Below are 57,671 nucleotides of genomic sequence, written 5' to 3' on the forward strand. Positions count from 1 at the left end.
ATCTTTATCTGTTGTGATATCCTCTTTTGATTCACTCTCATTCATTTCTTCTTTTTGTTCAAACAGTTTACTCTTTTCACTCTTTTTATGACCTTCTATTGTAATTCGATTTGCTTCCAGATAACTATATACGAGTTCCAATTGATCTTCGCTTAAAGATACATCCTTAAAAAAAATATTTATTTCTTCTTGTGAAAGCTTATTGCCTTTTGCCTCAGCAAGTTCTCTGATCTCAGAAAGCATTTCTCTAAAAATAATCTTTTCGTTCATATTTATATAATTCTCCTTTAATCACTCATTATCAATCCTATTTTCTTTGTTTTTATAGAATAGCACAAAGCAAAAAATAACACAATAAGTGCTTACCACGCATTTATAAAAGGCAAAATCATTTCTCATTTATTATTGATGAAAGAATCTATTTGCTGCTTTTTGAGCCATATATCTAGAAAAGTTAAAGGTACGAAAATCCATTTGTGGCTTCGTCTTCATTTTTTCAAAATAATTTTTTACCAATTCATTGTCCGCACTATAGTTTTCTAAAACAATCGCTGCATCTGCTGATAGGGAAGTCACATAATTTAAGTCACCATATTGTTCATAGACATTAACTGCATTATGTTTTGTAATGTCTTCTATAGCATCAATATTATATTTGGCAATCAGATAATCTGGATGACTAAATGCGAATATAATAAAGCAAGAAGTGATTACTACCATGCAATAGCGAAAAAATGGGAATCTTTCTTTATATAAATGAATCAAAATTCCAAACATTAATAACGAAAGCACAAATAAAGTCCATAAAACAAAGACTCTTAAAAAAGTCAAATGATATACTTGAATGTATAAAATCATTCGATAGGCACTGGATGCCAACATAATATAAGTACAAATAGATATCATTGTCAAAAGACTTTTTAGTAATTTACTCTTACGGAAAAATGCCATGCAGCATAAAACAATCACGAAATTTAAGCCGCACACAAACAGAAGTTGAAAAAAACCCTCTCTTGCATATCTTGAATACGTATAGCCTTGCGGTAAGCTAAGATTCGCACCAAAGAGTCCTATTATCTGGATTAAACAAAAAATAATATAAATTGCTGAAATAATACTTGTAAAAGTATTCGCAATGATTGGCTCTAGTATTCTATGGTCGTTTACATCCTCTTTTATATTGTTTTTTGTGATTGCATTGATAAAACAATAGATAATACAATAACATAAAACAATTGAAAGCAAAATCCAAAATACTTCTTCAAACATGAAGATTTTATTTACTATATTTTTCATCATATTTGCAAAAATTAAGTCTGCACTTACTAATAGTGATAATATAATAAGAGTTAACGGTATGGCAGTTAAGATTCCAATTAATACATATTTTAATTTATCATTCTTTTTCTTTTGTCTTTCTTTCATCGCATTGGCTGCATCCGAGAATGGATATATAATTGCCACACACATCTCAATGAATAGAATGTATGATGCTTCTATGTACTTCATAACATTCCATTTTGAATCATCATAGAATTGATGTAGCATAAATAAGGTTATTAATACTAAAATTGCCCCTTTACTCATTGTATTCATCAACCAATTATCTGTTAATGGTATGGACACCCCTAAAAGGAGGATACTGATGAAATAAAACAAAGCTCCACCTTTTAAGCTAGGTTTTAACCGTTTTACAAATCGTGTACAAAAATAAATGCTTCCTATCCCTAATAGAAAAATCGCAATACCTGAATCGTTTTTATACTCACAAAACGTATAGAAAATGGCATATAAAAAACTTAAGGCCCCAAAAAAATTAAAGTTTTCTTTTAAAAATTTCCTCTCTTTTGATTCATCGTGTTGATTAAGTGTGTAACTTCTTTGCGACACGATTTCTTCTTGCTCTTTATTCATACTCATTTTTCTTCACCTTCTTCCTCTTCTTTTACATACTGTATAATATCACCTGGCTGACAGTCTAAAGTCTTACATATTGCCTCTAATGTTGATAAACGTATTGCCTTTGCCTTATTATTTTTTAAAATAGATAAATTAGCCATTGTTATATTTACTTCATTGGCTAATTCGGTTAGTCCCATCTTCCTTTGTGCCATAACCACATCAAGATTTATTATGATTGCCATACTTTTCCTCCTAGATTGTTAGATCATTCTCCAGTTTGTATGTAACTGCTTTGTCAAATACTAGTGAAAGTACTTTACTGAAAAGACCTGCAATTATAAATACTAATATTACTACTAAAACTGCAGGTGTTAAATACAACAACAAACGAAGACTTGTAATGATTGCAATGATAAAACTGTAATTCCCCATTCGTCTTAAACTGGTTACATTGCGCTTTACAAAGCAATTATCATTAATAACTGATTGAAACATTTTCCTAAGTTCCCAAATAATCAATATCGCAAATATTCCTGAAAAAAAGAATAGTAAACATAGTTCAATATAGTTTTCTTCAAAGTATGAATTAAACTGACCATAGAACTTAATACTAATTGGAAGTGTGATACATACTAAAATACCTCCAAAAAACATAGCATCTAATAAAAGCTTAGTAAAAATTGTGATTTTATCCTTCATATAATTTCATTCCTTTCCATTAGCATCCCTATGTCACATAATATAGCATATATACAAATGAAATTCAATATATTTTTATTGATATTCGATAAATATATATTGTTATTCGTAAAAACAAACTTACCTTTTGTGCCTTTCGTAATCTAAATGTAAACTAAATTTGTAATCTATTTAGTTTGCTTCTAAGACTTTCAATCACAGAAATCGTAAAAAAAGATAACAATAAATTGATATTACTCAATTGTTGTTATCTTCTTTATCATTTATCTCATGTCTTTCAATTAGCAATCATAACACTATAGTAGTAGGATAAATCCCTATATTTTGTAACACGAATGTATAGGAAAGGATGGTAAATACTAGTCCACACCCCAAGCCTATTATCATTCCAAGTTGATTTTTTTGAGTGATTGATATTTTAAATATCTTTTGTATTAAAAGCAACATTAATCCAACAATAGCAACTGCCGCTAAAATACCATAGTAAGAAATTCTTACCTAGATTTGATCATGTTCCATTCTTTAATCAATCGTTCTAAGCTATAAACTGCATTTGCTGGACTTGTTGATGGCAATTCTATTATATTTATTTCCGTTTTTTGTAAGCTGTATTTTCGATATAATTTGCCCGCTGTTTTTCCATTGGCATAAATTTTGTTAATCTTACATTGGCTTAAAATAATATTAATATCAGTAGGCACCACATTTTTAATGCTACTATCACTTGAACCTATAATGTCGCAACTTTGTATGACATCCCATAACGCAATTTTATTTTCTAACAAAAGTTCTTTTTTTTGTGCAATGGTAATAGGAACTTCTCTTTCATAGATACTAGCAATTACTTGCCAAAAACGGTTTTTGGGATGTCCATAATAAAAACCATTTTCTCTTGATTTTACAGATGGAAGACTACCAAGAATCAATGTCTTGGAGTGCTCATCATAAACAGGAGAAAATGTATGCTCAATTCTTTGATATTGACTCATGCAAGACTCCTTTCCAAAGAAAACTTCTTCTACATCTGTTTTTTTACTATTTTGTATTCATCTCCCATTCGAAAATAAGGACAATTCGTAAAAGAATTTTTTAAAAATCTTGCATATTCATCTTCATCCAGACTCATTTGACATTCATAATAATCCTCTTCTTCATCATATGCATAATTAATGCAATAATCACAATTTGTTTTAGCTGACATTTTACATTTCCTTTCCTATAATTATTATGTAACACTATCATTGCGATGCGACATAAAACTATTAATCTCTTCCTTTGTTAGGGCACGATAACTTCCTTTTTCTAGTGTTTCATCCAATGTAACTTTACCTATCGAAACTCTTTTCAAATAAACAATATAGCATCCTACTGCTTTTAACATTCGTTTTACTTGATGCTTACAGCCTTGCGATATTGTAATAAAACCGCTTACAACTGGTTGAATTTCTCGGTTCTTTTTTACCTTTTCGTATCCATTTCCTTCTATCTGAGCTTGTAATTCGTAAAAAAGTCCTTGTTTATCAATTTCAACCTTGGAGGCCTTAACTAAAATCTCTGCATGTTCCAAATGAACACCTTCGATTAATCTATCCATTTTATCTTTGTTCAATTCACCAAAAGCCCAGAAAAAATACGTTTTATCCACATGCTTTTCAGGGTACATAACTTCGTGGTTAAACACCCCATCATTGGTAATAAAAAGTAAACCTTCTGTATCTTTATCAAGCCTTCCTACTGGAAACAGTCCATTATCATTTAACTCTTGAAAAAAATCCAAAACTGTTTTCTCTCTTTCATCCTTTCTTGCAGTAATACACCCTGCTGGCTTATGAAACATATAATAGACTTTACCCGAATGAATAACTTTCTCTCCTTCGTATTCAATGACATCTTTTTGCTCATCGATTTCAGTAGCAGGTACAATTTGTACACATCCATTTACTAAAACCTTTCCATCTTTTATAAACTGGCGAACCGCCTTTCTTCTTCCAATTGAAGCCTCTGACAAATATTTATCTAATCTCATGTTTCATCCATTTTCATCTTCTTATTTTTCGTAATTTTTTATAATCTTTCATATTTTATCACACTTATGTCTACACAGACAAGCATAGCCGATTCTAGGTATGATTGTTTACTTTTTATTAGTCTTAAAATAAACTCTTTCAAAGGTATATCTTTATATAAATTTGAGATACTAATCTTATCATATATGAGGAGCAACATTATGGAAAATGGACATATAGAAATGTCTTCAGATGAACTTTATAAAGAAATAAACGACCATTTGATTTCAGATAGTATTCCTTCGATCTATCTAGAAAAAGTAATCGAAAGAAAAGAATTTCAATTACCTCCCTTTCACTTGATTTATCAACTCAAATTAACAGAGCAATCACCCATTCACCACCCTGAAGGTAATGTATGGAATCATACTCTGTTAGTCGTTGATGAGGCCGCAAAAAGAAAAAATCTTTGCAAGACTCCTTCGGCTTTTATGTGGGCTGCCTTGTTGCATGATATTGGAAAACCCTCAACTACGAAAATTCGAAAGGGGAAAATTACCTCCTATGATCATGATAAAGTTGGGGCAAAGCTCGCTTATGATTTTTTATCTCAGTTTACAAAAGATCAGTTTTTTATTAACTTTGTTTGTTCTTTTATCGAGTTTCATATGCACATTCTCTATGTCGTAAATGGACTACCTTATGGAAATATTCCCAAACTTTTAAAAGAAATGGATGTAGAAGAGGTTGCCCTTTTTGGTTTATGTGACAGATTAGGAAGAAAACATGCTACTTTAGAAAAAGAAGAAAATACGATAAAACAATTTATCAAACGATGCAAAGCATTAGAAAGGAAACAATAATTATGGCAAAAGCAGGAATGAGAAGGCCAGATCCAAAAGAGCCTCATGGGACAGAAAGTAATCACAAAATGCATCTTCCAAAGAACGCAGTTTTACCAGTACCAGAAATTCAAGGTAAAGCAAAAAGTGGTAAAGAAAAAGCAAAGCCTATACACTAGACTTTGCTTTTTTACCGTTTATAGTAACTCTTTTATTTTTTCTTCAACCTCATACATATCTGTTGTTGGCTCAAATCGTTCTACTACGTTGCCACTTCGGTCCACTAAAAACTTTGTAAAATTCCACTTAATATCAGGTTGATTTTTATAATCTGGGTTTTCTTTTCCAAGCATCTCTTCTAAAACTGGTGTCAACTTATGGTCCTGATCAAACCCTTTAAATCCTTTTTGACTCTTTAAATATTCAAAAAGTGGCGATGCATTTTCTCCATTTACATCAATCTTTGAAAAAATAGGAAATGTTATTCCAAACTTAGTATCACAAAAACTTGCTATCTCTTCTATTGTACCTGGTGCTTGGTTACCAAATTGATTGCATGGAAAATCTAAAATAATAAAACCCTCTTGTCCATACTTTTCATATAAATCCTGTAGTGCATCATACTGTGGTGTGAATCCGCATTCTGTCGCAGAATTAATAATTAATATAACTTTGTTTTCATATTCTGACAATGACATCTCGTCTCCGTCCGCTTTTTTTACCTTAAAATCATAAATTCCCATTCTTCATTCCTCCTAAATTTTTAATCTTATTCAATCCATCATTAGAGTACCCTGTTTTTTACAAAGTTAATCTTTTTAGTAGTTTCTTTTTAGTAGTTTTTCTTTTTAATTGTTATTGATTATATTGTACGCTATTTATTTTGAAATGTCAATCCGTTTTTATCTTTTTTAAGGCAAAAAATAAAGCCATGTATTTTAGCTTTTGCTGTTTCATAGCTTTATCTTTTATCTATTTTAATCATTTGAATTTCTTTGTTTTTATATTGAAGTTTCAAGGTTTGATAATTCTATCGATACTGCTTGTATTGCTTCGATGGTTATTCCTCCTACCAACGTTCAATTAGCATGTTAAGACGTTCCTCATGATGGAAATAACTTAATTTTGTACATGGACGTGGCTCATATTTTGTTGTTACCACATTTGCCCTGTAATGATAAGACCAGTCGGCCATTTGTTAATATTGTGTCAATATAGATTTCAAGATAATATTATGGTATCATTAGGAAAGGGTAAAGTTTATCTAACTTGGTACCACGAAAATGTGACTGTAGTAGATATATGGGAGGCTTGTAGTATATCAAAAACCACATTTTATTATCATTTAAAATCAAAGGAGCGTGGCAGTTATAATATGAGGGACGAACTTACTAAAATTGCTGTTATGATTATTGAAAAGGGGCAAAAGCTGGACAAATTCGCAATAAAAGTAAGGCAATTGATTTATACACTGCCTCTGCCTATGCATTCTTGGGGTTTGAAGTTACTTGGTGTATTAAGATGGGTAAATTTAATTGGTTAGATGAAACGAAAAAAGCGTTAGAAAATATATATGATGTTGCACCAGAATTTCGAAAATAATATTGCAGCAGGGAGATAATATGATTACAATAGAACAAAAGATTATAATAATCGGTTCAACGGATTTGTCGGAAATTGCTTACTGCGGTTTACAGTTATCTGATACATACTTTAGAATTGTTAATTACATAAGTGATTCTAACACAGTGGATACACATTTTCACGATGTAAAGATTCAACCGCTAAATCATTTGGTACAAATTCTAAAAGAGACTTCCTTTGATCTTATTTTTGTATTTAGCGAATTTGAAACTGAAATAAACAATCTATTATTTCAGCTAGGAGTATCTGCTACAAAAATTAAAAATAAAGATAATATAAGTAGTTATCTGACAAAGCCTCAAATAATGTTATTCCTAAAGGAGGAAATCCACTTAAGATTTCATCGTAAATATGTATCCTCTATTATCCATGCAGGTGACTTTACATACGGAGTTCCACTTGTTCTCATGGATGACGATAAGACTTCTTTATTTATTGGAAAATTCTGCTCCATTGCTCATGGTGTTTCCATTTATTTAGGCGGGAATCATAGAAGTGACTTTAATACCACTTATCCCTTTAATATGTATATATCCGATTATAAACATCTTACAGGACATCCTTGTACCAAAGGAGATGTAAGAATTGGCAATGATGTCTGGATTGGTAGTGATGCTAAGATTATGTCTGGTATTACAATTGGTGATGGTTGTGTCATTGGGGCAAATGCATTGGTAACGAAAGATATTCCCCCTTATTCGATTGTCGGTGGAGTACCTACAACCTTAATACGAAAACGCTTTGACGATAGATTTATTGCATGTCTAGAGGAAATGAAGTGGTGGGACTGGGACTATGAATATATTTACGATGCAATTCCTTTTTTGCAAAGCAATAATTATGATGCGTTATATGATTACTATTTAGAACGCATCAATAATAATCACACGCAGTAAAACCTATCACCTATCTTGCTTTTTAAGTTTGATAGGTGATAATACTTGTTTAGTTTAGGAGGTAACAATATGAACTGTAGACCAGGATGTGCTGCTTGCTGCATTGCCCCTTCTATCTCTTCACCCATCCCTGGAATGCCAAACGGAAAGCCAAGCAACAAGCCATGTGTTCAACTTTCCAAGGACAATCTTTGTAAGATTTTTGGTAAAAAAGAAAGACCTTCTGTTTGCAGTGCCCTAAAAGCAAGCGAAGAGATGTGTAAGGAAAACGCGAAAGAAGCTTATGATTACTTATTATCACTTGAAGAATTAACAAAACCAGATTGAAAGCCCTCTACTCATAGAGATTCGCACTAAAATAACGATCTCCACGATCTGGGAGAATTACCACTACATTTTTTTGTTCAATCGTTTGGATTAATTTCAGGGCAGCTGCTGTAGCTGCTCCTGATGAAGACCCAGCAAATATTCCTTCTTTTTTTGTTAAATCTCTCGCGCAGGCAAATGCTTCTTCATCACTAATTTTTATAATCTCATCCACTAGACTCATATCCATGGTATCTGGTATAAAGTCATTTCCAATTCCTTCTATATTATAATCACCATGATTACCACCACCCATTGTTGAACCAATTGGGTCTGCTAAAACTCCCTTAATATGGGGATTCTTTTCTTTTAGGTATCTTAAGATTCCACTAAAAGTTCCACCACTTCCAGCTCCCATAACAACATAATCAATCTTTCCATCCAAAGCTTCATAAATCTCTGGAGCAGTCTGTTCGTAATGTGCCAATGGGTTGCTAAGGTTTTTAAATTGCTCAAAGGAGATGGAATTTGGAATCTGTTTTGTTAATTCTTTTGCCTTTGCCACTGCTCCTAACATTCCTAGTTCACGGGGCGTATTAACTATCGTTGCACCAAGTGCCTTCATTAACTTTTGTTTTTCCATTGAAAATTTAGTAGGTACAACAAATATAATTTGATAGCCTTTATTTAAAGCTGCAAAAGCAATTCCTAATCCTGTATTACCTGCTGTGGCCTCTATTATAGTGTAACCCGCCTTTAGGTTTCCTTTTTTTTGAGCATCTGCTATCATATACTGTCCAATTCTATCTTTTACACTACCACTTGGGTTATATAATTCAAGTTTTGCAAATAAATTTACATCTTTTTTTTCATTGATATAATTTAATTTAACTAAAGGCGTATTCCCAATTAATTCTTGCATAGATTCATAATATCTCATACTTTAGTTCTCCTTTGAAGCTTGTATCGCACGTTCAATGTCTGCGATGATCTCCTCACCCTTTTCAATTCCAACAGAAAGACGAATTAGCCCTTCTGTAATACCAACTTCTTGTCTTATTTCGTAAGGAATGGAGGCATGTGTCATACTCGCTGGATGGCATACAAGAGATTCTACACCTCCAAGACTTTCAGCTAGGGCTATAAGTTCTAATCCATCATAGAATTTCTTAACGTCATAATCATCATGTAATTCAAATGCTAACATTGCTCCCCCGTTTTTCGCTTGCTTTGCATTTATTTCATAGCCAGGAAAATCTTTTAGTCCCGGATAATAAACTTTCTTAACAGCCTCATGATTAACTAAGTAAGATGCAATCTTTTCTGCATTCTCAACATGTCGATCTAGGCGAACTCCTAATGTCTTAATCCCCCTTATTAAAAGAAATGAATCAAATGGCTGTAAAATACCACCTGTCGCATTTTGAATAAAAGCAATTCGTTCTTTTAATTCTTCCTTATTTACTACTACAAGCCCAGCTATCAAATCACTATGTCCGCCAAGATACTTAGTTGCGCTGTGTATTACAATATCTATGCCAAATTCAATTGGCCTTTGCAAATAAGGTGTCATAAAAGTGTTATCTACAATTGATAAAATATCATGTTTCTTTGCCAGATTAGCAACGGCTTTTAAATCGGTAATTGTCATAAGGGGATTTGCCGGGCTTTCTACAAAAATAGCCTTTACGTCATTTGTAATTTTTTTATCCAGTTCCTCTAAATTTGTTGTATCTTCAATCGAATATCCTATGCCGAAGTTCTTAAATATTTTATCTAGAACACGAAATGTTCCACCATAAACATTACTTGAAATAATAATTTTATCTCCTGATTGAAATAAACTTAGGACTGCTGTTATGGCTGCCATCCCTGATGCAAATGCATATCCAGCAATTCCCCCCTCCAATTCTGCAACTAAAGCCTCCAACGCTTCACGTGTTGGATTTCCTGTTCTGGAATATTCATACCCAGTATGATGCCCAAGACTTATTTGTTCATAAGTTGACGTCTGATAAATTGGAACATTTACTGCACCTGTTGTTTTGTCCCCATAGATACCTCCATGGATCAATGCTGTTGAAATATCATTATAATTTTTCTTACTCATAACGAATCCTCCTTATTAAATTATTATTTTTAGTTTATTTATCTTTAATTATTTTCTCTTGGTTTTATAAATTCAGCTGCAATAAAATGAACATTTTCAAAAGCCTGTAGATTATCATGCCTATTAGCAAAATACCTATCCTGAATTTGTTCTGGCGACTGATGTTCTATTACACGATATCCACTGTCAGATAAGGCTTGGGTTAATTCCTCCACAGTAAAGCCTTCCATCATTTTTTCTCCCAGCTGCGCGGTTAAACTTTTTAATTTCATGACCCTCTCTGGTCCTTTATCATTTTCCCACGATACCTTATCTGGAAAATCAAAAACAACCAGACTTTTCAACGCTGATATTCTTGAAATTTGATCAAATGTTTTTTTCAATGTATCCAGTGTCAAATAATAAGATACGCCAAGTATAGAAAAAAATGTTCTTTTATTTGTATCAAATCCTGCATTTAACAGTATTTTATCAACACTATCCTTTTCAAAATTAATGGGAGCAAAATGTACATTATCTGGAATCTCCCAATTAAGTTTCTTAATCTTTTGATTTTTATGCTGTTGGGTATTGGGATGATCTAATTCAAATATTTCAATGTCAGGGTTTTTGTTACGAAATGCAAAACTATCTAATCCTGCCCCACATATCACAAGTTGACAACTACCATTTTTCTCAGCGAACTCCAGTATTTTGTTTTCTGTATATGCAATTCGTGATAATGGAATTGGTGACACATATTTATCCAAAAACTCATTCCACGCAATCGCTTTTTTTCCATCTGATTGAACTGGAATCTTTTGTATGATTAAAGCTTTTAAATATTCATATTCATCCTTTCCTAACAAATCATATGACAAATAATCATCAAACACTTTATCTTTGCTGTAATATGAATGATAAGCTCTTGCAAGCGCACATACTTTTGCTGTTATACTTTCTTTTTTTTCAAGCACTGTTACGTCCCTTTCATTGTATTCATATCGACTTACTATGATTTAATTATATCATGACCATACCAATTGTCAATCAATTTTGCCTATGGCTAGTTATACCTATATCCTATAACAAGTAATACGTTTTACATGTTTACTCATGTACATTACTTCATACAAAAAACAGACCTATTTACTAAGTCTGTCTTTAAAAAGTGGGCTTTGGTTTAACTATATGTATAATACCAATGCCTCATAGGGCATTAAAACAACATTTTTTTGTATTACCTGTCTGTCATAATTTGAAATTAAGCATTTCACATGCTTGCCCATAAATTCTTCTGGTAACGACATTTGTGCCTCTTTATCTGTGAAATTTAATATAACCAATAATTTATTATTATCATATTCTCTCTTATATGCAAATATTTGCTTATGATCTTCTTCCATTAATGTGTAATCACCGTATGGAATAATATCATACTCTTTTCTAAGTTGTATTAATTTTTGATAATAACGAAATACGGAATCATGTCTTTTTAATTGTTCTTTGGCATTGATTCTTTTATAATTCTTATTTACATTAATCCAAGGTTTTACTGTCGAAAATCCCGCATATTCTGAATCATCCCATTGCATTGGTGTTCTGGCATTGTCTCTTCCTCTAGCCTGTATGCATTTCATCATTTCCTCTTTTGAAATTAATCCAGAGCTTGTTAACTCTTCATAGATGTTAAGAGTTTCGATGTCTCTATACTCTTCTATTTTATCAAAATATGCATTTGTCATTCCCAGTTCTTCTCCCTGGTATATGTACGGTGTCCCTTGCATCATATGAATACAGGTGGCTAACATCTTAGCAGATACTTCTCGATACTCTACTTTATCATTTCCAAATCTTGATACACTTCTAGGCTGGTCATGATTACCTAGATAAAGGCTGTTCCATGCTTTACCTTGAAGCTTAGTCTGCCATTTAGTCATTACTTTCTTTAATTCTTGTAAATCAAATCTCTTTGTTGTCCACTTTCCTAATTCACCATCGCCAATTGATACATGCTCAAATTGAAAAACCATATTTAGCTCTGTTTCATTCTCATTTGCATATTTGATAGCTTCCTCAATCGTAACTCCTGCCGCCTCACCAACTGTAATTAAATCATATTTTGATAATACTTTTTGATTCATCTCTTGTAAGTATTCATGTACTCTTGGTCCATTTATATAATAAGGAGAACCATTGCCATATAATCCGCCATTTAATTCTCCATCTGGAAAACTTTGAACCTTTGATATCATACTGATTACGTCCATTCGAAAGCCATCAATTCCTTTTTGACACCACCAATCCATCATTTCAAATACTTCATCTCTTACCTTTTGGTTTTCCCAATTTAAATCTGGTTGTTTTCTTGAGAACAAATGCAAATAATACATATCTGTTTTTTCATCGTATTCCCACGCCGAACCTCCAAAGGAAGCTCCCCAATTATTGGGTTCTTTTCCATTCTTACTTGTTCTCCAAATATAATAATCTCTATATGGATTATCCTTGGATTTGCTACTTTCAACAAACCATCTATGTTCATCCGAGGTATGATTAACTACTAGATCCATAATAACTTTGAGACCCAAATGATGAGCAGTATCAAGCATTGTATCAAACTCTTCCATTGTCCCAAACTCTTTTAAAATCGCCTTATAATCTGAAATATCGTATCCATTGTCGTCACAAGGAGAATCATAAACGGGTGAAATCCATACAACATCCACCCCAAGCTCTTTTATATATTCTAATTTTTCAGTTATCCCCTTTATATCACCAATCCCATCCGCATTACTATCTTTAAAGCTTCTTGGATATATCTGATATACGACACTTTCTTTCCACCATTTTTTTTTCATAAAACTCCTATCTTTGAACTGTCATCACATTGCCAGCCATTTTTTTATTTTTATTTTATCGCACCAGCTACTACCCCATTCATTATCCACTTCTGGCAGAATATATAAACAATTAATACAGGAAGTAGCACCAGTAAATAAGATGCAAAAGCCAAATTATAATTAACCGAAAATTGACTTTTAAAAACATATTGAGCCAATTGCAATGTTTGCTGCTTTGAATCGCTTAATAATACCAGAGGCATTGTAAAATCATTCCACGTCCACATAAACGATAAAATAGCTACAGTTGCAGTGGTAGGCTTTAAAATAGGAAAGATTACATAGGAAAATATTTGCAATGGTTTTGCCCCATCTATCTTTGCCGCTTCATCTAATGCTTCTGGGATTGACTTAATTGCTCCGCAATATAAAAATGTGTTCATAGGTAATCCAAAAACAACATATAAAAAGGTAATACCTATTATATTATCAAGATGAAACGTATTGGCCTGCACTACTAATGGTAGCATAATGACGCTAAAGGGTATAAACATTGCACTGATAAAATAATAGTACATAAATCTAAAAAATTTACTTTTCTTTCGATTTCTTGTTATTGCAAATGCTACGAAGGAATTGGTTATTAACGTAAAGAATAGATTCACAATTGTAATAAACGCTGTATTAAAAAACTTTCTTGGATACTCAGTCATTTTCCACGCATCTGTAAAATTATGTAAACGTAGTACCTTTGGTAATGCTAAGATATGGTTCATATCCGTTGGATCTTTGATTGCAATCATAAGAGCCATATATAAAGGTAATACAATAAAGGAAAGTATTCCTATTATCAGGAGAATCGTAATTGGCCAATTATAGTGCTCTTTTTTTATACTCACTTTACTCACCCTAATCTTTCCTCCCTTTTTTCAAGTATTCGTAATTGAAGTAAAGATATTGCAACTACAATAACAAATAATACGACTGCATTAGCAGATTGATACGCGAACTGTCCACCGCCAAAGCCCTTTTTATAGATTAAGACAGCAATTGATGTGGTTGATGTTCCAGGCCCCCCATCTGTCATAGCCATAATCTGATCATATACCATCAAATATCCTTTTGCCGATAATACCATGTTAATGGTAAAAGAAGGTGCTAATAAGGGAAATGTTATATACTTAAATCGTTTCCATCCACTCGCTCCATCTAAATCTGCCGCCTCATAAACATCTGTATCAATTGATTGCAAACCTGCAGTATAAATCAATGTATTAAAAGCACAAGAACTCCATACCGTAACAATTATGATGCCCCAGATTGCATAATTGGTTCCCAAAATATTCGTACTTAAAGCCTGTATTCCAAAGGCCTTTCCAAACGCTGGTACCAGATTTGCAAATATATAATTAAAAATAAAACCTACAATTAATATTCCTAACATATATGGTAAGAAATAAAATGCTTTTAATGTATTTTTAAATTTTATCTTGGCATTTAACGCACACGCCAAAAGTAAACTAATTACATTTACTAAAATAGTAGTAATAATTGCAAATCGAAAAGTAAATAAATATGCACCAATGGTATCGATATCTGCAAATATATGTATGTAATTGCGTAGACCTACAAAAGACCAATTGCCATACCCTTTCCAGTTCGTAAAGCTATAAAAAATACCTTTGATAAAAGAAAGAGTATGAAATGCAAAGAATAATACTGCCATTAGACTAACAATCACATAGTAGATAGGATCAACCGCTTGTTTTCTTTTCTTTATTCGCTTCATTTCATTCCCATGACCTTTCTTGCCGACCTTTTATTCCTACTGCTTCGAACACAATTATTCGAAGCAGTATTCTTTGTCTTTACACCAAGTTAATCTACATTTGCAATATCATATTTTTCATCACAATTCGTTAAGAATGTTTGAATGTTTTCTTTATCCTCCACTCCATTGACATAGTTTAATGAAAATTCTGAAAGCAAAGCTGATAAGTCAAATCCATTTGGATAGTAATGATCTGGAAAATTTGCTACTTTTCCAGCTGCAATATCTTCTTTTACACCGGCAACGGTTGGATTTTTTTGTTCCACTCCTTTTACGGCGGAAAAAGCAAATTGATCATCAATGTATGTTTGTGCATTTTCTTTTTCTAGCATATAGGCAATAAACTCCTTTGCAACATCGAGATTCTTTGAATCTTTTGCTGCGCCAAATAATACGTCAACGCCAGAAGTCACAAAGTTTCTTGATGGGTCATTAGAGGCTGGAAAGGCAAACATATCCACTTTGAAATCTGCATTTGCTGTGATAAACTGATTTATTGCCCAGTTTCCATTAATCATCATATACGCTTCTCCACTTGCAAATGCTTTGTTTCCATCATCATATGTAGTTCCCATAAAGTCTTCTTGCGCATGGCTTAATATCTCTAAGTATTTTTGCGCTATTTCTTGATGAGTTGATATAAATGTAGTTTTATTTATTAATCTATCATCTGTAAAACCTTCTGGTTGTAAGTCTGGAGCCATACTATTCCAAGAACACAAACCAGTCCAACTATCTTTATAAGTTAAAAGAAATGGTACTTCGTTTGCTGCTTCAATCTTATCTACTACTGTCATAAATTCATCCCAAGTTTTAGGTACCGAAAGCCCCAATTTTTCGAATTTGTCTACATTGTATAAAACACCAGAGGCATTTGTTGCATAAGGAATACCATACGCTACTTGCTCCTTGTCTGCATTCACATCATATACCATCTGCAAATAAGAGTCTTGAACCTTCGTTACAAAGTCCTCTCCACTTAAATCTGCAAGAACACCTGCACTTTGTAGTTCCTTATAGTTATTATCTCCACCTAGTGCAACAATATCTGGAATATCATTTTTCGCCAATCTCGTCTTTAAAACTGTCCCCGCATCTGCAGGAGCCGTAATCACAATTTTGGTGTCTGGGTGTGATTCATTAAACGAATCCACTAATTGTTGCAAAATTTCTTTATTCTCTGCCTTTGAAGAGAATAATTCTATTTCATTGCTTTTTCCACATCCCCCTAAAATACCTACTCCCAATACTACGACAGCAAAAATTGCAAAAAAGTTTTTCTTCATTTCATATTTCCTCCCAATTGAAATTTCTTTTTTCACAAAACATTTTAAAACTTGGCTATTGCTGATTTATTTGTTGCGCAACATAATCCTTTTTACAATTAAATCGTATCACAGAAGACGTGTCTTATTCAATAGGTTTCGTAGGAAACTACACATATTAACAAATATCATATTTCTATATTGTATATTTTTACTAATTTATGCAAAATAAAATCCATATGAATTTTCCTAAGATATTAACAAGTATTCTTACTTTCTATCTTGTGGAAAATTCATATGGATGTTTGAATATTATTTGTAATTCTATTTCCTACAGAATCTCTTTCAATTAACTTAACTTCTATTTTAATATTTCTATTTTGAATTGATTCATCTTTAATTAGCTTTATCAGCTGTTCTAATGCAATATCAGCTTTTTTACTAACATCTTGATGAATGGTTGTTAATTTGGGGTGAATCAGTTCGGTGTACATATTATCATCAAAGCCCGTTACTGATATATCTTGTGGAATCTTCAAGCCACGACTCAGAAAAAAATTGATTCCCTCCATTGCAGCATAGTCAGAAGAAAATGCAATGGCACCGGCCTCTTTGAATCTAGGAATCCAATCTTCATATTGCTTCATTCGTAATTGATATTCAGGATATACTAACACATATCTTGATTTACTGCAAAATCCGCCTTGACTTTCCATTGCCTTTTTAAAACCAAGCCATCTATAATAATCACTAGCCTGTCGGGTTTCTGCCAGAAAAAGAGCTTTTGAATATCCTCGGTTTAACAAATATTCTCCAATTTGATATCCTCCCGAAAAATCATCAATCCCTACATTAACGTATGGAAGTTCGTTTTCTGAATAGGTATCTATCATAATAATTGGTTTATTTAGCTTTCTTCTTAGAGCAATAAAATCAGTACTTGTAAATCCTAAGGCTACCAACCCATCTACATTCCATTGAGAAGCAACCTTTGCAATCTTTTCTATATCAGTACCGCTAATCAGCATAATATAATATCCTGCATAATCTGCTGCTTTTCGCAAAGAACCAACGAACTCTCCCACAAACGGATCTTGCATTGCATTATATCCATGAGTCTCTTCATATGACATAATAAAACCAATTATTCTAGATACATTGCTGGTTAATATCATAGATCCCATGTTCGGAACGTATCCTTCTTTTTTCAAAACCTCATTAATTTTGTCTATGGTTTGTTTTGAAACCCTCTTAGTGTTGCCATGTATCACATTTGAAACCGTGGTTCTGCTAACACCAACCATATCAGCAATATCCTGTAACCGAATCATATCTTGATGTCTAATCCTTATCTCATGGTATGGGATTAGATTTTCCCTTCTCTATTATCATAAACTGTATTCATTATATTCCATTTTTATATGATTTTCCATACCATAATTTTTCTTCCTTACAATGGTAAACTATCCCTCACACAAAGCGCCCCCCATCCAACCTGTGGATTTGGATACACCGAAAATCCTGGCAATGGCCTTGCTCCTTTGATTAGATAGGCTTTTACTTTCTCACCATAAAGAAACGGATCATTCCCATCTGTAATTCCCCACTGCATCATCATAGCACAAGCCCCTGTCACAAAAGGGGTTGCCATTGATGTTCCAGTGAACACACCATATCCACCATTTGCACTGGTTGATGTGATATCAACTCCTGGAGCAACAATGTCTGGCTTTACCAATCCTAGATTTCTTGTATATCCTCTGCCCGAAAAAGCAGCATAGCTTCCTAGTGCTGTATTATAAGCGCCAACTGAAATCGCTCTTGATGATGTTGAGGGGATGGTTAGAGTCGTATCTGCATTGGGGCGAAGGAAATTCGTTCCTACATTTAATGCTCCTTCACTTGGCAGCCACATATGATATTCTCCTGACACTATCCTTCTAGGTACAAGAATAATTGTCCATATCCCATCCGCAATATAATAATCGCGAGGTATAAAATCGATATATATTTCTTGTGCCGTGCTATAAGGACTTGGCTCTCCATAATATAATAATAACTGCGTTCCTTCTAATACAAATCGCTGTGGACCAAGAATTGGTTGTAGGGGACCTACTGTTACTCCACCAGGTGATCTTATCATAATGTCAACATCGTCAGAATAAGACTTCCAAATTTGTACGTTTAGCGTAGTTTCATATTCCGTTACTGCTATTTCAATCTCTTGAGGTACTCCTTCAGTCAATATTCCAGAAGTATGACCTGCTGTGGCACCTTCATTTCCAGTTCCAATGCAGATACAGCTCTTCCATATGTTTGCAGTCAGGTTAATGTAGGTTTCTAAAAGAGACGTCCCATCATGTGAGCCATATGTATTCCCAAAGCTTAAATTAATGGATACAGGTAATCGATATTCCAATGCCCTCTTAACAACATAATCAATTGCCTGCATCAACTCCGTTGTTCTTGGAAAAGAGTCTGTTCTTGGCGTCCCAAGCTTCACTACAATTAAATCACTTAAGGAAGCAACACCTCGATATAACCCATTTGAAGCTCTTCCATTTCCCGCTGCAATCCCAGCTACCGCGGTACCATGACCACTTAGATCCCTACTCGGGACAATTTCCATTTGTGTCTGCATATTAGGTGCTGACAAAGCTTCATTAATTTGCTCTCTTAAATACAGCGTTCCTATCCTATAACCTTGTGGGGGATTTCCCTGAATTGTTTGATCCCATAGCTCCAATATCCTTGTCGTTCCATTTGGATTTCTAAAATCTGGATGTGTATAATCAATTCCAGAATCAATAATAGCCACAAGTATACCTTGCCCAAATAAATTATATCGAGATGTTTGCAATGCACTCATACAAGAAGCCGCTCTTCCATCGTTGACAGCAAAAAACAATCTTTTCGGCTTTTCAATATATTCGATTTCAGGAAAGTTTGGCAGTTCTCTTAATACACTTTCCGTTACTGTTAGGATTGCAAATTGATTCATAAGTGGCACTACATCAATTGCTTCTGATTGTAGTCTTTCAATATCGCCATTATATTTTACAATCACATCCCATGTTCGCTCCTGTTCATCATAACCTACGTTCAGGTTTAATGATTTTTCTCTTTCCTGATCCGTAGCATCTAACGCAAGATTAAGAAGATTTTCTATTTTTTGATTTGCCATAAATGCCTTTTTCTTTCATCATATGCAAAAGCCTACCAAGAAATATCTTTTTTCTATTTTGGTATAATACCACTCCAGTAAATGCGATGCGTAACCTCTGCTATTTCTGGCAATTTTACATCCTTTAATGCCCAGTTCTTAAATTCTTCAAATCCAGTTCGATCTACAATATAACCAATGTGTTCCTTTCCTCCTGGCGCATTTACATCAATATATTCCTTAACGTAATCATACGTATTTTTTACTATTTTAATGATGCTTTCTTCATCTGCCCATTTAATAAAATCTTCTCCCAAACGTGGATTCTTCTTTCCCGTTCTTCCAAGCAATGTTAAACGATAATATTTCTTTTTACTTCGAGTCCATGCCATATTCGGACAACTAAGTACACATTCTCCACAACCAATACACTTACTTTCATCTCTTTGAGGTCTGTTGTTTACAAATGATAATGCTTGAACCGATTTCTTTGCACATGCTTTCACACAGGCTTGACAGCTGATGCATCGATCCGCTTCAAACTGTGGCACCGTCATACCTAGAATACCAAAATCATGCATTCTCACCTTTCCACAGTCATTGGAGCATCCTGTAAATGCTACTTTAAAATGTAGGTCATTTGGAAATATTGCAACCTCCATCTTCTTTGCAAAGGCAGTGGTGTCATAGCATGCATATGGACATACTGTATTTCCAACACACGCTGTTATATTACGCGTTCCTGCTGCACTATAGCCACTCCCTCCATTTTGTTGATTGATTCCCATTCCTTCTATAATCGGCTGTAAAAGTTTGTTTACTTCATCAATCTTATCAAATGGAATACCTAATATTTCAAATCCTTGTCTTACCGTAATATGAACGGTTCCATTTCCATAGGTATCTGCAATTTCCTGAATAAGAGACAAATATTTTGCCTCCATACGCCCACCTGGTATTCTGACTCTGGAGGCTGTAATGCCACGTTCTTTTGTAACACGAAATGCATTTTTCTTTAGACTTTTTGTATTCATATCCATGTCAATTCCCTCCATTAATCAACCAAATGTTTTCCTTGCGTATAACGAAACACAGGACCATCCAGGCACACATATTGATTTCCAATCTTACAATGCCCACATTTTCCAATACCACAACACATCTTTCTCTCCTGTGAAATCCAAATGTTATCTTCTTGCAGACCAAGCTCAAGTAATGCAAGCACACTAAAATGCATCATAGCAGGTGGCCCAACAACAATAGCCACTGCTTCTTTTACCTCTTTTAATTTTAATTGTGGAATATACTTTGTTACAAGTCCTATCTTGTGTTCCTTTGTTTCTTCACCCGCATCTAAAGTAAGAACCACATTCATAGACTCTCTCCAAAATTCAAAATCTTTTTCAAAAAGTATATCTTCTTTTGATTTAAACCCTGCAATAAACGACATGTCTTTTCTGCTTGAAGCGTTCTTTGCAAAATAATCAACGACTCCTCGAACAGGTGAAACCCCAGTTCCTCCTGCCACAACAACAATCTCTTTTCCTTTGTAATCGTCTACATCAAAGCCATTTCCGTATGGCCCTCGAAGAAATAATTTATCACCAACATATTTTTCAAACACTTCATTGGTTACCTTACCAACGCGTCGGATAGTTAAATCAACGCATCCGTTCTCGATTCCACTCACTGAAATGGGAGCTTCTCCATATTTTGGAAAGGATACTTCAAAAAACTGACCTGGCTTTACTTCTCCATCGTATGCCATACGAAACGTATACTCAATTTCCGTATGCTTAATTACTTCAACTATTTCAGATAAAAATGGTATATATTCATTCTTATTCATGTTCCATAACCTCCTTCATTCCATTTTCTAATTTATTGATACAATGGGAGAAGGAAATATATTCAGGGCATATATCATCGCATCGACCACACCCAACACACATGTGATAACCATTTCTTTCTTTGTAATCTAACACTTTGTGAAGCACTTTAAATCTCATTCGATCTCCATTTTTTTGACGATAGCTGGCTCCACCAGCAACATCCGTATAACCATCAACCATGCAAGAAGCCCATACGCGTCTTCGCTCCCCTGCCTTTTCGTTGTCGGTGTAAAAAATATCTTGCATTGTAAAACATGTACAGGTAGGACAAACAAAATTACATCTTCCACAATTAATGCATCTTGTATCATATTCCCTCCACATATTGGAATTTCCAATCTGATAACTTAAGTTAGAAGGAATATTTACTCTTGTTTTTGTTTCCGTTACATAAGCTGGTGTAACGGAAAGATTATTTGTCGCATATTGGGACAATAATTTTTCAAGCTGATTCGACTTGCAATCCAATTGATAGCCATTTTCACTCCTATCAATGCTCATATCATATTCATTAGATTGATTGGTCCCCATGTCAACACAAAAACATGAATCAAATGCCGTCTGACATCCCATTAGCACAAAAACTACGCGTTCTCTAAGTCTTTGGTAGTAATAATCACTAAATCCATTTCTTAGATAGATTTCATCCAATCTTTTTACACTATGTAAATCACAGCTTCTTAGAAAGACAATTGCTCCCTGTTTTGGTGCGTCCGCTTCCTTTACACTATCTTCTGTAAAATAAAATAAGGTCTGTGAGATTGGAAGTAACACTTCTTTGAACGAATATTCTGCCTTTTTATCAAAAACAATTTCTTCTATCTTGTTTATTTCTCCATAGCGAATACAATCTGTATCTGAAAAGCGTCCCCCATCTTGAAAACATTTCGGAGCGTAGATTAAGTAGTCTTCCTTTAATTGGGAAAGTATTTCATTCATTTGCTCTTTGCTTAATTCGTATCCCATTTTAGTCCTCCTTATTTTTTGATGCTAGATAATAAGGTAGAGCCACGAAAGCAATTCCCCCAATCATATTACCAACTGTTACTGTTACTAAATTATAGATATATCCGCCTAGACTAACGGCTTGCCCACATGGATCAAATAAAGAAATAGTAAGAAGCGTCATATTGGCTATACTATGTTCAAATCCAGATGTAATAAATGCAAACAGACACCAGAAAATCATAATTAACTTTCCGCTCTCGGATTTTAATTTTGTTCCACACCAGACGCCAAGACAGACTAAAATATTACATAAGATACCTCGAAGCAAGAGAGGAACAAAAGGAATCCCCATTTTTGTAGCAGAAACACTCGCAATGAATTCTCCGATTGCTCCTTTTGATAAGCCTGAATAATAAAACAAACTCGCAAGTATCACTGATCCAGCCAAATTTCCAATATAACAAATGCCCCATACTTTAAGTCCATCTGCTAATCCAATTGTTTTCTTCATTAACCCTGCAACTATTACCAGATTATTACCAGTAAACAATTCGGCTCCTGCCATCACAACTAAACTAAGTGCAATTCCAAACGAAACTCCCATTATGATTTTTGCATAAGGTTGCCCGATTAGCATCCCACCAATACTAAAGATTAATAAAATTCCAAATCCAATATAGATTCCTGCTAAAGTCGATAATAAAAAATATCCAATCGGATTATTTTTAAGTAAAGCGACTTTGGCGCCAGCTGCTTTTGCAACTGATTGATATTCCTCTTGAAACATAAAAAGAACTCCTCCTTTGTGACTTTTTTAACAATCTATCACAAATTTTTCCTCTCTGCCGTGACGAATCTCACGCTGTTTCAATAAATTTTATATTGCTCAATTTGTACTCTATATTGCCTTTTCGCTTTTAACTACCCTGATAAGACGCTCTGGGTCGCAAATGTAAAATCGATTCTTCCTTACTTTTATAATTTCTTTTTCTGTCAAGCATTTCACAACCCTAGAGATTGACTCCCTCTTTGAGCCAAGCATATCCGCTAAAAATGTTATGGATAAATCAAAATCAATCTGAATTTCATCTTTATCTTTCACTCCAAAGTCCTTTGCAAGTTTCCATAACTTAGCAGCCACTTGTTTTTCAAGATTCATCATGTTTGATGTGTTTCCAAGCTGATGATATAATCTTCTTACCTTTAGCGCCATGGATTCCATCACCAATTTTGTTAACTCAAAATCCTGCTCCATGAATGATAAAAACGCTTTTCTTTTAAAGGACAAGATCGTTACTTCACTCAAGGTTTCACAACTAACAGATGCTACTGGTTCTTGTAGAATTACTTCATTTAACATTTCACCAGCTTTGTATAGAAAAATTACTTTTTTATCTAATTTTTTATTTACCTTAAAAATGGACACATATCCTTTTACCACAAAATAAACTTGATTTACTTCTTCCTTATCCATAAAAATAAACTCACCCTTTTGAAAAGTTCTTATGGTTGCAAAACCAATCGCCTTTTCTTTTGTAAGGGGATTCATTTTTTGTAATATTGTTATTATCTCAAATGCTTCCTTTACAGTCATAATGCCCCTCCACCCTTTAATTTCATTTCCTTTTATACAAAAAAGAACGTGCTGTAACACACATTCTTTTTTGAATTATTTTATAATTTCAACTGTTGCGCTTGTACCCAAGCGATTTGCACCAGCTTCTACCATAGCTTCGGCCGTCTTCTTATCGCGTATACCGCCAGAGGCTTTCACGCCTACATTAGGTCCAACCGTCTGTCTCATCAGTCTTACATCTTCTACTTTTGCACCGCCTGTACTAAATCCGGTTGATGTCTTAACAAAATCAGCTCCTGCCTCCTTTGATAGTTCACATGCCTTCACTTTTTCTTCATCTGTTAATAAGCATGCTTCTATAATAACCTTTAGAATCGCTTTGTCTGTACACGCTTCTTTAACCTTTTTAATATCTTCTAAAACAAAAGCATAGTCTTTATCTTTTAAGGCACCTACATTAATAACCATATCAATTTCTGTAGCACCATCTAAAATAGCCATTTCCGTTTCAAAGCACTTAGCTTTGGTAGACATCATTCCAAGTGGAAAACCAACAACTGTGCAGACATCCACATCGCTTCCTTTTAATTTTTCTGCAACAAATGCTGTATAATATTGATTTACGCACACGGAAGCAAAGTTGTGTTCAAGTGCTTCGTCACATATTTTTGCTACCTGTTCCTTTGTTGCATCTGCTTTTAATATCGTATGATCAAATAATTTTGATGTTAACATATTCACTCCTTCTTGTACCTACTGGTACCTATTTTTTCATATTTTGAACAATGGATTCAATTCTTTCATACAATGCAGCTGGTTCCTCGCCAATATGGAATACGCCATCTTCATATAAAATAACACCGTTTACCATTGTCATCTTAACATTTTGTTTGCTTCCACTATAAACAATATTTTTTGTAATATTATGAATTGGCCTCATATTCGGTTGATTCAAATCTATCATGATAATATCTGCCAATTTACCTACTTCCAACGTATCACAATCATTAAGCCCCATGGCTTTTGCTCCTCCAAGCGTTGCCATTGAAAGAACATCATTTCCATCCATTGCAGCGGCATCGTTTAATTGCAATTTTTGCAAGCCTGTAACAAGAAACATTTCGCGAAACATATCAAGGCAATTGTTACTTGCTGGTCCATCCGTTCCAATTGCTAGATTGATTCCCATCTCCTTCATCTTCACAAGAGGAGCAATCCCACTAGCAAGCTTTACATTCGACCCTGGATTGGTTACCACTGACATATCATGCTCTTTGAAGATGGCCATATCTTCGTCTGTCATATGAATGCAGTGATACCCACCACCACCATATTCAAACATACCAAGACTATTTAAGAATGCTGTAGGTGTTTGACCATATTGTTTCAAACATCCTTCAACTTCTGACTGACTTTCTGAATTATGTGTATATACGGGTGCTTTGTAATGATTTGCTAAAGACGCAATTTTTTCTAGCTTTTCTCTTCCTGTTGTGTATTCCGCATGAAATCCAAGTTTGTAACTAATTAATTCATGATACTGATTATATGTTTTGTAAAATGTTTCCATTTCTTCAACAGACTGTGTAAAATCGTTCATCGCTCCAACAAGCACCGTTCGAAAACCACAATCAACAGATGCATCTACAATTGGCTTAGGCGAAAGATACATATCAAAATTAGCCGTTACACCACTTGTTAAATATTCCATAATAGCCAGTTTACTAAAATCGTATATATGGTCTAAATTAAGCTTTGCCTCCATAGGAAACACTTGATTATGCAACCAGTCAAGAAGAGGTAGATCATCTGCATAAGATCTTAAAAACGTCATACCTGAATGCGTATGTGCATTCTTAAATCCAGGCATTAAAAGATTCCCTGACACGTCAATTTCTCTATCCCATATCACTTCGTCACATCTTAAGTTTGATTCTTTTGGATTGGTTCCAACATAAGAGATCTTATTTCCTTCTACCCAAAGTTCTCCTCTTATTATCTCAAACCCATTTGCCATTGTTAATATTCTAGCATTATAAAATCTAATTTTCATGCGCTACCTACCTTGCTCCTTTGTCATAAGGAATACCTTCCGCTCTTGGTGCTTGAGAATTTTTAGAGGTAAACACAAGCACAACTAAAGTTGTTACATATGGTACCATTTTGTAAATATAACTTGGTACTCCAAGAGAAGCCAAAACTGGAATTCCTGAATAAGATGCTGCAATTGTCTTCATTAATCCAAAGAAAAAGGAAGCAAATAAGATTCGTACTGGATGCCATTGTCCAAAAATAAGTACTGCTAAAGCAAGGAATCCATATCCAGCAACCGTTGCATTAAAATTCGTAGATGTTGGAATAACAAACACCAAGCCACCAATCCCTGCAAAAGCACCAGAGATTAATACACCTGCATATTGCATTTTATATACATTAATTCCTACAGAATCCGCCGCCTGTGGATGTTCTCCACATGCACGAAGTCTCAAGCCAAACTTGGTTTTATATAATACAATCGTTGATAGAATCAAAATCAAAATCCCAATGTACGTAGTAATATAAGTGTTCTTAAAAAATAGATCCCCAATAATTGGAATATTTCCAAGCACTGGTACGGATTCAATACGAAATGTGTTAGTAAATTGAATTTGTTGTACACCTTGAAGTATTCTTGCAACAAATATTGCAAATGCAGGTGCAAACAAATTGAGCGCAGTACCACTAATGGTCTGATCCGCTTTCATATTGATGGAAGCAAACGCATGAAAGAGTGAAAATAGCATACCTGCAATTGCTGCTATGACTACTGCTAAGATTAATTGTGTTTGTCCGCTTAACACTCCTTGTGTACGGTTGATGAATAAAATACTAACAAATGCTCCCATGATCATAATACCTTCAAGCGCGATATTGATAATACCAGAACGCTCAGAAAACATTCCACCAAGAGCTACTATTAGTAGGGGAATTGTAAAAAACATGGTTTGCTGAAATACGGAAAATACTATATTCATGCTTTTTTACCTCCATTTCTTTTCTTATCTAAACGTTCCATAAAAGTTTTAATAATGAGTGCAAATGCACTAAAATAAATAATAACTGCTACAATAATATCTATAATTTCTGTTGAAAACTCAAATAACTGCAAATAAAATCCACCTGCTGTAATGTAAGCAATGAATAAGCCAGCTAAAAGAATACCAATTGGATTGGATAAACCAAGAAGTGCTACCGAAATACCTGTAAATCCTTCTGAAGCCAATACATCTACTACTTCGATATGTTTTCCAGAACCTGCAAGATATAAAAGCCCTCCTGCAAGGCCTGCAAGTGCACCTGCAATCATCATAGATAAAATAACATTTCTTTTTTCGTTCATTCCCGCATATTTACTAGCATCTCTATTAAAACCTGCTGCCTTTAATTCAAAACCAAAGGTGGTTCGATTTAATAAAATGTGAATGGCGATTACTGCGATTACTGCAATAAAGAATCCACCATTGATACTAGAATCAGGAAAAATAACATTTAATCCCATTTTTGGAATTTGTGCGGTTTTAGCAATTGGAAGTGATTGGTTACGCAGTGAATCAAATAACACCTTGCTTCCCTTTACACTGAAATTAACAAAATACATACCAATATAATTCATCATGATACATGCAATTACTACATTAACATTAAAGTATGCATTGAATGCACCTGGGATTAAAGCCCATAATGCGCCCGCTATCATACTTGCAATTACTGCAACAATCCATTGTGCATTTCCTAAGAAACCACCCCTTATTCCTACAATAATTGCTGCAAAAGCACCAACGATAAATTGACCAGGCGTTCCAATATTAAAAAGTCCTGTTTTAAAAGCAAATCCTACAGAAAGTCCTGTCAAGATAATTGGTGTCGCATAATAAAATACTTGTCCTACTCCCTTTAAACCATGTGTAAAAGAACCAGTTAATATCGTTAAAAAGCCTGGTAATGCTTGAGAAGGATTACTAATAATTAAAACGACAAAACCAAATAAAAGTCCTACAATAATAGCAAAAATGGACGACATTAAGCCTACATAATTCTTTTTCTTTGCCTCATTCATGCTACTTCACCTCCTCTTTCTTAGATCCTGCCATGTAAAGTCCAAGTTCTTGAATCGTAACTGTCTTTGGATCTAAATCTGCTACAAGTTCTCCTTCGTAAATTACTAAAATGCGGTCACTTAAATTCATAACTTCATCTAGCTCAAGAGATATGAGTAAAACTGCTTTCCCATTGTCTCTTTGCTCTATGATTTGTTTATGTATGAATTCAATTGCTCCAACATCCAAACCACGAGTCGGCTGTACCGCTATGAGTATATCCGGATTCTTATCTATTTCTCTTGCTATAATGGCTTTTTGCTGATTCCCTCCAGACATACTTCTGGCACTGGTAATACTCCCTTGCCCACTTCGAATATCATATTTCTCAATTAATTTTTTTGCATATTCTTCAATTTTTTTAAATTTTAAAAATCCATTCTTTTGAAATTCAGGAGTAAAATACTCTTGTAATACCAGATTTTCTCCTAATGTATAATCAAGAACCAAGCCATGCTTATGTCTATCTTCTGGGATATGTGACATACCATGTGTATTTTTATAGCGGATACTCTTTTTCGATATATCTTCTCCATTTAAAAGCACTTTACCAGAATCCATTCCTGATAATCCAGTGATTGCCTGAACTAGTTCGCTTTGACCATTTCCGTCAATTCCAGCAATACAAACTACTTCACCTCTTCGTACTTTAAATGTAGTGTTGTTTACCACACTTTTTGTATGTCCTTCTTTTTTTGCATTCACAGTAAGTCCAATTACATCTAATACCACTTCACCAGGCTTACTGTCCTTTTTCTCAATCTTTAAATTAACTTTGCGTCCCACCATCATTTCAGACATGGCCTGTTTGTCCGTATCTTTCACTTCCACAGTTCCAATATATTTTCCACGGCGAAGTACAGAGCATCGGTCTGCAACTGCCTTAATTTCATTCAATTTGTGAGTTATAAAGATGATTGATTTTCCTTCCTTTGTCAGGTTCTTCATGATGTTCATCAATTCATCAATTTCTTGAGGTGTAAGAACCGCTGTCGGCTCATCAAAGATAAGTATTTCATTCTCTCGATACAGCATTTTTAATATTTCAACACGTTGCTGCATACCAACTGTGATATCAGAAATAAGAGCATCAGGCTCTACAAATAGATTGTATTTTTCACTTAAGGCCACAACTTTTTTTCTTGCCTCTTTCATTTCCATCAAGCCATATTTTACGCTTTCCATTCCTAATACAATATTTTGTAATACTGTAAAATTATGCACTAATTTAAAATGCTGATGTACCATTCCGATGCCTAAAGCATTTGCATCCAAAGGACTGTTAATCTTTACTTCCTTGCCTTTTACTTTAATCATCCCTTTTTCTGGTTGATAAAGTCCAAACAATACACTCATAAGTGTGGATTTACCTGCTCCATTTTCTCCAAGCAATGCATGTATCTCACCTTTTTTAATTTGAAGTGTAATGTCGTCATTGGCTATAATTCCTGGAAATTCTTTTGTTATACCAAGCATTTCAATAATGTATTCCATATGTTCACCTCAACGTTTATTTTAAAAAAGAGGATGCTAAATAGCATCCCCTTTTATAGTTAACAAAAAATGCTTATTCAAACATTTTTATACTCTATTATCTATTCGCTATTACGATAGGAATTATTGTACAACGTTTACTTTTGCAACTTTTAGACCAAATGCTCCAACTGCTGCGTTTGTATCACTTTCTTTTGTATCATTGTTGATTTTGATTTCTCCACCTGCAAGTTTCGCAAAAACAGAATCATAATCATCTGATGAAAAAGTCTTGAATTTAGATGTTTCCATTGGAAGACCTACACCATCGTTAGCTGCAGTAAATGTAGTGGTTTTTCCACCTTGAAATGCGTTGTCATATACGGCTTTAATTCCATCATATACAGATACGGATAACTTCTTCATAGCTGAAGTAATTACGGTATCTGATTCAGGAGATTGATCAACGTCTACACCAATAACTGCTTTACCATTTGCTTCTGCTGCTGCCATAACTGAGTTACCAACTCCACCACCACAGCCAAAGATTACTTCTGTACCTGCACCATACCAAGAAGCTGCTAAAGTCTGTACTTCTGGAGTTGCATCGAATCCGCCTGTATAGTGGTAAGAAATTTCAACTGAATCAAGTCCTAATTCACTTGCTGCATAATCAGCACCTTGAACAAACCCGTATCCAAAACGGATAACTGCTGGTACTGCCATACCGCCCATGAAACCAAGCTTTGTATAACCGTCTTTTACTGCTGCATATCCTGCTAAGAATCCAGCCTCATCTTCCTGAAATAAGATAGCCATAGTGTTATCAGCAGTCTTATATTCGGAATAATCCGCATTATGTGGTTCTCCATCTAATAGGATGAACTTTACATCTGTATATTTATCTTGAGAAATAAATACTGCTTCTTCAAATAAATAGCCTGGGCAAACTACTACTTTAGCTCCACCTTCAATTGCTAAATCTATGGTTTCTACATAAGAATCTGTTGTTTTTTCTGCTGGCTGGTAATATTTATAAGACTTACCGCTTTCTTTTGCATATTGAACTACACCTTCCCAAGCACCTTGATTGAATGATTTGTCATCAATGGTTCCAATGTCAGTTACTAATGCAAGCTCATACCCATCTGCAGATGCCTCACCTTCTGCTACTGCATCTTCCTTTGTATCGGTTGCTGCGTCTGTTGATTCTGTTGTCTCTGTTTTAGAACTATCATTGGTAGGTTCTGTAGTTTTACTTGAACTTCCACATGCAGTTAATGAAGCTATCATACAGCCTGCTAAAACGAATGATAAAAGTTTCTTTTTCATAATAATATTTTCCTCCTTCAAGATGTGGGGTCGTTATACGACATTTTATAAATTAACTTAAGACCAAACGCTTGGACTTAAATATAACTTATCATATTATAGCAAAGCTTGGCATAAAATTGGCTACTTTTAAGTTACCTTATATCTTAAAAATAGCCTCGTTGCTACGCAAATCGTTACGTCCAAAATCAAATTTATAATATAATTTATTTAATTTGATTTTATCATTCTCTCCACATATAGTCAATACTTTTGTTAAAGTATGTTACTTTTCCAACATTTTATTGCATATTATTCATAGAAATGTTAGAATATTCACATTATAAGGAATATGAACTGTCATATCCAGAAAGGATCGCTGTATTGTCATGAGCAAAAAATATGAACGCATGAATCATTTAATAAAAATAATAAAAGATTCACAGGGAGCTTCTGCAAAAGAACTTGCTGCAAAATTTAACGTTTCTGAAATGACAATACGAAGAGATCTAAATCAGCTAATAAAACAAGGCATCATTAGAAATCAATATGGTGCTTTCTTCTATAATTTTGAGACTACCAAACCTTTGGATCATGCAGACGATCATTACGCTTTAGGAAGTGCTGTTACTTCTTTTATGGAAGAAAAAAGACGCATTGGAAGCTTTGCAGCAACCTTGATTGAGGAAAATGACATTTTAATTATTGATACTGGTTCCACAACAGAGTATCTTGCAAAGGCTTTACCTTCCACACTTAGTGCAACCATCCTTTGCTATAACCGCAACATCTTAAATCAACTTGTAGATAAGACAAATATATCCATTATCTTTGCAGGTGGATACTATCATGCTAATACAGAAATGTTTGAAAGTATGGAAGGACTTTCGCTTATTCAACATACACGAGCGAGTAAGGTTTTTATTTCTGCTGCTGGCGTTCATGAAACTTTAGGAGTGACCTGTGCAAATAATTACGAAATCGCGACCAAACAAGCTATTTTTAAATCTGGTATTGAAAAAATTCTTTTAATCGATTCCAGTAAATTTTCTATTATAAAATCCTCCTATTTTGCAAACATTGAAGATTTTGATACCATTATCACTGATTGCGGCATATCTGATACATGGATTGACCTCATACATTCCTTGCAAATCAAACTACACATTGTTTAATTGAACGAACACTTTGTGCTTGTAGGCACAAAGTGTTTCTTTCATATTGCTCGAAGAATTAATTCTCTTTTATCTAAACAAATTCTCTTTTATCCAAACAAATTCTGTTGAAAAACGTCTCCTGATATATTATAATCGTCAAAGCGGATCTTGAATTACTATCTATTAAAGTATGCACAGCCAAAGGAGATTTTATGAGTATATTAAATGTTGAAAACTTAAGCCATGGTTTTGGTGACAGAGCCATTTTTAATAATGTATCTTTTCGCTTGTTAAAGGGTGAACACATTGGCTTAATTGGAGCAAATGGAGAAGGTAAGTCTACTTTCATGAATATTATTACTGGAAAGCTTATGCCTGACGACGGTAAAGTAGAGTGGTCAAAAAATGTGCGTGTGGGTTATCTCGATCAGCATACTGCATTAGAAAAAGGTATGACCATACGAGATGTATTAAAATCAGCCTACGCATTTTTGTTTGATATGGAGTCAAAAATGAATGCTATCTGTGACAAAATGGGAGAAGCTTCGGAAGAAGAACTTGCGAACATGATGGATGAACTTGGTATCATTCAAGATCTTTTAATGGCACACGACTTTTATGTTATAGATTCTAAAATCGAAGAAATCAGTCATGCCTTTGACATTGATGAACTAGGTCTTGACAGAGATGTAATGGACTTAAGCGGTGGTCAAAGAACAAAAGTATTGCTTGCCAAACTCTTATTAGAAAAGCCAGATATTTTACTACTGGATGAGCCTACCAACTACCTTGACGTAACACATATAGAATGGCTAAAACGTTATTTACAAGAGTATGAAAATGCTTTTATCTTAATCTCTCATGATATTCCATTCTTAAATAGTGTTGTAAACCTAATTTATCACATGGATAACCAAGAATTAAACCGTTATGTGGGTGATTATGATAAATTCCAAGAAGTATATGCAATCAAAAAAGCCCAGCTAAATGCTGCTTACAATAGACAACAACAAGAAATTGCTGAATTAGAGGATTTCGTTGCAAGAAATAAAGCGCGTGTATCAACTAGAAATATGGCAATGTCTAGACAAAAGAAACTAGATAAAATGGAAAAAATTGAATTGGTTCGTGAGAAACCAAAGCCTGAATTTCATTTTCAGAATGCTAGAGCAGCAGGTAAATACATCTTTGAAACAAAAGACCTTGTAATCGGCTATGATGAGGCACTCTCTAAACCGTTAAACCTTTCTATGAAACGTGGACAAAAAATTGTATTAACTGGAGCAAATGGAATCGGAAAGACTACATTGTTAAAGAGCATATTAGGATTAATTAAGCCACTAAGCGGTGAGGCAGCACTTGGTGATTATTTATACATAGGCTATTTTGAACAGGAGATGGCTCCTGATAATACCTCCACATGCATTGAAGAAATATGGAAAGAGTTCCCTTCCTATACCCAGTATCAAGTGCGTTCTGCACTGGCTAAATGTGGATTGACCACCAAACATATTGAAAGTCAGGTACGTGTTTTAAGTGGTGGAGAACAAGCCAAAGTTCGATTATGTAAATTAATGAATCGAGAAACTAATATTTTACTTTTAGACGAGCCTACTAATCACTTAGATGTGGATGCAAAAGCAGAGTTAAAACGAGCTCTAAAAGAATATAAGGGAAGCATTCTTTTAATTTGTCATGAGCCTGATTTTTATGAAGGGCTTTCCACTGATATATGGGACTGCTCAAAATGGAGCTTAAAGATATAAAAAAATGAGGTGTTGCCACACCTCATTTTTTTAACTAAAATTATAACTTTGACTACTATTTCTCTATTTTAAAAGACTCTACCATTTCATTTAAATCCGCAGTAGAATATTCTAAGCTTTCAATTACCTTAGAAAGCTTTCCTGTTTGTTTATTGATATAAGATACCAACTCTAATGCTTCTTTGCTGCTTGTTTCTCCACGAATTGAATTTTCTTCATTTTGCTTTGCCATCATCAATATATTACTTCTAACTTCATTCATCAACACAGATTGTTCTGACATGGTTTCTAAGATATATGATATCGTTTTTGATATATCAATGACAAGGCTTACCGCCTTCATACTTTCTGTAGAATTTTCAATACTCGTCTTCACTTTATTTTCTATCGCCATGAAGCTAGCATTCGTTTGATTGATTTCATTTTGAATGGTATGAATCAGTCCTTCTATTACAGTAGTTGCCTCATTCGTTCCTTCTGATAGACTTTTAATCTCTTGTGCAACTACCGCAAATCCTTTTCCTACTTCTCCTGCACGAGCTGCCTCAATCGATGCATTTAAAGCTAATAGACTCGTTTGTTTGCTAATTCGATTAATGGTACTAATAATATTGGTAATCTCTAAGGATTCCTTTTCCAACGATGATATGCTTCCCATTGCTTTTACCATGGCATGTTCTAGTTCTTGATTTACAAGATTTGCCTCTTGTTGAACTTTAACTGGATCATTTTTAAAAACAGTAGCACTTGCCGTTTTTTCTTTCATTGTTTCAACCAAATGACTTAATTCATTATTTTCTAAACAATCTGCTATCTTATTCACTTCTATTTGCGTATTATGAAATAATTGATTTTGTTCCATCGCATTATTTGATAAGGTATGGACCATTTCTTCTATACTTCTCATACTATTTTGAATCTTTTGATTCGAATTTGACACTGTTGTCACTGTTTTTTGAGATGCCTTTAAGGAGTTTTTAACCCGAATTATCATATTCATTTGATTGCTTATAAATTTATTGAACCATCGGATTAGCTGACCTATCTCATTGGTGGAATCCATTGGCAGACGCTTGGTTAAGTCTCCTTCTCCCTCAGCAATATCCCATAAAGTGTTGGTTACGTTATTGAGTGGGGTTACGATTGTTTTTTTGCATATAGCATAAGTGACGAAAATGGTATAAAGGATTATGATTCCTCCTGATAGTAATTGATTCGATAAAAAAGAATCCAATACGTATTGAACCAATAAAGAGGAAGACGCCAAAATACCAAGATAGATTGGAATTCTTCGGCTCAAATGAGAATAGTGATAAATATCTTCAATATCTCCTTCACACATCATACCCCATACTTCATCAGAATAAGGTGGCTTAATAATTGTCCCTTTTCCCCCTACCATGATATGCCTGTAATCTGGATATCCAGGCCAACAATCAAGATTTTCTTCGTTATGTATTGTATTTTGAACCCCTTGATGAAGCTTACCAGTAGCTGGGTCGGTAAAAATAACTTCGAATTCTGTATGATCTTTTATTTTAACAATATCCCAATGCTTTGTTTTGATACCATCTTTTAGATTATCTCCCAAAGAAAAAGTTTGGTCTTCAAACCGACTTCGTGAGATTGCGGTCCCTGGCTCGATTCCTCTATTGCTTTGAATCATAAATAAATAATTATCACCAGAATCTTTATAAATATGGGTATCCTCCTCTTGAATCACGTTGCTCATATCATCGTTTAATACCCTTGCCAGTAAAATATATAGTTGCCCATTTATCTCAAGGGGAGTGGAAAAAAGTAAGGTTACTTCATCAAAAAAAGGTTTTTGTTTCAAATCTATATCAAGTGTTGCCTTATCGCAATATGGACCATACATATAATTTTCATTCTTGATTCCCTTTTTTATATTAGGAAACTCTGAAAAATCATTCCCAATGTGCCTTGTAAAGGAAGATGCAATGACCTTTCCACTTACATCACATAAAAAAACTTCTATCATTGTCTGTGACCTTTTTTGCGAATCATTTAAAACTTCTTGAATGATTTGCGCAGTTCCTTGTGATGATATCAACGTCCTTTTTACTACATCTAGCTGGAGCCAGCAATCTTTAAACCAGTTATAAAGGGCTGCCTTTCTTCCATTAGAAATACCTTCAAAAATTTGCTCTGCCTGTTTTCTTTTATGTCTGTTTGCGGCATATCTAAGTTTTTCTCTCATCGTAATTTCTCCCTTTTCGTATATTTGTATTCAAAACAAAGGATGCGCTTTCGGCCAATTCATCTTTTTTGTTAAAGGATACACAAAAAAGGACAAAAAGTGCCTATAACGACACCTTTGTCCTTCGACATAATTATATTGTAAAAAGGAAAAGATTACAATTACTTTTACAATTTTTCTACAATAAAACTTAATCTGGTTGCGTGACTCTTATTTTATCTTTTTTGGACTTGGATAATACTTCTTTTTCTACTTTCCTATGACACAGGAAATCTCTTGACTGATAAAACATTTGATTATCATCCTTAACCACAATCAAGTGATTCACGTAATAAATGGTGAGCTTTTGGCCTACGCACGTGTCTGTCTTGCTAGCCATTTGACATACAAAGCTCAATAAAATAAATAACACTAAGCTAATACGATAGAATCTGTGCTTTTTATTATTCATGGATCAGCCTCCAATTAATTGGCTAAAAACCTGCATTGCCTGTTGCCTAAGTTGTCCATTAAGTGCGGTATTGATTCCTATTGTAATTAAGAAACAAAGGATTCCCCATATAAGGATACGCACCAAAATATAAAAAGAATGGGTTAATAGTTCCAATAACTTTGCAAGAAAAGAAATTTTTTTGACAATAACATAGTCTTTTCCATTCTTCCCTTCAAGTTGTTCTACTAAAAGGTCGAATCGTTTCTTTTCTAAACGTTTTCGTATCAATCTTTTATTGTATGTTTTTTTCGTTTTTTTTGGTCTGCAATTAATTACCTCCCCAAGCATGTTCCTCCTCTCTGATAATAAGCATATGTGGTTTTTGGTAAAAATAATTAGTTTTGGATAAGTGCGCGAAGATGCGCTAGAAATGAATCTAGAATTCATGGATTTATCATATCAGCATTTGACAGGAAAAGCAATATCTTTAAGGATAAAACTTCCAAAAGGGTTACTATTTCGTAACCCCAAGGTCGCTATGCTTTTACTTTATATGATTTAAGATATTATAGCAAAATGTATCAATTTGTAGCTGATCTTCATTTGTTTTCTTTTTCGCTGGATTAACCAATGCAAGTGTTGCTGCAACTTGACAATTCTTAAGTTCATTTTTTAATTTTTCAAAACACTTACTTGCATCATTTCCCGACTGGCAAGCAAAGAAAGCAACACTTTTTCCACTCAAATCATTTTCTGATAAAAATGTTTTAATTGGAGGAGTATAGCTACTTGCCCAAACTGGTGTACCAATCACAATAACATCATAATCTTCTTTATTAAATTGATACGATTCTAGCTTCGGTTTTTCATTAAATATAACACTTTTTCCACCCCAGAAGAATTTACTTACCTTCCCAGTTGGATACTCTTTTTTAGGAGTCAAACATAGCATATCAGCATTCAACTGCTTCTTAATTTTTTCTGCTACAAATTTTACATTACCCTCCAAAGAAAAATATACTATAATCGCTTTCATTGTTATCTCCATCTTATTTTTTCAATCATTATAACATATATTGATTTTATTTCACATATTTAATTATTTTTACATAATATGAAGCATAGTACTTTATATAAGACATTGATTTCATGTCTTAACAATAAATATCAAAAGGGGACATAATATGTGTGGTATTGCAGGTTTTTTTAATCCTTACGAGCATTACTCAAATTCATCAAACTATTATAATGAAATATTAACTAGAATGAATACCGTACAAAAGCATCGCGGTCCTGATGATGATGGCACTTATCTTTCGGATGCCTTTGCATTTGCTCATGTAAGATTATCCATCATAGACTTGGCTGGTGGCCACCAACCCATGACCAGAACCTATTATAATAGCAATTATACGATTGTATACAATGGAGAGCTCTATAATACGATAGAACTTAGAGAGGACCTAAAAGCAAAAGGTCATTCCTTTTTCACCTCATGTGATACAGAGGTAATCTTAATTGGTTTTATAGAATATGGTCCCTCCTTCGTACAAAAACTAAATGGAATATTTGCTTTTGCAATTAGTGACGAAAGGAAAAATGAACTTTATCTATTTCGCGATCGCTTTGGAATCAAACCTCTTTTTTACACCCAAAAAGAGGATACTCTCATTTTTTCTTCAGAAATAAAAGGCATCTTTGAGCATCCATTCATTCAACCAGAAGTAGACATAAACGGACTCAATGAAATCTTTAGCATCGGGCCTGCAAAAACCCCTGGCATTGGTGTATTTAAAGACATGAATGAAGTTCTTCCAGGCTATTATTGTCAGTTTGGTAAAGATGGTTTACATCTACATCAATATTGGCAGCTTGAGGCTTATGAACATACGGATTCTCTAGAGGAGACAGTTGCCAAAACCTCCTTTTTAATTCAAGATTCAATCAAGCGTCAAATGGTTTCTGATATCCCGATTTGTACCTTCTTATCTGGTGGTCTTGATAGTAGCATCGTTTCCGCCGTGTGCGCCAACGAATTAAAAAAGAAAAATAAACAGCTTTCTACGTTTTCTTTTGATTTTGTCAACAATAACAGATACTTTAAGTCGAACTCATTTCAGCCTTCACAAGACAGACCATGGGCAGAAAAAATGGCTAAGTTCCTAGATTCCAAGCACATTTTTCTTGAATGTGACAAACTTAGCCTTGCCGAAAAACTAAAAGATTCGGTTCGAGCACACGACCTTCCTTCCATGGCAGATGTGGATTCCTCTATGCTATATTTTTGCTCTCTAGTAAAGGAATATAATGCGGTAACACTAACAGGCGAGTGTGCTGATGAAATTTTTGGGGGCTATCCTTGGTTTCACAAAGAGGAATGTTTTCAGGCACAAACATTTCCTTGGACGATGAATTTAGAACCACGTAAGGCATTGCTTAAAGATGATTTTTTAAACGAACTAAATATGGATGAGTATGTACAGAAAACCTATGAAGAATCCATAGCGCAAACTCCTCATTTATACAGCGAAAATAAAACCGAATCACGTAGACGTGAGATATCTTTCCTTAACATAAAGTGGTTTATGCAAACCTTACTAACAAGAATGGATCGCTGTAGTATGTATTCAGGATTAGAGGCAAGAGTTCCATTTGCTGACCATCGTTTGGCAGAATATGTATTTAATGTTCCTTGGTCAATGAAATATCATAATGAAGTTGTAAAAAGTCTACTACGCGAAGCTTCTATTGGACTGCTCCCAGAAGAGGTGTTGTTTAGAAAGAAATCTCCATATCCAAAAACCTATGACCCTGGATACGAAAGCCTACTTGCAAAAAAACTAATCGAAGTAATTGAAGAGCCATCCTCTCCCCTTCTACAGTTTATTGATAAAGCAAAAGTATACTTTTTTATCAATACTCCATCCGATTATGGTTCTCCATGGTATGGTCAGCTTATGGCTGCACCTCAGCTCATCGCCTATATGTTAATGATTAATGATTGGTTACTTACGTATAAGGTAAAAATCACTATCTGATGTTAATTTATCCTATATTCAAAAGGAGCATTGCTTTGTATGGCAATACTCCTTTTTCTATTCAGACCGACTCATAAGCCAAGTTGCAAGTTCAAATTGAAATTCATTGTCGATGTCAATTGACTCCTCCTCTTTCATGAGATATGCGTATGTATTCTCCCCATAAAAATCTTTTGCTTTCATAAAAAACTCTGTAGTAGCTATATAAATAGCACCATTGATTCGATATTGCATTACGCTATCTTGCCTTCTTTTTCTTTTGTGCAAACAATCCGTTTGAATTCTTCCCTTTGCGTCTAGAGAAACATGTAAAAAAGATGGGTGTTCCACTTTACAAACACTTACTAAAGCATCCGCTTTTTTCTCTACTACTATCTGTGCACTTTCAATTATGTGACGAACTTTTCTAAGGGGGGATGTAGGTTGTAAAAGCATAAAATACGTGAAGTCTTTTCCTTGATTATGATATTGGTTTAGTACTTCTAGAATTACTTCATTGGAGAAAGCCGTATCACTTGCAAGCTCTAAAGACCTTAAAAATGGCACACTTGCACCATATTGAATTGCTATTTCAGCATAAGAAGCGGAATCTGTTGATACAATTATCTCATCAAAAATCTGTGATTTTTTGCATGCCTCTATGGTATAGGCTATCAGTGGCTTGTTATTTATTTGTTTAATATTTTTATCTGGTATGCCTTTTGAACCACTTCTTGCAGGTATTATTGCTAAAAAATTCATACATTTATCAATCCTTTTCCTGTTTTAATTGATAAAAACCCTTTTTCAATTGAATCCCTTGATTTAGGTTTTGTTTGATAATATTTATTATATTCTTACTGGTATTTTCTTTATAATAAGGATTATCTCCTTTTTCATTCTTCCAATCGTGAGTGATTGCATGGTGTATTCCTCTAGCTATTTCCTTAGCGGTTGGCTTTGAATTAATTACAAAGTCAGGCTTAATTCTTCCTTCTTGTCGTTCTCCAATGTTAACGACAGGTATTCTTAGATAAGGTACTTCCAAAATGCCACTTGAAGAATTGCCAATTACCGCCTTGGCGTATTTGACAAGACTAAAATAGCGTAGGCTTCCAAGAGATGAAAAGACCATGGCTCTGGCTTTATTTTTTAATATATAAGTGTCAATTTTTTTATTGATAATATCCCCACCAGCATCAGAATTACTTCTTGTAAAAATGATTTGATAATCCACAAACGAATCTAAGGCCAATAATAACTCTTTGATTTGATATTTTGTCTCCTTCTCATCTAGGGTCATAGGATGGTAGGTAACCACCAGATATGGCTCATGAAGTGTGATTGCTAAACAAGTTTCTAATTCCTCTCTAGAAAGTAATGACAATCGTGTTATATTTTCAATTCCTAATGCTCCTACCTGATACACACGTTTTGGGTCTTCTCCTAGCTGAATGACACGTCTTTGATATTCATTGGCGCAGGTAAAATGCAGATAGCTCATTTTCGTAATTGCATGACGCATGCAGTCATCGATACTTCCTTTAGTTATTTCACCACCATGTATATGTGCAATAGGAATGTTACAGATACAAGCTGCCACTGCCGCAGATAATATCTCATATCGATCTCCCAATAAAATAACCATATCTGGTTTCATTCGCTCATATGCATCTCCAAAAGAAAGTAAGCCAAGACCTGTTGATTTACATATACCTGTTTTTGTATCTGTTGCCAAATTCATTTCTATTTTTTCTTGTATCGAAAATCCATCTTTTATAATCTCTTGCTCTGTTATTCCATATCTTGTGTCCAGATGCATCCCTGCAACAATTAGTAAAAGCTCACACTCTTTGTCTTCAAGGATTCTTAACATCACAGGCTTTAACAAGCTATATTCCGCTCTACTTCCTGTCACCACACAAAGCTTCTTCACTCTTTGATCCTCTCATCCTTTTCATAATCTATTTGTGCCTTTCTACCAAGTATCTCATTGATTCTCATAGGGGTAATTCCCTCTCCGACTCGTTTGACGCCGATGTTTTCGAATGTAAACGTATCCCCTTGTTTGATTGGTCTTGTCGCAACTAGATATTTTCTTACCAATTTTTTATTTTGTTGTTCCTCCTCTGTCAGTGTTTTCTCTCCATTTCCAAGTGCTTGTTCCACTCGTCGAATCGAATTCACATAATTCTTAAATTCATTGGGCTCCATACTAACTCTATGGTCTGGCCCATTCCATTCCTTGTTAAGCGTAATGTGTTTTTCAATTACAGTTGCTCCCATTGCTACCGCGGCTAGACCTGCCTCGTATCCGATGGTATGATCTGAGAATCCAACTTGTTTTAAAAACGTAGTACGAAGTGATTCCATTACTCGTAAATTTACCTCTGATAGTTTTGTGGGATAAGAGCTAATACAATGCAAAAGGATAATTTGTCTTTGTATATGATTGCTTTCTAGTAATTCTATTGCATCCTTAATTTCATCAAAGCTAGCCATGCCAGTTGATAAAATGATATCTTGTTTTAGGTAAGATAGTCTTTTTAATAGCAAATAATTCGTAATCTCTCCAGAAGGAATTTTGAGTATTTGAACGCCTAGTTGTTCTAGATATTCATAGCTTTCTTCCTCAAAGGCTGACGATAAGAACTGTATGTTTTTACTCTTACAGTACCAAAAAAGTTCTTCCATATCTTTTGCTGACAGCTCAAGTTTTTTAAGCATATCAAATTGTGAATCATCACAACCCGTATTCCTCTTTTGATATTTTGTCTTTTGTAGCGTAGGAACAGCTAATTGCTCCGTGTGATAAAATTGAAACTTAACCGCGTCTGCTTTTGCATCACAGGCCATATCAACTAAACGCTTAGCCAAATTCAAATCGCCATTGTGATTAACCCCTGCCTCAGCAATTATCATTACAGGTTTCAATCCTTCTTACCTCCTTTACTGGACTTCCATAATATATCCTATTTGCCTTTAAATCTTTTAATACAAGGCTGCCTGCACCTACAATTACATTTTCTTCTATTCTTATATTTTGCAAAAGGGTGGAATTGGCCCCAATGTGTGTATTGGCTTTCACCCATACATTGCCACACAATACACTTCCAGGTGCCAAATGAACAAAATCCTCAATACAAGTCTCGTGCTCCATAATTACACCTGTATTCACAATACATACATTACCAAGCACAGCTTTTGCATTGATGATAGCGCCTTTTCCAATGTAATTTCCCTCTCCCATTTTTATATCTTTTGATACAACCGCATCTTTGTCTATAATGTTTGGAAAATGATATCCTGCTTTTTTACACCTGTCATATAACGCTCTCCTTACCTTTGCATTTGCAATTCCTCCAACTGTAATCACAGCAAACTGGATTCCTTTCTGGTAGAAAGCGTCTAATTCATCATCTACCCCTATGATTTTTACTCCTGCTACGCACGTATTCACTTTTTCTTTTTTATCAAGTATACCTGCTATCTCATATCTTTTTAAATGCTTTATTGAGTCAATTACACTGATCGCATGTGCACCCCCGCCAATTAAAAGAACCTTTTTTTCCATTCTATACTAATCTTTCCATCATATTTTTCATTTCCCTAAACTCACCCATGTCAAGCCAGTTACTCCCCATAATTGGATAAGCTCCGATTCTTTCATTATTTTGTTTCAATAACTTTATTAAATCTGTCATATCAAAATATTGATTCTTTGGAATATATTTTCTTACCTCTTCATTCAAAACATAACATCCAGTATTCACTAATAATTCATAGCAGGGCTTTTCTTCAATTTCTTTTACACTTCCATGCTGTCCCAATTCAATCACTCCATATGGTATTTCAAAGCTTTTCATAGCTGTAACAATTGTGATTTTATTATTGTTTTCCTTGTGATATGACATCAAATCTAAATAATTAATATCCACAATTACATCGCAGTTGCAAACAAAAAAGCTTTTTTCTTTTGGAATATCTAGTAGTTTTAACGCACCCGCAGTACCCAGCGGTTTGTCTTCTTCTATAAAGTAAGGACAATACTTGGTTTGTTCTGAAAAATATGCTTTGATCATTTCTTTTTTGTAGCAAATTGTTAAAAAGAACTTATGATACCCATAGTTACTAAATTTTTTCATAATTCGTTCTACAATGGGAATATCACCAATTGGAATCAATGGCTTTGGAATTATTTTCGTATATGGATATAATCGACTCCCTTTTCCACCTGCCATAATTACAATCGGTGCCTCATTTACTCTTTCACAAAAAGATTGTTGGTTACTCATATCATTCCAAAATAAAACGTTGATTACCCTATTATTCTCATCTACCAAAGGAACGCCTTCTATCTTATTTTGCCTCATGAATTCAAATGCCAAATGTTCCTCCTCTTTTTTTAAAGAAAGAGGATTTTCATTCATAATATAAGAAACAGGCAAGGATAGATTTCCTCCCTTTAGTATCCATCTTCTTATATCCCCATCTGTTACAATACCTAAAAGCTCTCCTTTTTCTACTATGATAAGAAGTTTTTTCGCTGTCTGATCAAGTACTTTTATAACATTTACAATGGACATACTTTTCTCAATTAATAAACTAGATACCTCCATACTGCTCCCTCTTTCAAGTGATCTTACTTAATACATCTGCTATGTAGTCTATCTCACCGTAAGTAAGGGTAACGCTACAAGGTATATTTATGATACGCTCCCAATAAAAATAAGCTTTTTCAATATAAAAGGATTGATTACTTTGATACATTTTTTGCATATGACAAAGCTTCCAGATTGGTCTCGTCTGAATTTCATATCTTTTCAATTCTTCTACAAAAAATTCTTTGGTGGAATTTGTTTGAGATAACAAAAGACTATAGAACCAGTAATTACTTCTGACGTCCTTTTGAAAAGGAAGAAGCTTAACGTGTTTCATTGATTCTAATTTTTTCTTGTAATAGGTGTAATTATCGTTCTTAATTTTAATAAAGGATTCTAACTGCTCTAACTGCGCAACACCCAAGGCAGCTTGCAGATTTGTCATTCGATAATTATAACCAACGTCATTGTGAATATAATTCAAATCATCGTCCTTTGCCTGTGTTGATAAATATCTAGCTCTTTGAACCATTTTATCATCTTTGGCAGTTAACATTCCTCCGCCCCCTGTTGTAATAATCTTGTTGCCATTAAAGGAAAATGCACCAAAGTCCCCCATTGTTCCTGAAAATTGATTGCATAATTCCCCTTCGCAATAGAAGCTTCCAATACTTTCTGTTGCATCTTCAATCAACTTTAGATCGTATTGTTTTGCTAATTCGGATAAACGTTTCATGTTTGCCATATTGCCAAATACATGTACTGCAATGATTGCCTTAATATAACGATTCGAACTTTTATTTTTTATCCCTTTAGAAGTTTGCATACATTCTTGTTGAAGGAACTGTTCTAGCTTATCACAATCAATGGTAAGATAATCGTCACAGTCCATAAAAACAGGTTCTGCACCTAGATATTTTATGGGATTAATGGTCGCTATAAAAGTAAGGGTCGGAACAATCACTTCATTATTTCGTTCAACCCCAGCCAATCGTAGCGCCAAATGAATTGCTGCAGTTCCACTTTGTAATGCCACACAACTTTTTACCTTTAGATACTTTTCTAATTCTTGCTCAAATCTTATGACGTACCCTCCTGCACTTGAAACCCAGGTTTTATTAAGTGCATCAAGTACATAGCGCTCCTCATTTCCTTTTAAACAAGGAACTGATAAAGGAATCATATACTCCCTCTTTTCAATCTAAGTTTATATATTATATTGATCTGCTTTATAATTTGTTAAATTATTTTTAATCCAATGAATTGTCTCACACAATCCCTCTTCCAACGTAAAGCTTTGACTCCATTCTGTTAGATCTAATATTTTTTTATTTGCCCCCAAAAGTCTTACTACCTCACTCTTTTCTGGCCTCATTCTTTGTTGGTTAATTTTTATTTTTGCAGCAGGATTAATCAACTTTATTAATTTATTTGCTAAATCCTTCATACTAATTTCAGTCTGACTTGCAATATTTACTTCTTCTCCAAGTGTCTTATCACTTTTTTCTATCTCTACAAAACCCTTTACGGTATCTAAAACGTAATTTAAATCTCTTGTTGTATCTAGATTACCTAGTTCAATTTCTTCTTTTCCGACCAAAAGCTGTGTAATGATTGTAGGAATAATGGCCCTCGCTGATTGTCTTGGCCCATACGTATTAAATGGGCGAACAATTGTTACAGGTGTTGCAAAACTCTTGTAAAAAGCTTCTGCTAACCGATCCGCACCAATTTTGGTGGCGGAATAGGGCGATTGTCCTTGAAATGGATGCTTTTCATCGATTGGAACATAACAGGCACTTCCATATACTTCTGATGTAGAGGTAATAAGCACCTTATTTGTTTCTAACTCTCTTGCTGCCTGTAATATATTTAATGTACCTTTTATATTTGTATCTACGTAAGAATCTGGAGAATGGTAGCTAAATGGAATTGCAATTAGTGCCGCCAAATGAAATACACTATCCACACCTTTCATGGCAGCTCGCACACCGTTTGGATCACGAATATCACCCGCTTGTATCTCAATCTCACGGATTTTATCTGAATCTAAATATTCCAAACAACCAAGAGAATTATAAGAATTATAGTAGATAAAGGCTCTTACATCATAGCCTTTCCTTAATAAATATTCGGTCAGATGACTTCCAATAAATCCATCTGCCCCCGTTACCAATACTTTTTTCATCACCAGACTCCTTATTTGCCTTGCTTATGATTCATGATAATTGTCAAATACCTTTATTTTATACCCACTTAATTTATCTGTAATATAAAAACAAAACTCTCCAAGTTCATTGGTAAGTGTATGCGCAAGGTAAACACAATAGCTTTCCTCCTCTTGTAATTCTTCATTAAACTCTACTATTATTTTATCTAGTATTACTATTGCATTTATGATGGGACGGTATGCTATATCATGAACAAATCCTCTTACTAGTAAGGTATCAATATCGTTTCCATTAAAAAAATCATTCATCCTTTATTCCTTCCAATGGTTCATATGCATTTAGTAAATAGTCAGTGCAATTGTTTTTTTCTACAACGAATGCAAATTCACCTTGGTAATTGGTTAAAACATAACCCATTTTTACCCTACAATTTCCATTATGAATAGCTACTACTTCAATTACTGCACCTTCAATTGCTTTGCGTTCAGGACTATAAATGGTTCCTATAATCAATGCATCCTTCGTACGTCTTATTGAAATATCCTTTTGTAATATGGTAATATGTGACATTTCCTCTGGAGTAATTATGATTTCCCTATAACCACTCATATCCTCTCCTTCTTACCTTTCTAACGGTTCATAAACGATTAATTCATATAGCATATAAGGTTTGGCGTTGATAGAAAACAAATACCCTCCATCTTCACCAGTAATTACATAACCAATAGTCTCAATCCTATTATCCTTTAAGTTTCGTTGAATTACTTGTACAACAGCTCCTATACATGGTACGTTATTTGATTGATACACAGTGCCTTTTACAATTTGAAATTCTTTACACTCCAATTGCATCTGTACCCTATTTTCTCCATGACAACGTAACTTATCTCCTCTTATTAAAAGGGATGTATTTCTACGATAAGGCATCGGTTAGCTACTTTCTTTCTCAGTTTCAAAAGTATACTCCGCTTTTTGTGTATAAACCGTCACATTTAATTCTTGTTTTTCCTTGGTATCTTCAGCCGAAATTACATTTCCAGCTTGCTCTTTTCCATTTACTATCATTTTATTTATTTTAACCTCTTTATACTTTGTTTTTAACTCTTTCGCTATTTTATCATTATCAATTGACATAATTTGAATTTCACTCATGTTACATCCTCCTACCTTTTCTACTTTTACTATATGCTACTCATAAAATTCTATTACCGTTTTAGATATTAATTCTTTTGCTATATGAAGCATTTCTTTTAATTTTTCAAAATAAACGTAGAACGCATTTGCTTGGTGTTGTAAGTCAGATGTTAGCTTGTTGTAGTCTTTTGCTGACATATAAAAAGTATCTTTTTTCATATCATATAAAAATTCCGTCAAATAACCTCCTAAGTATCTGGCTTTTAGCGAGTTTTCAAATTCATTTATGATAGTAAGCATATACAATACTTTTTGTAAATCAATATCATCTTCCTCAACTTCTATTAAAGATTTAGTCTGTTTTTGTGAAATAATTTCACTGCTTAATTCAATTCCCTGATCTGCCTTTATCAAAAAATAATCAATCACTTGATATATTTCATCAAGAATCACTTCACTATCAATCGCTACATTCTTTTCTTCTTGGAATGACATTTTTTTGACTCTTATTATTTCTTTTTCTAATATCTCGTTTAGTGGTTTGAAACTAGCCCCTTTGATTTTTGCACCATAAGAGCAGTTGATAAATTCGACTCTTTTTGACTCCTGATACAAATCAATATATTCCTCAAGTCGCCTTCTAAAATGATCGAGTGTTGGTGACGTTAAAATGTCATTTCCAAATACATCTTTTACTTTTAGCTTTAAAAACTGTGATAACTCTTTGTCAAAAGTAAAACTTGCACTCTTTGCATGATGCTTTTGATCGGTATATGCAAAATCCTGCCCAACCAAAATAATTGGTGAACATCCCATCATATTTGCTATGTCAATACATGAATGCGAGACAGAACCGCCACAATAGATTCCCTTTAAGTGAGAAAGTGACTCTATGGTAGTGGATAATAGAATTGGGATATATACCTTATCTCCTTTATACTCTTTCATTAGAAACCGATTGCTATACTCATAAAATGCCAATGGTACATCTAGGTGTAGATAGTCTTTCATCATATCATAATTCGCATCAATTGGGTCAACCGAGACAATCATATCGGGGATAATTCCTTGCTTTACCAATGTTCCTACCGTTCTACTTCCTGTAATAATAAAATACTCTTTCAACTTATCCCGAAACAAAAGCATTTCCTGAATGTTTTTATCTAAAGACGGACCTGCCGATATAACAAGAGCAGGAACATTTAAATTCCTATGATAATATGACTGAATTAACGTGGTTTCATTTAATATTTTTAGATTGGCTATCATATTTTGTAAGAAAACTTCTTTAAATCTCTTTGCTAGACTTAATTGCGAGGAGGCATTTATTAGCGTTGCATTTAAATGCTCAATTAACACATCGTATTCTTTTTTATAAATTGTCTCATACTGTCCAAACGAATGAAAATAAACATTATTAATGTTTTTATAATTGATAGATTCAGCAAAAATAATTTTCATTACTTTTTCATCAAAATAAACCAATTGTATCTTATCATCCAATTCTTTGGAATAACGTAAGAATATTTTTTTATTTGGTTCAAAGATTATTACTTTGTTATTTTTACAGATAATTTTTTTTAATTGATTGAGATATTCACCAGTATCTAAGCCAAATATAAAGATTAAAGAATCATATCTGATATCATCTAACGTATTGAATAGATGATTTATTTCTTGTTTATAATTCAATCTATTTGCCAAAAAAAAATATTTATGATCCTTTTTTATTCGATAAACATGATATCCGTCTAATGATTGAAACTTTTTCATAATGCCTCCAGATATTTATTATTAATACTTATCATAAGCTTACACTTCTTCTAAAGCTGCATAGGCAATTAACTTATATTCTCTATTCGCAACATATGGTATCGATACACCATAAGTGCCATCCGCAATGGTAAAGGTCACTCCAAGCCTCTTTTCCTCTATAGGAAAGATTGTATTATTGATTAAAACTATTTCAACAGCGGCATTGGCTAACGGCTCCCCATTGGGGCTATACACAATTCCTTTTACAAAAAAATATTGATAAGCAGCTAACTGAATATCCTTTGTAACGATTTGGGAACAGATAATTTGTCTGCCTCTTAATGTCACTTTTGACGGCATGGCTATCTCTCCTTAGCTTTTACATTGTTAATAAGGAAAGAAAGAGCGCATAAAAATGATTCATCTTTAACATTTGTTATACGTTCTTTCTTTCTATTCTTTAATTAGTTATCATAGAATTTCAGTAGTATTCGTACATCTGCCCTACAAGTAATTCCATATTCACCAGTTGCATTGGTAAACGTAAAGCGATTTGCATTTCTAGTCGTGGTTGTGTTAGTATCCTCCCAGACAGCAACAGCACCACTTCTTAATACGGTATCTGAATACTCTGCAGTACCTTTTACTAAAACAAGACCCCAATTACTGGTTGAAACATTCTTTGTGATCATAGTTCCATCAACTGCCGCAGATGCGGAGATTAATGCAGGTTTTGGTCTATAATTAGGCATAATGTTGCCTCCTTTTTTGAAAGCTTTTGAAATACGTATTTCTTATATATAATATGTTTTCTTATAGAAAAAGTGATAAATTAGAAGTACTTTGCATATATTCATAGATGATATATTTTTAGAATAAATTACTTACTTTGTAGAAACTTTAAGTACCACCTGTTACAACGCAATTTATAATACAAAAAAAGAACGAGATACATACCTCATTCTTTCTTTTACTGATTTTGACTCTATTTTACATTTATTTTATGATAGGTATCGTTGTTAGCAAAAGAACTAAAAAAACTACATTTGCCATTGTAAATACGCTAATATATTTTTTTGCATCATGATTATGGACTCCCACATAATATCGATAAGATATCAAGCTTGCCATTGATGCAATCAATGTTCCAAGCCCCCCTATATTAACTCCAATTAAAAGCTCTACATAATCCTTGGTAAAACCTGACAGTAACACAGCCGCTGGTACATTACTTATGAACTGGCTTGAAATTACTGCAAAAAGAATTGTATTATCAGCCATTCTTCTTTGAATTAATGTTTGCACAAACTCCATATGTTGCATATTGCCAATAAAGATAAAAAACGCAATAAATGTAACCAACAAGCTGTAATCCACTTTTTTCATTAAATGTTTGTCACTTATCATTGCACCAAAAATGACAATTACAGTTAACACCACATAAGAAATCAAATGTAAAACTGTACCTATGCATAGGGCAAATAAAAAAACATACAATAGAAAACGTCTCTTATCCTCTACTTCTTTGATTGAAAGTTGCATATCTATCGTTTCATTTTTCTCTTATGTCCTTATCTAACATTGTTCATTCTAGTTATTGCAATACCCATGAGAAAAGATAAGTTAATTTCTCTTCTTTTACTACATCGGAACTTGGAAGCTTAGTTAATTTACCTGTCAAATCTTTCTCAATCGCTGCCTTATGAAAATGGCAGAATCCTATTCCTAGATCGACTCTTTGAATGTCTATCTCTATTTTATCTTCCTTTAATGACTTAGCCTCGTAAAAATGAAACGCCTCATCCTTAAATAATACTCTCCATGGCTGTTTATTTGCCGCTGATGGTGCTAAACGTAGCATTTCTAGTGCGTATCCATACTCACATGCTACACTTTTATCTAAATCAGTAGAAAAATCCTCGAAGTAAAATAATCCTTCCCAAGCTTTTCTTTTATCGGATTTAGCTGCCCATCGAACCAAAGAATCTTTCACGGATCGTTTTTCTACAGGGTATCCAATTGGAGTAATTGCAGGAAATATGTCATTTTCTTTTACTCCCATAGCTTTTGAAAATCCACCTTTATTAAAAGTTCCGCCTAGCCAACACGTACCAATTCCTAATGAAGTAATGTATAATATTAACTCTTCAAATGAATATCCCAAAGCCTCTAAAGCAAATTCACCTTCTTTTACCGTTGCACCAATAAAATCCTTGGCACCTTTAATCATACCGTATGTACCAAGCTTTTCTGTCTTTATTGCCTCCGTTTCAATTATTTGAAAAGATACTTCCACTCCAAATGGATTTTCCAAGTGTTTCATATATGCAAGAATTTTTTCTTTTTCTTCTTTTGCTATAGGGCGTTCTTCGTACGTTCTAACACTGATTCTATTTCTTACTGCCTTTTCAATTGAAAATTTTTCCACTCTTTTCTTCCTTTCCTACCTTATTATATTTTCATAATACACTTTTTCTTGCTAATAACGATCTACAAATTCATTTGACTGTCCGCCTGGATAGCCTGATGAAATCATAACATAAGGAAGGATATGTTTTGGTAGCTTGCACATATTCTTAATATTATCTGTCATTTCTTTCCATGTTGCAACTCCAAGCCATCCCCACTTTTTCCCATAGTCCTTCACCAGATAACATACAAATTAACACGTTTTTATTCTCTCGTCAAATCTATTTTTTATAACACAAAAAAGATAAAGGGGAACTTTTTAAAAGTTCACACTTTATCTTGTTTCCTTTTTCCTATTTATCCCGTTCATTTTTGCTGTCCAAATGATGCTTTAAAGCCCCAATTAGATTGGCATCACTATTGTAGTGACACCGAACGATTTTAGCCTTTGACGGTGTTTGTATTGGAAATACTTGATAGATATAATCTACCTTTTCTTGAATCATTGAAATCAACAAATCCTGTTTGCTGATTCCACCACCGATTGCAATTAATTCAGGATCTAAAATATTTTGTAAATTAAATATTTCTTTAGCGATTTCCATAACAAAACGATCCAATGCCTTTAAAACCATCGTATCATTCGCATTTGCCATCTCAAATATTTTAATTCCGTCTAATTCCTCGAAATCTTGATTCTTTGCACATGCAACCATTTGGCGCAGTCTCTTATTTCCACTTTTCATTCCCCAAACATTTTCTATACTTTCGTAATCATGTCCTAAAAGGATAAAACTAAACTCACCTGCTGCAAAATGCTTTCCTTTATATATCTTTTTATCTTTTATAATACCGCCGCCAACGCCAGTTCCAAGTACAATTACAATTCCATCCTTGCAATCTTTCAAACTTCCATTCCAGCTTTCCGCCAGTGCAGCACACTTTCCGTCATTTTCTACGCTTACTCTCACGTTACAACGCTTTGATAGAAGCTTCGCAACTGGAGTATGATTGATAAATAAAAAAGAACCACCTGTGATTGCAATTCCTTCATCGCTGTCAATGACACCAGGCATAGAAAGAGCAATTCCATCCACTTTTCCCTCGTATATTGTATAAATTTTGACTAAGTTATCAATATAACCATCCACACCATTATCAAAGGTTGTTTTTATTTTTCCTCGCTCTAGTATATCTGATTGTTCTGTCATTAAAGCATATTTCATTTCCGTTCCGCCAACATCAATTGCAAGATATCTTTTATCCATATGATTACCCCTTTACCGCTCCTGCTGCAATTCCATTAATAAATTGTTTTTGAAGTATCGCAAATATTATTATAAGAGGTAGAGCACACAATATGCAAGCTGCAAATAACACATTCCACTGAGCAGGATTTTCTCTATCTCCTAAAAATTGAATCATTCCTACTGGTAAAGAATACTGTGAGGATTTTGATACAAATACCATTGGGAAGAAATAATCATTCCAAATCCATAAGCCTTGCGTAATTATAGTCGATACGGTTGCTGGTTTTAACAAAGGAAATACAATCTTTACAAACCTAGTAAAAAGACTTGCTCCATCTAAATAAGCGGATTCTTCGATTTCGACTGGCACACTTTTCATAAAGCCAGCGTAGAGAAATGTCGCAAACGGAAGACTACAAGTTATAAACATAATCATAGGTGTAAATCTCGTGTTTGGAATATGCAATCGTCCAAACATTTGCGCTACTGGTACAATTACCATTTGTGCTGGAATAACAAGTCCTGCAATAAAAAAATAGTATAAGCCCTTACTAAGCGGGCGCTTAATTCTTGTAATTGGATACGCTGCCATAGTCGCAATGCAAACAATTGCAAATACAGAACCTCCCGTAGTCATGAAGCTGTTTAAAAACTGCATTGGATAATTCATCTTACGAAAAGCTGTTATATAGCTACTTAATGTGAATTGACTAAACAAAATAAGAGGTGATTTCATATTGGAAGCCTCACGTAATGAACTTGACAATACAATTACAAGAGGAGCCATAATAACAATACAAAATAAAATAAGTATGATGTAGATAGCAACAATTGCAGGTGAAAGCTTCTCATATCTTTCTACCTCTTTGTCTTTCTTTCCTAATGCCATTACAGTTCCACCTCCCTTTTGTTCATAAAAATAAGCATAAATATCGTAATTAAAATGATAACAATAAATGATACCACTGAAAATGCACTTGCTTTGCCCATCATCTGATCCGTAAATGCAATCTTATATATAGTAAACATTAATGTATTGGTTGATTTACCTGGTCCACCATTGGTCATGATAAAGGAATAATCAAAGGCCTTTAGACCAGCAATCACGTTTAATATTACATTAATTGTAATTGTCGAGGATATTAACGGAAGTTTTACCTTCTTAATTAACTGCCATTCATTGCAACCGTCAATTCTTCCAGCCTCTAACAGACTTTCATCTACCGTCTGTAATCCTGCAAGATAAATAATCATAGTGGTACCAAAGCTTTTCCATATTTCAACTGCTGCAATTCCATATAATGCGGTCTTATAATTACCAAGTAAATTAAATTTAGAACCATCAAGCCCAATTAAAGTTAAAAAAGATGCAATGAGTCCAGAGTCTGGCATATAAACGTAAGACCATATAAAACCAACTACAATTGCGCTAAATAAAGCTGGAACATAGGCACAAGTCCTAAAAAATGCCTTTCCTCTTATCTTTATATTTAAAACCATAGCAACACATAATCCAAGAAGATTACTTCCAATTACAATAATAACTGCGTATATTAAAGTATTCTTAATGGAGTTGGTCATTGTTCCTTCTCGAAATAAAGTGATATAATTTTTAAATCCCACAAAATCATATTGATAGTTGATACCGTTGAAATTCGTTATACTATAATAAAATAACTGTAATACAGGAAATACCCAAAATACACAGAATAATAATAGTGCTGGAACAGCAAATAAATACATTCTATTTGGAAATACCAAGGAAATATTTTTCTTGTTGTTTTTCTTTTTCTCCAACTTCTTCACCTCTTTAGGAAGGAATGAACGACCAAATATCGCTCATTCCTTCTAATTTTTATATCTTTATTCTGTATATAGTTCTTGGAATTTCATCTGCATTCCATTTACAATATCAGAAACGCTAGTTCCTTGACCACCAATTGCTTCGCTAAATAAAGCTTCCATTTCGGTTTCTGTACCAGCTGGCCAGCCTTGATTACACCAGTAAAAGGATTTTCCATCATTGTATAAGTCAATAAATGGCTGGAATAATGGATTTACCTTATCTGCTCCATAACCATAAGTTACAACAAATCTTCCTGAGTCTGCATAAGCCTTATAGATATCAGATTCTCCATCAAACCATTTTTCTAAGATTGCCTTACATTCCTCAATGTATTTAGAACCTGAATAGATAGCTGGCCCTGCACCCATTGCCATCGCTGCATATAAATCTGTACCCGCATCATTACCTGGTAAAGGAAAATATCCTCTTTCAAACTCAACAGCACCTTTCGCTGTAATTGCAGCTGCATTAAAGGAGCCATCAAAGGTCATGGCAGCTTCACCATCCACAAATTTTTGAATTGCTTGTTGTGCACCAAGCCCTAAAGAAGAAGTCTGGATGTAACCATTGTCATATAAGCTCTTATACATTTCTAAGACTTTATCCCAAGTACCTTCATCTGTGAATTTGGTTTCTCCTGATCTTAACTGATCATCAAAAGAAGCATTTTTTGCATACACTTGGTTAGCTGCAATCTGATAAAGACCAAACTGCATCACATACATATCTTTGTCACCCATTACGATTGGCTGAATTCCTGCATCTTTTAACGTTTTACAAACATTTAAAAATTCATCCCAATTTGTTGGCACGGATAAACCATTTTCTTCAAATATATTCTTGTTATAATAAGTTCCAAGCATCGTTACACCACTTGGTACTGCATACACATCATTTTCATAGACAAATGATTCTCTACCTGCTACTCCTGCAAGTTCAATTGCCTTTAACCCTGTAAGAGGTTCTAGGTATCCTGCTTTAGCAAGTCCAATTACGGAGTTAGCACCTGCGTACTTAGGCTGTACCAATATCATATCAGGGCATTCACCTGATGCTAACTTAGTCTTTAATGCCGTATAGTACTGATCGTCTGGTAATTTGGTTACTTCCAATGTAATATTAGGAAATTCTTCTTTTACAAGCTTTGGTAATATTTCTGTCTCAAAGTCGTTTTCTGCTGCTGTTCCTGAATACATCATAGTAATTGTGATATTATCCTTTGTTACTTCTCCAGCACTTTCTTCCTTTGAATCGCTTGTGGCTTGCGATTCACTTGTTGATGTGGAATTACTTCCTGCATCGTTTGCTTTACTGCATCCTGTCAAACTTGACAAAACCAATACTGCTGTGAGAGCGAGAGCTCCTATTCTTTTTCGTTTCATCGTAATCCTCCCTTTTTAAAAACAATACTTTCTTTACATTTTTAATTCTATCACATCTATAGTATACTTTTGTTTGGATTAATGGTATACTATTGTTAGATTTTAGTTTACCTGTATGGAGGTATCTTTATGAAGTTGAAAACAAAGTTTTTAATTATATTCTTGTTTATTTCCAATCTTCCAATCCTTATCATAACCAGTTATACCTATAAGCAGTATACTGCTTTGATTCATGCGCAAACAAAACAAGTCTCAGAAAATATATTTAATAACGCAAAGGATTTTGCTAATAATTCGATTGCAAACATCAATCATATCGCAGAAATTTTTTCCTTTTATTCAGGAAGTAATGACGCTATCATTGAAGATTTGAAAAAATATGCAAATCCAAATCATTCTTATAGTACTTATGACGTGTTTCAAAGCAATAACAACATCAAATTCATTTGTCAAAACTTAATCTATTCCTCCTCTTATGTAAATGGTATATTTGTATTCACTCCTAGCGGGGAAGTCCTAGGTTACGGTTATGGTGATAACATAGATATACGCTATGAATATCGCCCTTTTAACGATAATTGGTATCAAGAAACACTCGCATTAGAAGGAAAAACCTATGTAAACGGAATCAATACGAAGGACTTTATCTTACATGGAAAACCCTCCATCTCTTTTTCACGCGCACTTTATGATGTCTATTCTCATGAATTTTTGGGCGTATTATTTATTGATTGTTCTCCCGATGTATTTGATTTATCCTCCGTTAATACCTTACCAAACCTCATGCTTTTATCCATTCAAGATGAAAAAAGCAATTTATTGTATACCAATGTGTTTGATTTAGAAGATCGCTTTACAAATGAGACCACCACAAGACAATCGGTTCCATTAAATATTGAAGGGCTTAATTTAAACTGTGCAGTAAACTATTCGCATTTATATAAGCAGTTTAATTATACAAGAACATTAATCATCTTAATTGGCGTAATATGTGCCATGGCTTTTTTAATTATATCCATTTTACTGTCCGATTCACTAACAAAGCCTATCACTTATCTAAGCAATATGATGAGTAATCGCCCTGGGCACAATCTAAAAGGAGAGCGCGCAACTCTTTTACTAACTAAGTCAGCCTTTGCACGTCAAGAAAAATATCTGACACGTACCGATGAAATTGGTGTCTTATACAATGAGTACAACCGTATGATTGAGCAGTTGAATACCTTTATTAAAAGTGAGTACCAAAACAAACTCATTACACTGGATTCACAAATGAAATCCTTAGAGGCTCAAATCAACTCACACTTTTTATACAATACACTAGAATCCATTAACAGCATAGCAGAAATCGAAGAAGTGGAAAGTATCGCTACCATGTCACTTGCACTAGGAAATATGTTTCGCTATAGCATCAAAACGCAAAGTGAGCTTGTAACGATTGAAGAAGAACTCAACCATGTTAGAGATTATATTGCAATTCAAAAGATTCGTTTTGATAATAAATTTGCTATGGTAATCGATATGCCACAGGAAATGACCAATCTTAAAATCTTAAAGTTAATTATGCAGCCGATTGTAGAAAACGCCTTATACCATGGACTCAATTATTGTAACACAGGAAGTTATATTAAAATACATGGCTATGTAAAGGATTCTAATATCTTTCTTGAAATCTGTGATGACGGAGCAGGTATGGATAAAGAACAA

The 57,671-nt window shown here is 34.0% G+C and carries 62 protein-coding genes (2 of these 62 cut by a window edge); 9 read left to right on the forward strand and 53 right to left on the reverse strand.

The genetic code is table 11. The features are described from left to right. The 7 genes from F7O84_RS09075 to F7O84_RS09105 form a co-directional block, all read right to left on the reverse strand. Positions 1 to 270, reverse strand: partial view of a sigma factor gene (locus tag F7O84_RS09075; RefSeq protein ID WP_151144277.1) — the beginning only. 552 nt of this gene lie to the left of the window's left edge; only the first 270 of its 822 coding nucleotides appear in the window; it begins with the start codon at positions 268 to 270; its stop codon lies beyond the left edge, outside the window. 132 nt (positions 271 to 402) lie between these two features. Continuing rightward, positions 403 to 1,920 (reverse strand): DUF4153 domain-containing protein, encoded by a 1,518-nt coding sequence (locus F7O84_RS09080; RefSeq protein WP_151144278.1) that lies wholly within the window; start codon positions 1,918 to 1,920, stop codon positions 403 to 405. Next, positions 1,917 to 2,144 carry a helix-turn-helix domain-containing protein gene (locus F7O84_RS09085; RefSeq protein WP_151144279.1) on the reverse strand — a complete coding sequence of 76 codons (228 nt, stop codon included), beginning with the start codon at positions 2,142 to 2,144 and terminating at the stop codon, positions 1,917 to 1,919. The genes F7O84_RS09080 and F7O84_RS09085 overlap by 4 nt, the downstream gene beginning before the upstream one ends. Positions 2,145 to 2,154: 10 nt before the next feature. Next, positions 2,155 to 2,601 carry a DUF2975 domain-containing protein gene (locus F7O84_RS09090; protein WP_151144280.1) on the reverse strand — a complete coding sequence of 149 codons (447 nt, stop codon included), beginning with the start codon at positions 2,599 to 2,601 and terminating at the stop codon, positions 2,155 to 2,157. A gap of 494 nt (positions 2,602 to 3,095) precedes the next feature. Then, positions 3,096 to 3,590: a DNA-deoxyinosine glycosylase gene (locus tag F7O84_RS09095; protein WP_151144281.1), complete on the reverse strand. Its 495-nt coding sequence runs from the start codon at positions 3,588 to 3,590 to the stop codon at positions 3,096 to 3,098. A gap of 29 nt (positions 3,591 to 3,619) precedes the next feature. Continuing rightward, positions 3,620 to 3,802, reverse strand: a complete 183-nt coding sequence (locus F7O84_RS09100) for a DUF6472 family protein (RefSeq protein ID WP_151144282.1) — start codon at positions 3,800 to 3,802, stop codon at positions 3,620 to 3,622. 24 nt (positions 3,803 to 3,826) lie between these two features. Continuing rightward, complete coding sequence (locus tag F7O84_RS09105; protein ID WP_151144283.1) at positions 3,827 to 4,627, reverse strand: pseudouridine synthase; 801 nt, start codon at positions 4,625 to 4,627, stop codon at positions 3,827 to 3,829. Between the two features lie 201 nt (positions 4,628 to 4,828). Between F7O84_RS09105 and F7O84_RS09110 the strand changes: the two genes are divergently transcribed. Continuing rightward, the gene (locus F7O84_RS09110; RefSeq protein ID WP_243140849.1) at positions 4,829 to 5,470 is read left to right on the forward strand and encodes an HDIG domain-containing metalloprotein; all 642 of its coding nucleotides are present in this window, start codon (positions 4,829 to 4,831) and stop codon (positions 5,468 to 5,470) included. A 2-nt stretch (positions 5,471 to 5,472) separates the two neighbouring features. Then, positions 5,473 to 5,628 carry a hypothetical protein gene (locus F7O84_RS18990; RefSeq protein WP_192451705.1) on the forward strand — a complete coding sequence of 52 codons (156 nt, stop codon included), beginning with the start codon at positions 5,473 to 5,475 and terminating at the stop codon, positions 5,626 to 5,628. Positions 5,629 to 5,646: 18 nt separating this feature from the next. Here the strand turns inward: F7O84_RS18990 and F7O84_RS09115 are convergent, their stop codons facing one another. Next, positions 5,647 to 6,192: a glutathione peroxidase gene (locus F7O84_RS09115; protein WP_151144284.1), complete on the reverse strand. Its 546-nt coding sequence runs from the start codon at positions 6,190 to 6,192 to the stop codon at positions 5,647 to 5,649. A gap of 491 nt (positions 6,193 to 6,683) precedes the next feature. Here F7O84_RS09115 and F7O84_RS09120 point away from each other — a divergent pair, with 491 nt between their 5' ends. From F7O84_RS09120 to F7O84_RS09130, 3 genes are all read left to right on the forward strand, one after another. Next, positions 6,684 to 6,992 carry a hypothetical protein gene (locus F7O84_RS09120; protein ID WP_207708051.1) on the forward strand — a complete coding sequence of 103 codons (309 nt, stop codon included), beginning with the start codon at positions 6,684 to 6,686 and terminating at the stop codon, positions 6,990 to 6,992. Positions 6,993 to 7,071: 79 nt separating this feature from the next. Further along, complete coding sequence (locus tag F7O84_RS19195) at positions 7,072 to 7,989, forward strand: CatB-related O-acetyltransferase (protein WP_243140850.1); 918 nt, start codon at positions 7,072 to 7,074, stop codon at positions 7,987 to 7,989. Between the two features lie 69 nt (positions 7,990 to 8,058). Continuing rightward, the gene (locus F7O84_RS09130; RefSeq protein WP_151144285.1) at positions 8,059 to 8,316 is read left to right on the forward strand and encodes a YkgJ family cysteine cluster protein; all 258 of its coding nucleotides are present in this window, start codon (positions 8,059 to 8,061) and stop codon (positions 8,314 to 8,316) included. Positions 8,317 to 8,323: 7 nt separating this feature from the next. Here F7O84_RS09130 and F7O84_RS09135 read toward each other — a convergent pair whose 3' ends face one another. The 20 genes from F7O84_RS09135 to F7O84_RS09230 form a co-directional block, all read right to left on the reverse strand. Next, positions 8,324 to 9,235 (reverse strand): PLP-dependent cysteine synthase family protein, encoded by a 912-nt coding sequence (locus F7O84_RS09135; RefSeq protein ID WP_151144286.1) that lies wholly within the window; start codon positions 9,233 to 9,235, stop codon positions 8,324 to 8,326. A 3-nt stretch (positions 9,236 to 9,238) separates the two neighbouring features. Beyond that, positions 9,239 to 10,405 (reverse strand): trans-sulfuration enzyme family protein, encoded by a 1,167-nt coding sequence (locus F7O84_RS09140; protein ID WP_151144287.1) that lies wholly within the window; start codon positions 10,403 to 10,405, stop codon positions 9,239 to 9,241. Between the two features lie 44 nt (positions 10,406 to 10,449). Further along, positions 10,450 to 11,361 (reverse strand): class I SAM-dependent methyltransferase, encoded by a 912-nt coding sequence (locus F7O84_RS09145; RefSeq protein ID WP_192451706.1) that lies wholly within the window; start codon positions 11,359 to 11,361, stop codon positions 10,450 to 10,452. Between the two features lie 210 nt (positions 11,362 to 11,571). After that, on the reverse strand, positions 11,572 to 13,245 hold the full coding sequence (locus F7O84_RS09150) for a glycoside hydrolase family 13 protein (protein ID WP_151144289.1): 1,674 nt from the start codon (positions 13,243 to 13,245) through the stop codon (positions 11,572 to 11,574). A 50-nt stretch (positions 13,246 to 13,295) separates the two neighbouring features. Beyond that, positions 13,296 to 14,135, reverse strand: coding sequence for a carbohydrate ABC transporter permease (locus F7O84_RS09155; protein ID WP_330578758.1), 840 nt, complete (start codon positions 14,133 to 14,135; stop codon positions 13,296 to 13,298). Then, positions 14,132 to 15,016 (reverse strand): carbohydrate ABC transporter permease, encoded by an 885-nt coding sequence (locus F7O84_RS09160; RefSeq protein WP_151144290.1) that lies wholly within the window; start codon positions 15,014 to 15,016, stop codon positions 14,132 to 14,134. Before F7O84_RS09160 ends, F7O84_RS09155 begins: the two co-directional genes overlap by 4 nt. Before the next feature lie 89 nt (positions 15,017 to 15,105). Then, positions 15,106 to 16,344 (reverse strand): ABC transporter substrate-binding protein, encoded by a 1,239-nt coding sequence (locus F7O84_RS09165; protein ID WP_151144291.1) that lies wholly within the window; start codon positions 16,342 to 16,344, stop codon positions 15,106 to 15,108. Positions 16,345 to 16,616: 272 nt separating this feature from the next. After that, positions 16,617 to 17,654 carry a LacI family DNA-binding transcriptional regulator gene (locus F7O84_RS09170; protein ID WP_151144292.1) on the reverse strand — a complete coding sequence of 346 codons (1,038 nt, stop codon included), beginning with the start codon at positions 17,652 to 17,654 and terminating at the stop codon, positions 16,617 to 16,619. Positions 17,655 to 17,773: 119 nt separating this feature from the next. Next, complete coding sequence (locus F7O84_RS09175) at positions 17,774 to 19,507, reverse strand: S8 family peptidase (RefSeq protein ID WP_151144293.1); 1,734 nt, start codon at positions 19,505 to 19,507, stop codon at positions 17,774 to 17,776. A gap of 53 nt (positions 19,508 to 19,560) precedes the next feature. Then, entirely contained in the window at positions 19,561 to 20,526 is a 966-nt protein-coding gene (gene asrC / locus F7O84_RS09180; RefSeq protein ID WP_151144294.1) for a sulfite reductase subunit C, read from the reverse strand. A 14-nt stretch (positions 20,527 to 20,540) separates the two neighbouring features. Further along, positions 20,541 to 21,335, reverse strand: a complete 795-nt coding sequence (asrB, locus tag F7O84_RS09185; RefSeq protein ID WP_151144295.1) for an anaerobic sulfite reductase subunit AsrB — start codon at positions 21,333 to 21,335, stop codon at positions 20,541 to 20,543. Further along, entirely contained in the window at positions 21,328 to 22,344 is a 1,017-nt protein-coding gene (gene asrA, locus F7O84_RS09190) for an anaerobic sulfite reductase subunit AsrA (RefSeq protein ID WP_151144296.1), read from the reverse strand. The genes asrB and asrA overlap by 8 nt, the downstream gene beginning before the upstream one ends. 1 nt (position 22,345) lies before the next feature. Beyond that, complete coding sequence (locus F7O84_RS09195; protein ID WP_151144297.1) at positions 22,346 to 23,113, reverse strand: formate/nitrite transporter family protein; 768 nt, start codon at positions 23,111 to 23,113, stop codon at positions 22,346 to 22,348. Between the two features lie 111 nt (positions 23,114 to 23,224). Continuing rightward, positions 23,225 to 23,920: a Crp/Fnr family transcriptional regulator gene (locus F7O84_RS09200; protein WP_207708052.1), complete on the reverse strand. Its 696-nt coding sequence runs from the start codon at positions 23,918 to 23,920 to the stop codon at positions 23,225 to 23,227. A gap of 75 nt (positions 23,921 to 23,995) precedes the next feature. Then, on the reverse strand, positions 23,996 to 24,637 hold the full coding sequence (gene deoC / locus F7O84_RS09205) for a deoxyribose-phosphate aldolase (protein ID WP_151144298.1): 642 nt from the start codon (positions 24,635 to 24,637) through the stop codon (positions 23,996 to 23,998). A 28-nt stretch (positions 24,638 to 24,665) separates the two neighbouring features. Beyond that, positions 24,666 to 25,955 carry an amidohydrolase family protein gene (locus tag F7O84_RS09210; protein ID WP_151144299.1) on the reverse strand — a complete coding sequence of 430 codons (1,290 nt, stop codon included), beginning with the start codon at positions 25,953 to 25,955 and terminating at the stop codon, positions 24,666 to 24,668. Positions 25,956 to 25,962: 7 nt separating this feature from the next. Continuing rightward, positions 25,963 to 26,916: an ABC transporter permease gene (locus F7O84_RS09215; protein ID WP_151144300.1), complete on the reverse strand. Its 954-nt coding sequence runs from the start codon at positions 26,914 to 26,916 to the stop codon at positions 25,963 to 25,965. Then, the gene (locus F7O84_RS09220) at positions 26,913 to 27,998 is read right to left on the reverse strand and encodes an ABC transporter permease (RefSeq protein WP_151144301.1); all 1,086 of its coding nucleotides are present in this window, start codon (positions 27,996 to 27,998) and stop codon (positions 26,913 to 26,915) included. Before F7O84_RS09220 ends, F7O84_RS09215 begins: the two co-directional genes overlap by 4 nt. A gap of 1 nt (position 27,999) precedes the next feature. After that, positions 28,000 to 29,532 carry an ABC transporter ATP-binding protein gene (locus tag F7O84_RS09225; protein WP_151144302.1) on the reverse strand — a complete coding sequence of 511 codons (1,533 nt, stop codon included), beginning with the start codon at positions 29,530 to 29,532 and terminating at the stop codon, positions 28,000 to 28,002. A 123-nt stretch (positions 29,533 to 29,655) separates the two neighbouring features. Next, entirely contained in the window at positions 29,656 to 30,843 is a 1,188-nt protein-coding gene (locus F7O84_RS09230) for a BMP family lipoprotein (protein WP_151144303.1), read from the reverse strand. A 389-nt stretch (positions 30,844 to 31,232) separates the two neighbouring features. On the opposite strand from F7O84_RS09230, the gene F7O84_RS09235 reads away from it, so the two are divergent. Next, positions 31,233 to 31,997: a DeoR/GlpR family DNA-binding transcription regulator gene (locus F7O84_RS09235; protein WP_243140851.1), complete on the forward strand. Its 765-nt coding sequence runs from the start codon at positions 31,233 to 31,235 to the stop codon at positions 31,995 to 31,997. A gap of 194 nt (positions 31,998 to 32,191) precedes the next feature. Beyond that, on the forward strand, positions 32,192 to 33,745 hold the full coding sequence (locus F7O84_RS09240; protein WP_151144305.1) for an ABC-F family ATP-binding cassette domain-containing protein: 1,554 nt from the start codon (positions 32,192 to 32,194) through the stop codon (positions 33,743 to 33,745). A gap of 55 nt (positions 33,746 to 33,800) precedes the next feature. Here F7O84_RS09240 and F7O84_RS09245 read toward each other — a convergent pair whose 3' ends face one another. The 4 genes from F7O84_RS09245 to F7O84_RS09260 all read right to left on the reverse strand — a co-directional run bounded on the left by F7O84_RS09245 (position 33,801) and on the right by F7O84_RS09260 (position 37,435). After that, positions 33,801 to 35,966: a methyl-accepting chemotaxis protein gene (locus F7O84_RS09245; RefSeq protein WP_151144306.1), complete on the reverse strand. Its 2,166-nt coding sequence runs from the start codon at positions 35,964 to 35,966 to the stop codon at positions 33,801 to 33,803. A gap of 190 nt (positions 35,967 to 36,156) precedes the next feature. After that, positions 36,157 to 36,417 carry a hypothetical protein gene (locus F7O84_RS09250; RefSeq protein WP_151144307.1) on the reverse strand — a complete coding sequence of 87 codons (261 nt, stop codon included), beginning with the start codon at positions 36,415 to 36,417 and terminating at the stop codon, positions 36,157 to 36,159. 3 nt (positions 36,418 to 36,420) lie between these two features. Beyond that, positions 36,421 to 36,747: a hypothetical protein gene (locus tag F7O84_RS09255; RefSeq protein ID WP_151144308.1), complete on the reverse strand. Its 327-nt coding sequence runs from the start codon at positions 36,745 to 36,747 to the stop codon at positions 36,421 to 36,423. Between the two features lie 196 nt (positions 36,748 to 36,943). Then, the gene (locus F7O84_RS09260) at positions 36,944 to 37,435 is read right to left on the reverse strand and encodes a flavodoxin family protein (RefSeq protein WP_192451707.1); all 492 of its coding nucleotides are present in this window, start codon (positions 37,433 to 37,435) and stop codon (positions 36,944 to 36,946) included. Between the two features lie 148 nt (positions 37,436 to 37,583). On the opposite strand from F7O84_RS09260, the gene asnB reads away from it, so the two are divergent. Next, complete coding sequence (asnB, locus tag F7O84_RS09265) at positions 37,584 to 39,437, forward strand: asparagine synthase (glutamine-hydrolyzing) (RefSeq protein WP_151144310.1); 1,854 nt, start codon at positions 37,584 to 37,586, stop codon at positions 39,435 to 39,437. A 57-nt stretch (positions 39,438 to 39,494) separates the two neighbouring features. On the opposite strand, the gene F7O84_RS09270 is transcribed toward asnB, so the two are convergent. The 21 genes from F7O84_RS09270 to F7O84_RS09365 form a co-directional block, all read right to left on the reverse strand. Further along, complete coding sequence (locus F7O84_RS09270) at positions 39,495 to 40,178, reverse strand: acylneuraminate cytidylyltransferase family protein (protein WP_151144311.1); 684 nt, start codon at positions 40,176 to 40,178, stop codon at positions 39,495 to 39,497. Between the two features lie 7 nt (positions 40,179 to 40,185). Further along, positions 40,186 to 41,352, reverse strand: coding sequence for a UDP-N-acetylglucosamine 2-epimerase (gene neuC, locus F7O84_RS09275; protein WP_151144312.1), 1,167 nt, complete (start codon positions 41,350 to 41,352; stop codon positions 40,186 to 40,188). Further along, a complete protein-coding gene (neuB, locus tag F7O84_RS09280; RefSeq protein ID WP_243140852.1) occupies positions 41,349 to 42,350 on the reverse strand; it encodes an N-acetylneuraminate synthase in 1,002 nt (333 codons plus the stop codon). Before neuB ends, neuC begins: the two co-directional genes overlap by 4 nt. Beyond that, on the reverse strand, positions 42,325 to 42,990 hold the full coding sequence (locus F7O84_RS09285) for an acetyltransferase (protein ID WP_151144313.1): 666 nt from the start codon (positions 42,988 to 42,990) through the stop codon (positions 42,325 to 42,327). The genes neuB and F7O84_RS09285 overlap by 26 nt, the downstream gene beginning before the upstream one ends. 1 nt (position 42,991) lies before the next feature. Continuing rightward, positions 42,992 to 44,035: a nucleotidyltransferase family protein gene (locus F7O84_RS09290; RefSeq protein WP_151144314.1), complete on the reverse strand. Its 1,044-nt coding sequence runs from the start codon at positions 44,033 to 44,035 to the stop codon at positions 42,992 to 42,994. Between the two features lie 13 nt (positions 44,036 to 44,048). Beyond that, entirely contained in the window at positions 44,049 to 45,200 is a 1,152-nt protein-coding gene (locus tag F7O84_RS09295; RefSeq protein WP_151144315.1) for a LegC family aminotransferase, read from the reverse strand. Positions 45,201 to 45,224: 24 nt separating this feature from the next. Beyond that, positions 45,225 to 46,205, reverse strand: coding sequence for an NAD-dependent 4,6-dehydratase LegB (locus tag F7O84_RS09300; protein ID WP_151144316.1), 981 nt, complete (start codon positions 46,203 to 46,205; stop codon positions 45,225 to 45,227). Positions 46,206 to 46,229: 24 nt separating this feature from the next. Beyond that, complete coding sequence (locus F7O84_RS09305) at positions 46,230 to 46,496, reverse strand: hypothetical protein (RefSeq protein ID WP_151144317.1); 267 nt, start codon at positions 46,494 to 46,496, stop codon at positions 46,230 to 46,232. Continuing rightward, on the reverse strand, positions 46,489 to 46,797 hold the full coding sequence (locus tag F7O84_RS09310; RefSeq protein ID WP_151144318.1) for a hypothetical protein: 309 nt from the start codon (positions 46,795 to 46,797) through the stop codon (positions 46,489 to 46,491). The genes F7O84_RS09305 and F7O84_RS09310 overlap by 8 nt, the downstream gene beginning before the upstream one ends. A gap of 12 nt (positions 46,798 to 46,809) precedes the next feature. Further along, positions 46,810 to 47,040 (reverse strand): hypothetical protein, encoded by a 231-nt coding sequence (locus F7O84_RS09315; RefSeq protein ID WP_151144319.1) that lies wholly within the window; start codon positions 47,038 to 47,040, stop codon positions 46,810 to 46,812. Positions 47,041 to 47,118: 78 nt separating this feature from the next. Then, entirely contained in the window at positions 47,119 to 47,340 is a 222-nt protein-coding gene (locus tag F7O84_RS09320; RefSeq protein ID WP_151144320.1) for a hypothetical protein, read from the reverse strand. Between the two features lie 36 nt (positions 47,341 to 47,376). Beyond that, positions 47,377 to 49,095, reverse strand: a complete 1,719-nt coding sequence (locus tag F7O84_RS09325; protein ID WP_151144321.1) for a motility associated factor glycosyltransferase family protein — start codon at positions 49,093 to 49,095, stop codon at positions 47,377 to 47,379. Between the two features lie 39 nt (positions 49,096 to 49,134). Further along, a complete protein-coding gene (locus F7O84_RS09330) occupies positions 49,135 to 49,437 on the reverse strand; it encodes a carboxypeptidase regulatory-like domain-containing protein (RefSeq protein ID WP_151144322.1) in 303 nt (100 codons plus the stop codon). Positions 49,438 to 49,541: 104 nt separating this feature from the next. Beyond that, positions 49,542 to 49,829, reverse strand: coding sequence for a hypothetical protein (locus F7O84_RS09335; protein WP_151144323.1), 288 nt, complete (start codon positions 49,827 to 49,829; stop codon positions 49,542 to 49,544). A 244-nt stretch (positions 49,830 to 50,073) separates the two neighbouring features. Further along, entirely contained in the window at positions 50,074 to 50,619 is a 546-nt protein-coding gene (locus F7O84_RS09340; protein ID WP_151144324.1) for an SLC13 family permease, read from the reverse strand. 52 nt (positions 50,620 to 50,671) lie between these two features. Then, entirely contained in the window at positions 50,672 to 51,505 is an 834-nt protein-coding gene (locus F7O84_RS09345) for a nitroreductase family protein (protein WP_151144325.1), read from the reverse strand. Positions 51,506 to 51,556: 51 nt separating this feature from the next. Then, on the reverse strand, positions 51,557 to 51,724 hold the full coding sequence (locus tag F7O84_RS18995) for a nitroreductase family protein (protein ID WP_192451709.1): 168 nt from the start codon (positions 51,722 to 51,724) through the stop codon (positions 51,557 to 51,559). 115 nt (positions 51,725 to 51,839) lie between these two features. Continuing rightward, entirely contained in the window at positions 51,840 to 52,754 is a 915-nt protein-coding gene (locus F7O84_RS09350; RefSeq protein ID WP_151144326.1) for an ROK family protein, read from the reverse strand. A 4-nt stretch (positions 52,755 to 52,758) separates the two neighbouring features. Next, a complete protein-coding gene (locus F7O84_RS09355; protein WP_151144327.1) occupies positions 52,759 to 53,625 on the reverse strand; it encodes a carbohydrate ABC transporter permease in 867 nt (288 codons plus the stop codon). Continuing rightward, positions 53,625 to 54,533: a carbohydrate ABC transporter permease gene (locus tag F7O84_RS09360; RefSeq protein ID WP_207708053.1), complete on the reverse strand. Its 909-nt coding sequence runs from the start codon at positions 54,531 to 54,533 to the stop codon at positions 53,625 to 53,627. Before F7O84_RS09360 ends, F7O84_RS09355 begins: the two co-directional genes overlap by 1 nt. A gap of 66 nt (positions 54,534 to 54,599) precedes the next feature. Further along, positions 54,600 to 55,964 carry an ABC transporter substrate-binding protein gene (locus F7O84_RS09365; protein ID WP_151144328.1) on the reverse strand — a complete coding sequence of 455 codons (1,365 nt, stop codon included), beginning with the start codon at positions 55,962 to 55,964 and terminating at the stop codon, positions 54,600 to 54,602. Positions 55,965 to 56,093: 129 nt separating this feature from the next. Here F7O84_RS09365 and F7O84_RS09370 point away from each other — a divergent pair, with 129 nt between their 5' ends. After that, positions 56,094 to 57,671, forward strand: partial view of a sensor histidine kinase gene (locus F7O84_RS09370; RefSeq protein WP_151144329.1) — the 5' portion only. Its footprint extends 201 nt past the window's final position; the window shows 1,578 of its 1,779 coding nt (coding positions 1–1,578); the start codon lies at positions 56,094 to 56,096; its stop codon lies off the right edge, out of view.

The organism is Candidatus Galacturonatibacter soehngenii (assembly GCF_008830185.1).
In the GTDB taxonomy this organism is placed as follows: Bacteria; Bacillota; Clostridia; order Lachnospirales; family Lachnospiraceae; genus Lachnotalea; species Lachnotalea soehngenii.

Bases quoted from the DNA above. Each gene is read 5' to 3' on its own strand.
- F7O84_RS09355 (WP_151144327.1), bottom strand. From the start codon at position 53,625: ATGGCATTAGGAAAGAAAGACAAAGAGGTAGAAAGATATGAGAAGCTT.
- F7O84_RS09270 (WP_151144311.1), bottom strand. From the start codon at position 40,178: ATGAATTTTTTAGCAATAATACCTGCAAGAAGTGGTTCAAAAGGCATA.
- F7O84_RS09325 (WP_151144321.1), bottom strand. From the start codon at position 49,095: ATGAAAAAGTTTCAATCATTAGACGGATATCATGTTTATCGAATAAAA.
- F7O84_RS09215 (WP_151144300.1), bottom strand. From the start codon at position 26,916: ATGAATATAGTATTTTCCGTATTTCAGCAAACCATGTTTTTTACAATT.
- F7O84_RS09250 (WP_151144307.1), bottom strand. From the start codon at position 36,417: ATGAATAATAAAAAGCACAGATTCTATCGTATTAGCTTAGTGTTATTT.
- asrC (WP_151144294.1), bottom strand. From the start codon at position 20,526: ATGGATATGAATACAAAAAGTCTAAAGAAAAATGCATTTCGTGTTACA.
- F7O84_RS09335 (WP_151144323.1), bottom strand. From the start codon at position 49,829: ATGCCTAATTATAGACCAAAACCTGCATTAATCTCCGCATCTGCGGCA.
- F7O84_RS09240 (WP_151144305.1), top strand. From the start codon at position 32,192: ATGAGTATATTAAATGTTGAAAACTTAAGCCATGGTTTTGGTGACAGA.
- F7O84_RS09365 (WP_151144328.1), bottom strand. From the start codon at position 55,964: ATGAAACGAAAAAGAATAGGAGCTCTCGCTCTCACAGCAGTATTGGTT.
- F7O84_RS09350 (WP_151144326.1), bottom strand. From the start codon at position 52,754: ATGGATAAAAGATATCTTGCAATTGATGTTGGCGGAACGGAAATGAAA.
- F7O84_RS09120 (WP_207708051.1), top strand. From the start codon at position 6,684: ATGGTATCATTAGGAAAGGGTAAAGTTTATCTAACTTGGTACCACGAA.
- F7O84_RS09320 (WP_151144320.1), bottom strand. From the start codon at position 47,340: ATGAGTGAAATTCAAATTATGTCAATTGATAATGATAAAATAGCGAAA.
- F7O84_RS09095 (WP_151144281.1), bottom strand. From the start codon at position 3,590: ATGAGTCAATATCAAAGAATTGAGCATACATTTTCTCCTGTTTATGAT.
- F7O84_RS19195 (WP_243140850.1), top strand. From the start codon at position 7,072: ATGATTACAATAGAACAAAAGATTATAATAATCGGTTCAACGGATTTG.
- F7O84_RS09105 (WP_151144283.1), bottom strand. From the start codon at position 4,627: ATGAGATTAGATAAATATTTGTCAGAGGCTTCAATTGGAAGAAGAAAG.
- F7O84_RS09225 (WP_151144302.1), bottom strand. From the start codon at position 29,532: ATGGAATACATTATTGAAATGCTTGGTATAACAAAAGAATTTCCAGGA.
- asnB (WP_151144310.1), top strand. From the start codon at position 37,584: ATGTGTGGTATTGCAGGTTTTTTTAATCCTTACGAGCATTACTCAAAT.
- F7O84_RS09150 (WP_151144289.1), bottom strand. From the start codon at position 13,245: ATGAAAAAAAAATGGTGGAAAGAAAGTGTCGTATATCAGATATATCCA.
- F7O84_RS09170 (WP_151144292.1), bottom strand. From the start codon at position 17,654: ATGATTCGGTTACAGGATATTGCTGATATGGTTGGTGTTAGCAGAACC.
- F7O84_RS09245 (WP_151144306.1), bottom strand. From the start codon at position 35,966: ATGAGAGAAAAACTTAGATATGCCGCAAACAGACATAAAAGAAAACAG.
- F7O84_RS09330 (WP_151144322.1), bottom strand. From the start codon at position 49,437: ATGCCGTCAAAAGTGACATTAAGAGGCAGACAAATTATCTGTTCCCAA.
- F7O84_RS09200 (WP_207708052.1), bottom strand. From the start codon at position 23,920: ATGACTGTAAAGGAAGCATTTGAGATAATAACAATATTACAAAAAATG.
- F7O84_RS18990 (WP_192451705.1), top strand. From the start codon at position 5,473: ATGGCAAAAGCAGGAATGAGAAGGCCAGATCCAAAAGAGCCTCATGGG.
- asrB (WP_151144295.1), bottom strand. From the start codon at position 21,335: ATGAATAAGAATGAATATATACCATTTTTATCTGAAATAGTTGAAGTA.
- F7O84_RS09135 (WP_151144286.1), bottom strand. From the start codon at position 9,235: ATGAGATATTATGAATCTATGCAAGAATTAATTGGGAATACGCCTTTA.
- F7O84_RS09235 (WP_243140851.1), top strand. From the start codon at position 31,233: ATGAATCATTTAATAAAAATAATAAAAGATTCACAGGGAGCTTCTGCA.
- F7O84_RS09260 (WP_192451707.1), bottom strand. From the start codon at position 37,435: ATGAAAGCGATTATAGTATATTTTTCTTTGGAGGGTAATGTAAAATTT.
- F7O84_RS09340 (WP_151144324.1), bottom strand. From the start codon at position 50,619: ATGCAACTTTCAATCAAAGAAGTAGAGGATAAGAGACGTTTTCTATTG.
- F7O84_RS09315 (WP_151144319.1), bottom strand. From the start codon at position 47,040: ATGCAATTGGAGTGTAAAGAATTTCAAATTGTAAAAGGCACTGTGTAT.
- F7O84_RS09130 (WP_151144285.1), top strand. From the start codon at position 8,059: ATGAACTGTAGACCAGGATGTGCTGCTTGCTGCATTGCCCCTTCTATC.
- F7O84_RS09140 (WP_151144287.1), bottom strand. From the start codon at position 10,405: ATGAGTAAGAAAAATTATAATGATATTTCAACAGCATTGATCCATGGA.
- F7O84_RS09310 (WP_151144318.1), bottom strand. From the start codon at position 46,797: ATGAGTGGTTATAGGGAAATCATAATTACTCCAGAGGAAATGTCACAT.
- F7O84_RS09090 (WP_151144280.1), bottom strand. From the start codon at position 2,601: ATGAAGGATAAAATCACAATTTTTACTAAGCTTTTATTAGATGCTATG.
- F7O84_RS09110 (WP_243140849.1), top strand. From the start codon at position 4,829: ATGGAAAATGGACATATAGAAATGTCTTCAGATGAACTTTATAAAGAA.
- F7O84_RS09255 (WP_151144308.1), bottom strand. From the start codon at position 36,747: ATGCTTGGGGAGGTAATTAATTGCAGACCAAAAAAAACGAAAAAAACA.
- F7O84_RS09295 (WP_151144315.1), bottom strand. From the start codon at position 45,200: ATGATTCCTTTATCAGTTCCTTGTTTAAAAGGAAATGAGGAGCGCTAT.
- F7O84_RS09175 (WP_151144293.1), bottom strand. From the start codon at position 19,507: ATGGCAAATCAAAAAATAGAAAATCTTCTTAATCTTGCGTTAGATGCT.
- F7O84_RS09285 (WP_151144313.1), bottom strand. From the start codon at position 42,990: ATGGAAAAAAAGGTTCTTTTAATTGGCGGGGGTGCACATGCGATCAGT.
- F7O84_RS09290 (WP_151144314.1), bottom strand. From the start codon at position 44,035: ATGGAGGTATCTAGTTTATTAATTGAGAAAAGTATGTCCATTGTAAAT.
- asrA (WP_151144296.1), bottom strand. From the start codon at position 22,344: ATGGGATACGAATTAAGCAAAGAGCAAATGAATGAAATACTTTCCCAA.
- F7O84_RS09220 (WP_151144301.1), bottom strand. From the start codon at position 27,998: ATGAATGAGGCAAAGAAAAAGAATTATGTAGGCTTAATGTCGTCCATT.
- deoC (WP_151144298.1), bottom strand. From the start codon at position 24,637: ATGTTAACATCAAAATTATTTGATCATACGATATTAAAAGCAGATGCA.
- F7O84_RS09100 (WP_151144282.1), bottom strand. From the start codon at position 3,802: ATGTCAGCTAAAACAAATTGTGATTATTGCATTAATTATGCATATGAT.
- F7O84_RS09230 (WP_151144303.1), bottom strand. From the start codon at position 30,843: ATGAAAAAGAAACTTTTATCATTCGTTTTAGCAGGCTGTATGATAGCT.
- F7O84_RS09195 (WP_151144297.1), bottom strand. From the start codon at position 23,113: ATGTTTCAAGAGGAATATCAATCAGTTGCAAAAGCAGCTGGCGCCAAA.
- F7O84_RS09160 (WP_151144290.1), bottom strand. From the start codon at position 15,016: ATGAAGCGAATAAAGAAAAGAAAACAAGCGGTTGATCCTATCTACTAT.
- F7O84_RS09115 (WP_151144284.1), bottom strand. From the start codon at position 6,192: ATGGGAATTTATGATTTTAAGGTAAAAAAAGCGGACGGAGACGAGATG.
- F7O84_RS09305 (WP_151144317.1), bottom strand. From the start codon at position 46,496: ATGAATGATTTTTTTAATGGAAACGATATTGATACCTTACTAGTAAGA.
- F7O84_RS09300 (WP_151144316.1), bottom strand. From the start codon at position 46,205: ATGAAAAAAGTATTGGTAACGGGGGCAGATGGATTTATTGGAAGTCAT.
- F7O84_RS09210 (WP_151144299.1), bottom strand. From the start codon at position 25,955: ATGAAAATTAGATTTTATAATGCTAGAATATTAACAATGGCAAATGGG.
- F7O84_RS09080 (WP_151144278.1), bottom strand. From the start codon at position 1,920: ATGAGTATGAATAAAGAGCAAGAAGAAATCGTGTCGCAAAGAAGTTAC.
- F7O84_RS09165 (WP_151144291.1), bottom strand. From the start codon at position 16,344: ATGAAGAAAAACTTTTTTGCAATTTTTGCTGTCGTAGTATTGGGAGTA.
- F7O84_RS09085 (WP_151144279.1), bottom strand. From the start codon at position 2,144: ATGGCAATCATAATAAATCTTGATGTGGTTATGGCACAAAGGAAGATG.